This is a genomic window from Treponema sp. JC4 (assembly GCF_000260795.1).
Lineage (GTDB): Bacteria > Spirochaetota > Spirochaetia > Treponematales > Treponemataceae > Treponema_D.
The window spans coordinates 57,672-115,342 of sequence record NZ_AJGU01000005.1 but is presented as its reverse complement, the minus strand read 5'-3'; the positions used below and the strand labels follow the sequence as shown (position 1 = coordinate 115,342).

Here is a 57,671-nt window from a genome sequence, read left to right as displayed (position 1 = left end):
TCAAGGTCGTTTGTAGGTTCGTCGAACAGGAGCACGTTTCCGCTCTCTTTGAGCATCATACCAAGGTTCAAACGGTTCTTTTCACCACCGGAAAGTACGCTTACTTTTTTATTCTGATCAGGGCCTGCAAAGTTGAACCAGCCGCAGTAAGCATGGGCATTAACTTCGCGGACACCGCCTTCAAGAGCACGTCCTTTTTCATCAACGGCACCAAGCTTTACAAGGTCTCCGCCGCCGCCCAAAGTTTCGTAAACAGTCTTATTTTCATCAAGACCAGTACGCATCTGATCAACGTAAACAAGTTTTACAGTCTGTCCAACTTTAATAGTTCCGGCATCAGGTTTTTCTCCGCCAGGAAGACCAGCTGCATCAGCAATCATCTTGAAGAGAGTTGTTTTACCGGCACCGTTAGGACCAACAATACCAACAATAGCACCTGCAGGAATATGAAGGTCAAGCTTTTCGAACAAAAGTTTATCGCCAAATGATTTAGAAACACCTTCAAAATCAATTACCTGACCGCCCAGACGAGGACCGGCCGGAATAGAAATCTGTGTATCCTTAAGCTGTTTTTTGCTTTCCTGAGCCATAAGCTCGTTATAGCGGGTAATATGTTCCTTATGTTTTGCCTGACGGCCTTTTGCCCCCATGTGAATCCATTCAAGCTCGCGCTGGATTTCCTTCTGGCGGGCAGATTCATTTTTATTTTCAAGGGCAAGACGCTGATTTTTCTGTTCAAGCCAGCTAGAGTAGTTTCCTTTGAAAGGATAACCTTCTCCGCGGTCAAGTTCCAGAATCCAGCCGGCAACTTCATCAAGGAAGTAGCGGTCATGGGTAATGGCAATTACAGTTCCCGGGTAGTCATGAAGGTGTTTTTCAAGCCAGGCAACAGTTTCTGCATCAAGATGGTTTGTAGGTTCGTCCAAAAGAAGAATATCAGGCTTCTGAAGAAGCAAACGACACAAAGCAACACGGCGGCGTTCACCTCCGGAAAGCACGTCTACAACCTGATCTCCTGGTGGACAGCGCAAAGCGTCCATGGCAAGTTCAAGATTGTTATCAAGATTCCAGGCATCAAGCATATCAAGCTTTTCCTGAACCTCAGCCTGGCGGGCCGCAAGCTTATCAAAATCAGCATCAGGGTCGCCGTAAGCTTCACCAATTTTATCAAATTCTTCAAGAAGGTCAGTAATTTCCTTTACACCCTCTCTTACAACTTCCATTACGGTTTTACCAGGCTCAAGATAAGGCTCCTGTTCCAGGTATCCGATTGTGTATCCGGGAGCCAGAGTAGTTTCTCCCGCAAAATCCTTATCAACGCCGGCAAGAATCTTAAAAAGCGAAGATTTACCCGAACCGTTCGCACCGATTACGCCGATTTTTGCGCCGTAGTAATATGAAATACTCACATCCTTCAGAACAACCTTAGTTCCGTAGCTGCGAGTAACACGATCCATAGTGTATATAATCTTCTTGTCATCAAAGGTCTTTGCCATCTTATACATCCTATCTAAAAATTTATGACTCACAAGCACAGCTTGTTCGGTACCCTTTTATCGATAATCCTAAAATGACCCTTTCGGCTCATTTTTTAACGGATTTTCGATTATCGGGCATCAAAAGTCTTAGCCATGAGTATAGAATATAGGAAATTGAATATTTTAGAAAGGGGGAAGCCTCCCCCTCGCTTCAGCCTGCTTCGCAGTCTTACGCTACCCTCTCTGCGGGGACACCCCGCAACGCCCCTTTAAGCAAGCACAGCCTGACGAATTTCAGCATAGTGTTGGCCCGTAATGCCAAAATCCATTTCTTTATAAGACCAGAGAGCTCGTCCAATTCCGTGAGCTTCCAGCGCCTTGTGAATATCCTTATACCAGCGACCGGAATCTTCAGCAGGGGCACGGTCAATTACTCCATACTCACCGCAGTAAAGAGGAAGGTCTAGCTTTTCAGCCTTTTCAAGCGCAGGAGCAAAAAGAGTTGTAAAGAAAGAATCATCTATCTTAAGCTTATCCATGTTTTTTGCAAAAATTGCCCCGTGGCAAGCCTGAGGAATCAGGCGGCTTTTTTCGCGGATGTATTCAATGGAAGTTCCCGGATATGAAACCTCAAAATCAGAAGGCATATCTACAACCCATGGTGCTTTCTGATGAGTAAAAACAAGAGGCTCATAACAGTGGAAAGTCAGAACTGTTTTTGCATCAAAAGGAATTTCAATTCCAGGAACGGCAGAAACACTGTTGTAATCAACACCACCTACGACAATCCAGCTTTCCGGCGCAATTGCACGAACTGCCTTAAAGGCACGGGTCGCAATCTGGTTCCATTCCTTTTCAAATTCAGGATTTACAATTTCATTCAAAAGTTCAAAGGCAACAAGATCAGAATATTCTCCATATCGGGTTGCAAAAGTTTCCCAAATTCTTACAAAAGTATTCTGAAGGGTCTTATCCTTAAAAAAAGCATCCGGATTCGGAACCGCATTTGTATCAAACATATAACCGGCAGTTTTATGGAGGTCAAGAACAACTTTCAAATCATTCTTCTTTGCCCAGCAGATACAGTTATCTATATAGGAAAAACCTTCGTCCAGGAAATCTCCCTTGTCATTCATAAAAACATTGTAATCAACCGGAAGACGTACGTGATCACAGCCCCAGCTCTTTATGATTTTCAAATCATTTTCGCAGATAAAGCTGTCGTAATGCTCTTTTGTATACTCGCTGCACTGGGAAATCCAGCCGCCCAAATTAATTCCTTTTTCAAAGCCTGCAAATTTTCTCATACTTTATTTATAAAACAGAAGGCATTATAGAAATATCAATTTTCTACGACTTATATAATTTTCTTGCTAATTTTTTTTTATATTTCAGTTTTTGACAAAACTATGATATTTATATCTTAATTTTTATATTTTTATCCAAAAAGCGGACAGAAAATAAAACTGTAAAAACGCAGGAGCCGAAAACAAGCGCGCAGTTTTCCCCATTTTGCGAACCTAAAAACCAAGAGGATAAAAATGAAAAAAAACGTAAAATCAATTTTAACAGGACTCGTTGCAGCAGCTTTGCTCGCAGGCCTTTCTTCATGTAGCAACGGTTCAGGTGTAGAAGAAAATTTTGGCAGCGACATTTACAGTGGAGAACTCATTACTTTTAAAGCAACACAGAACTCAGTAAATGACTCAGATGTAAATCTTATCATTCAATATAACAGATCAAAACCAGGTGCAAACGAACAAATTTCACTTGGAAATACAGAATTAGAAGTAAAATTGAATGGTAATTCAATTTCAATGCCTTCAAGAATTAGTTTTGAACTTGATCCATATTCATCATTTGATGACAGTTATTCTTATCAAAGTGCTGAAACACCTTCTAATCAAAAACAGTACAAAGTTAAATTGCCAATTAATAACGCAATTACTTCAGGTGATACTCTGACTGTAGAATTAAAGGCAGCTCAGATTGCTGGTGAAGGTGCAGATATTGTTGATATGAGCAGTATTGTTGTAGGTCTGATTGATTGTGCTCCAACCGCAGGTGAAAATGGTTATTACAACGAACTTTCAGCAAATGCATTCAAATCTTCTCTTGTAACACAAAAAAATGGCAAAGGTCTTAATGAAAGTGATGATGGAGAAACAGTAACATACAAAACATTTACAGTCCCAGTTAACAAAACAATTTCAGATGCCTCAATCGTAGGATTGTTATTACAGACAGACAATGACGGTTCTCAGGATGCTGACGGCTTGAAAATTGAAATCAAAGACTTTGAAATGAGTGTAAAAGTTGGAGATGCAGATGCAATTACAGTAAAAGAAGACAGTATCATTCTTGAGCCAAATCAGTATGCTTCACCTGCTTATGCCAAAACAGATAAACGTTTCAGACTTGGTCTTACAGGAGAAATTGCTCAGGGAACAAATATTGTTCTTCAGGTAAAGAAAGCAACAATTACTAATGAAGCAAAAAAAGATGCAATTATTTTTGCACTTCAGGAAGATGGTGAAAGCTACGCATTCCTTGCTGATGGTGAATACCTCTGGAAAAATCCATTTGAAACTGTAGAAGAATAAATAATTCAATTTATATAACAGATAAGTGCATCCATAAATAATGGATGCACTTTCTTTGTCTAAAAAATTAATAATATAACCCCAAGGGAGGTCATTTTAATGAAAATCACAAAAACAACGGCGGCACTTGCACTTATCGCAAGCGCACTTTTCGCAAATCTTTCTGCTCAGGGCACGCCCTCAAAATACACAGAGGCAGACCTTGTATGGCAGGAAAACTTTGACGGTAAAAAACTTGATACAAAAAGCTGGAACTATGAAACTCACCAGCCGGGCTGGGTAAACAACGAACTTCAGTCTTACGGTCCGTCAACAAAAAATACTTACGTAAAAGACGGCTGTCTTGTAATTCAGCCGATTAAGACAAAAAATAAGGACGGTTCTTTTTCCTATACTTCAGGACGAGTAAACACACAGGGAAAGCACAGTTTTACATACGGACGCATTGAAGCAAAAATCAAAATGCCTGCAGGCCAGGGCTATCTTCCTGCCTTCTGGATGATGCCGGAAGACGAAAGCTTTTACGGTCAGTGGCCAAAATGCGGCGAAATTGACATTATGGAAATTCTTGGACACGATCCTTCTACAATGTACGGAACAATCCACTATGGTGAACCTCATAACCAGCAGCAGGGCACCTTCACTCCAGATAAGAATTTTACAGATAACTTCCACATTGCGGCAGTTGAATGGGAACCTGGAGAAATCCGTTTCTACTGCGACGGAGTAAATTACTACACCGTAAACGACTGGTATACCAGACGCCCGGGCTTTGATGATGTAACCTTCCCTGCCCCTTTTGATCAGCCTTTCTACATCATTTTAAATCTTGCAGTTGGCGGAGACTGGCCAGGATATCCAGACGAAACAACAAGCTTTGATGAAAAGGCTCAGATGCTGGTTGATTACGTAAAGGTTTATCAGAAAAAAGAATACAATGATGATGTTGAAAAGCCAGTACTTTCAGCAGCAGCAGTAAAAACCGATAGCACAGGAAACCTTGTCCGCACTGACGAAACTAACTGGGAATTCCTTAAATTCCAGGGCGGAGACGGAAAACTTTCTGTAAAAGGTGATAAACTCGACATTACTCCTGTAAAAGACGGCCCTGTAGCACATGCAATTCAGGTAGTTCAGAGTAAAATTGCCCTCGTTAAGGGAAATAAATACCGCTATTCTTTCGATGCTTCAGCAGACAGCGAAAGAAAAATCATTACCTGTATTTCAGCCCCAAATAACGGCTGGATCCGCTACTGCCCGGATGCAACAATTACCCTTTCTAAAGACAAAAAGAACTACTCTTTTGAATTCACAATGCTTGATGCAACAGACGCAGCAGCTCGTATCGAATTCAACCTTGGAAATCTTAATTCTCTTGCTCCGGTTCACATTTCAAATATTCGTCTTGAAAAAACAGGCGAAATTAATCTTGCAGAAGAAGGTTTGAACATTCTCCCAGACGGAAACTACATCCACAACGGACAGTTCCAGGAAGGAAAAGGCCGCCTTGCCCACTGGAAATCAAACAGCAAAATCAAGGCTGATGTAAAAGTTACAAACGACAACGGCCGCCGCGAACTTATGGTTACAACTCCTGCAGGTGCATCTAACCTCAACGATGTTACTGTAAGTCAGGATGATTTAAGTCTTCCTGCCGGCAAACAGTTTATCCTCAGCTATGATGCATATGCTTCTAAAAACTGTAAGATTGGAGTTCAGCTTGCAGGCCTTAACGAAACTTCTTCACTTTCTGCTAAAAAACAGCACTATGAATATCTTGTAAAGCCTGATGTATCTGCAAAATTCTCTCTCAATTTCAATCTTGCAAACAGCGATACAAGTGTTTATGTAGATAATGTTTCCCTCAAAGAAAACTGCTGTCTTTTGAACGGCGATTTTAAGAACGGAATGGCAGCATGGGAGCTTTACGCACATCAGAACTCTGAATGTAATGTTGATATTATAGAAGAAAACGGCACAAAAGAAGCTCAGGTTTCTATCAACAAGACAGGAAACATGGACTGGATGATTCAGCTTAAGCAGGTTAATGTTCTTCTTGAAAAAGGAAAGAAATACCATGTAAGCCTTAAGGCTAAAGCTGATACAAACAGAACAATCATGTGGGCTTTGCAGCGTGACGGTTCAAAAGACGACAACTGGATGCCTTACTCTGGAACAATAAAAATGAATCTTTCAAACGAATTCAAAACTTTTGAACATACCTTCACAATGACCAGCAGCACAGATTCTGCTGTAATCTTTACAATTTCTATGGGTGCAGTTGACGGAAAGCAGATTAATTCTGCCCACAAAGTAACTGTCAGCGATATCGTCGTAGAAGAAGTTAAATAAAAAAAACTACTTTTAGTCCTGAAATGATGTTAGAATTATTTCAGGACTTTTTTTATTTTAAATTAATTTTAAGAGGTATTTTATGAAGTACAAGGTTTTTCGTTCCTGCGCAGCTATGGGGCTCTTTTTTTCTATGTTTTCCTGCGCATTTTCTGCTGAAGGCGGGTCCGGCACTGCAGGTGGAGCTAAGAAATTCGGTTCGTCAGTTTCAAGCGTAAATGCCGCTTTTACCCTGGCAACAGGCTGGAATCTTGGTAATACTCTTGATGCATTTGTAGACGGCCATGCAGGACTTGAAACAGAAACAAGCTGGGGCATGCCAAAAACAACAAAAGAAATGATTGAAGCAATCAAAAAAGCAGGCTTTTCAACTATCCGCCTTCCTGTAAGCTGGCACAACCATGTTGATTCAAATTACAAAATTGATGAAAAATGGATGGCTCGCGTAAAGGAAATTACAGACTGGGCTTTGGATTCAGGACTTTATGTAATTCTGAACATTCATCACGATAACCTTACAGAAGCACAGATGAAAAAGGGAATTGCAGGTTTCTGTCTTTCCCTTGATTCAGAACTTCAGGCAAAATCAATTCAGTATCTTACTTCAGTCTGGACACAGGTTTCAGAAACTTTCAAAAAATATGATTCACGCCTTGTTTTTGAAGTAATGAACGAACCTAGAAGAATTGGTGAATCAAATGAATGGGGCTTTTCTCAGCCATCAGATGCAAAAGAATGGAATGACCTGATTACAGTCTACGAGCAGAAATGTCTTGATACAATCCGTGCTTCAGGTTCAGAAAACGCAAACCGCTTTGTTATGTGCCCTGAATATGCTGCCTCTCCTCACTTTCTTGATTATTATACCCTTCCAAAAGACAGTGCAAATGACAAACTCATTCTTTCTACTCACGCCTACGATCCATATAACTTCTGTATGAATAAGGGAAGCGATAACACCTTTACAAGCGAAGTTGAAGGTTCTATCAACTATCTTTTCAATATGCTGTCAGAAAAATATACAAGCAAGGGTATTGGCGTTGTAATGGGCGAAACAAGTGCTTCTGACAAAAAAAATACCGCTGAACGAGTAAAATGGACAAAGTGCTATTACAAAAAGGCTTCTGATGCTAAAATTGCTGTAATTCTCTGGGATAACAACGTAACAGTTGCAGGTGGAGGAGACATTGATTCAGGTGAATGCCACGGCTACTTTAACAGAAAAGCTCTCAGCTGGTACTTCCCTGAAATTAATGCTGCAATCAAAAAATCTTATGGTAAATAAGAAATGGGAATTAGAGACGAACTTGCCAAAACCGAATTCTATAACCGCGAATACTCTCTCAACCACATTCCTTATGATAAGGAAATGGCTTTCTATCAGAGTATCCGCAACGGAGATATGGAGGAAATGCACAGACTTTTTACTCCACTCTGTATTGAAGGCTTTGGCAAGCTTAGTGAAAATCCCCTTCGAAACCTAAAATATCATCTGATAATTACAGTCGCCTTCATCACGCGTTACTGCATTGAAGGCGGCCTTGAAATGGAAAGTGCCTATAATCTGAGTGATATTTACATCAGAAAAATTGATACCTGTAATTCAGAAGAAGGCGTTCACCAGATTCACAAGGAACTTTGCGAAGCCTATGTACGCAGAATGCAGAAAGTCCGTCCTGCAAACCGCTATTCAAAACCAGTCCAGCTTGCAATAGATTACATTTACGATAATCTTCACAATAAAATCTATCTTCTGGACATTTCAGAGGCGGCAGGACTTAGCGAAACTTATCTTTCCCGCCTTTTTCATAAGGAAACCGGAACAAGTATTACTGATTACATTATTGCAAAACGAATTGATGCCGCAAAAAATCTTCTGATTTTTACTGAATATTCCACTTCCGAAATCTCAAACTTCCTGAACTTCTCAAGCGAAAGCCACTTTATCGCTACCTTCAAAAAACTCACCGGCCTTACCCCTAAAAAATTCCGCCTTTATAATTTCAGAAACAAAGAACACTCCACAGAATAAAAGCCTGAATAAAAAAAAGGCAGCCACCGGCAATTTTTTTCTAGGAGGATACCGGTAGCTGCCAAAATAGGGAGGTTTTTATGCGTACCACACTCCGCCTGTAGCAGAGTGTGAACATTTACTTATTAAGCAAACGGATTTTTTTGTCGCACGCTGTCGCGTGCTACCAAACTGTCGCACACTACGTGTGCTTACCAAACTCCGCATAAAGCGGAGTTTGCACGTTCACCTTACTATGCAAATGGGTTCTCGTCTTTGTAGAGAGTTCCCTTAGGCTGGTTGTAAGCAATGTCTGCAATGTTCAAATACTGGAAGATTGTATACAAAGCTTTTCCAACGTGACCGAATGCAACAGCACCGTGGTGTGGATAGTGCTTGCTGATCAATACGTGGCGGTAGAAACGTCCCATTTCTGGAATTGCGAATACACCGATACCACCGAATGAGCGTGTTGCAACAGGAAGGATTTCACCCTGTGCAATGTATGCCTGGAGTTTTGTATCTGGAGTAGTCTGCAAACGGAAGAATGTGATGTCTCCGTCTTTGATGTCTCCTTCAAGAGTACCACGTGTAAAGTCAGGTTTTCCGCCGTTTTCAAGCAAACGGTTCTGGATAAGCTGAAACTTAACAGCTGGCTTTGATTTTGGAGAGAGGCAGCAGAATGGTGTGTTTCCACAGTGGAATGCCATGAAGGTATCCTGCAATGTATATGGATACTTGAACTTGCCCTTAATGCTCTGGTCGTACATATCCTGTGGAACAGAGTTGTTGATGTCGAGCAATGTTACTGGAGCTCCAGTTACACAAGTTCCGATGTATTCAGAAAGAGCACCGAAGATATCTACTTCACATGCTACTGGAATACCACGGCTTGCAAGGCGGCTGTTTACATAGCAAGGCTCAAATCCGAACTCTTTAGGGAATGCAGGCCAGCACTTGTCTGCCAGTACAACGTATTTTTTACTTCCCTTGTTTGCTTCAATCCAGTCAAGGAGAGTAAGTTCAAACTGAGCCATACGTGGAAGCATATCAGGGAACTGGTTTCCTTCTGTTCCAAGTTCAGCTGCCATGTCTTTTACAACTTCGTCAATGCGCTTGTCATCCTTGTGTTTGCGGTATTCTACGAGCAGGTCAAGCTCTGAGTTTTCCTGGATTTCAACACCAATGTCATAAAGTCCTTTGATTGGTGCGTTACATGCGAAGAAGTCCTGAGGACGTGGTCCGAATGTGATGATTTTAAGGTTCTTAAGACCGATGATTGTGCGGGCAACTGGAATGAATTCTTCAATCATCTTAACGATGTCTTCTGCAGTTCCTACAGGATATTCAGGTATGATTGCAGGAATCTTGCGGAGGCTGAGGTTGTATGAACAGTTGAGCATACCACAATAAGCATCTCCACGACCGTTGATCAAGTCGTTCTGTGTTTCTTCTGCAGCTGCGACGAACATACAAGGACCGTCAAAGTTCTGAGCAATCTGAGTTTCCGGAGTTTCAGGACCAAAGTTTCCAAGGAATACAACCAGTGCGTTACAGCCGGCCTTCTTAACCTCTTCAACAGCCTTTAGCATATCCTTTTCGTTTTCTACTGTTGTTTTTGCTTCGTAAAGTTCACCTTTTCCAGCGAATGCTTTAACGATAGCAGCACGTCTTTTTTCTGAAAGCGAGATTACAAAGCAGTCTCGGCTTACAGCGATAATTCCCAATTTTACGTCTGGGATGTTTTCAAATTTTGCCATAGTTTTTCACCTCTTATTTAAACTATTACAGTTTCTATTTTGCTAAGTCAATATTTTTGCCGGTCAAACCAACATAAGCGCCCTGTCCAGCTTCTGATGAAGAAGGATGAGCCAAAAGCCACTTGTTTCTTGCCCACAAAAGCTTATCTTCAAAATCACGCTCTTTAATTTCAGGTTTTGCAGTGTTAGTGTCTTTTGGCAGAACAATTACAACACGGAAACCTTCACTTACCTTTCCTTTTCCGTCAACGTTACAGCAAGGAGCGTAATGCAAGGTTGTTTCATAAACCTGAACGACAGTACCTGCAGGGGCACGGAAAGCCTGAACCTTCTTTGTGTTTAATTTTCCATTTTCAATATCAGAAACAGTTGCCACAAGCAGAATAATATCACTTGTAGGAATATTCAATTCCGAACCTCGGTGATATTCAAGGCAGTTGAGTTTTGTATTATAGCCGTTGCAGTAGCCGATCTGAATCGGCATTCCGCCGTAAGCACCGTCTGAAAATTCCTGCATGATAGCAAGCTTTTCAAGGGCTGGTTCACCAGGTTTGTAAACAGTTGCATCAGTAGGACATGGAGTAGCTTCTTCAAGTTTTTTTAACAGGTCTGCAACATCATAACCTTTCAAAATCTTTCCATATTTTTCAAAAGATTTTGAAAAAACACTTTTAATTTTCATAGTTTCCTCGTTTTTTACAATTTTACACGTACAAGTCTGCACATCCGCAGAAAACTGCGGATGTGCAAAAACGCACGCCCCTTTTTTTGATATATTTTTCCTTTTATAAACTTACAGATGTGCAAGCTTACCGTAGCTTTCTTTCAAAGCAGGATAAAGCTCTGTGTACATCTTGTAGAATTTTTCGTATTCCTTAGAGTTTTCTACAATAGGATTCTGAGCAGGATTTGTCTTGATAACCTGCTTGCAGGCTTCCTGAACAGACGAATAAATACCTGTTCCAACAGCAGCCAAAATTGCAACACCAAGTGCCGGGCCTTCTTTACTTACTACAGTCTTTACAGGACAGCCGTAAACATCAGCAAGCATCTGACGCCAGAGAGGACTTGTTCCGCCACCACCGCAGGCAAGCATATCATTGATTTTTACGCCCATTCCGCGAAGAACTTCAACAGAATCACGCTGGCTGTAAACAACACCTTCCATTACGGCACGAAGCATGTGCTGTCTTGTGTGCATTGCAGAAAGACCGATGAAGGCTCCGCGGCAGTCAGGATCAAGATGAGGAGTTCTTTCACCCATCAGATATGGAAGATACAAAAGACGTTCTGCTCCGATTGGGATAGCCTCTGCCTGTTTATCCATAAGATAATAAGGATCTTTTCCCATTCCCTTTGCAGTTACCATTTCTGCATCACAGAAATTATCGCGGAACCATTTAAGAGAAAGACCTGCAGCCTGTGTTACACCCATTACATGCCATGCACCTGGAACGGCGCAGCAGAAGGTATGTACGCGGCCTTTAGGGTCAATTGACAGCTTATCTGTGTGGGCAAAAACTACACCACTTGTACCAAGAGTTGTAAAGGCAATTCCGTCCTGAACAGTACCAGTTCCAACGGCAGCGGCAGCGTTATCTCCAGCGCCACCAACAACAGGAGTTCCCTCAGGTACGCCACAAAGTTCAGCAGCCTGTTTAGATACTTTTCCTGTTACGTCAGGAGATTCATATACTTTTGCCAAAAGTGACTTATCAATTCCAAGTTTAGAAAGAACTTCGTCAGACCAGCAGCGGTTTGGAACATCAAGAAGCTGCATACCGCTTGCATCACTTACTTCTGTAGCGAATTCGCCTGTAAGCATATAGCGGACATAGTCTTTTGGAAGAAGGATGTGAGCGCATTTTGCATAAACTTCAGGCTCATGATTACGAACCCACAAAATCTTACTTGCTGTAAAGCCTGTCAAAGCAGGGTTAGCAGTAAGTTCAATCAGGCGTGAAGCTCCAACTTTTGCAGTGATTTCCTCGCATTCAGCAGCGGTACGCTGGTCACACCAGATAATTGAACGGCGAAGTACGTTTCCAGCCTTATCAAGCATAACAAGACCATGCATCTGACCGGAAATACCAATACCCTTAATGTCATGTGGATTAATTCCGCTTTTTACAATGACTTCTTTCATGCTCTTGTAAGCAGCATTCCACCAGTCAAGCGGCTCCTGCTCTGCCCAGCCATTCTGAGGCTGATAGAGAGGATATTCTATAGTTTTTGAAGCAACCGGTTGCCCATCAGCTGAAAACAAAACGGTTTTTGTGCCGCTTGTACCCAAATCAACTCCAATTACATATTCCATAGTCAATTTCCCTTTATTATTTACTTATATCAATTACAGAATCACGCTCAATAAATTCACAAGGCAGGTGAATCAGTTTGTTTGGAACCGGCAAACCTACCATATGCTGTAAAAGCAAATCTGCTGCAAGAGACGCAATTCCCTCTGAATCCTGGCGGAAAGTTGTAAGGCGTGGTGAGGTGTATTCAGAAACACGGTCATCATCAAATCCAAGAATAGACAAATCCTCCGGAATTTTAATGCCAACTTCCCGTACATAACTCATCGCACCCATAGCAATCAGATCTGATACTGCAAAAATTGCAGTCATATCTGAATGACGCTGGTATAATTTCTTAAAAGCCTCTTTTCCGCTGGGAACCGTCCAGTATTCGCTTTCCTCATAATAAGAATTATCAAAAGGAATGCCGGCTTCAGTCAAATACTGGCAAAAACCTTCAAAACGTTCTTTTGAAGCCGGAAGATATTCGTCATTTGGAGCCGAAAGAAAGCCGATTTTCTTATGTCCTTTTGACACAAGATATTCAGCTGCCTTATAGCCCGCTTTTTTATTGTCGGTAACAATTGTGCAGATTCCCGGAATGCTGGCGTTGGTAGAAACACAGGGAATACCAATCTCACTCAAAGCACTCATTTCCTTATTAAGTCTGGAATCTGCATTTATAATTGCAATACCTTCTACCGCACGGAATTTAGCGTGCGCTTTATAGGAAAGTTTTGTATGGCATGACAAAAAAATGATATCGTAGCCGGCAGCTTCAACACTTTCACGAAACTTGTTCAAAACGCCCGAGAATACCGGGTGATTGAAACCGCGCTGCATGCTAGGGTCATCATAAATAACCCCAATCAGGTAAGTCCGCTTTGTTGCAAGACTCCTTGCAGCGCTGTTCGGCTCGTAACCCATTTCCCTGGCTTTTTCAAGGATAGCAGAACGAGTCTGTTCAAGAAGATGTCCTGTATCATTCAAAGCCTTAGAAACTGTAGGTGCCGAGAAGCCTGTGGCTTTTGCAATATCATAAATTGTAACCATTACAATTCCTATTCTCTATCCAATCCGTGATAGTCAAAGTATTCAAAATCGGCTGCCTTTTTATAGAACTCTGTATCAACGCAGAACATACCTACAAAGGCGCCTGTAAAGCCCATTCCACAGTATTCATCAGAAAGTTTTGCAGGTTCGCAAATCGGTCTGATTTTATGGAATACTTTACCGTCCTGTGACCAGCTGAACCATCCGATTTTATGGTCAACTTCAAGTCTCATCCATACAGGACCTTTTTTAAGCTCAATTTCCATGCCCTGCTGCCATGAAGCTAAACCAGTCTGAGGAGGCATGATTGTATTTACCTGAAGGATTTTTCCGCGGGTCTCGCTGTATCCAACTGAAAGAAGATACTGTGTCTCTTCATCATAGCGGTATACCATTCCTGCGTACTGCTGGAAATAATCAGGTTCAAAGTCGATTTTTGTTTCTGCTACAAATTTGAAGTCTGTCTGGCGGCGGCAGAAAATGCTCTGCTCGTAGAATGACCAAGGTGACTGAGCACCGTACATTCTAAGCCAGCCTTTGCGCTCTGTAGTTGAATAACGTCCTTCAGCAGGAGTTCGCAGGGTCTTAAAATCAACTGGAATACCCTTATCAAAGGTGTAGTGATTCTTTCCCCAGCCAGGAGCCGACTGAACGCCGTCATTATCTGCGCTTACAGGAACATCAACATAATCTGGCGGAACATTATCCAAAGTTCCATCAGGTTCTTTTACATATGGCCAGTCATCCTTCCATTCAATTTCTGCAAGGGCAGTTTCGCGTCCAAGAACGCAGTCTGTTGTACCAGGAAGAGGGCGTCCGCACAAATAAACAAGATAAGTGCGCTTGCCGTCAATAGAAGGGCACCAGCTTCCGTGTCCTGCCTTATGAATGGAAATATGATCGTCATGTCCCCAGCCAGAAATCAAAGGATTATTTGGATGAACTTCGTAAGGGCCTGTTACAGAGCGGGAACGTCCTACAGTAAGGGCGTGAAGATAGTCAGTTCCACCTTCTGCAGCTGCAATATAATACCAGCCGTTGCGTTTATAAAGATGAGGACCTTCTACTCCACCAATATCAGTTCCCTTGAAAATCTTATGGCGTTCAGCACCCAAAGTTTTAGTTTTCGGGTCATATTCGCGCATTACAATTCCAGAGAACTGGCGGTAACCTGTTTCACGGTAATTCCATTCCATGTTGATATACCAGTGACGGCCGTCATCATCATGGAACATAGAAGCGTCAAAGCCACTTGCATTAAGGAAAACCGGGTCTGACCAAGGACCTTCAATAGAAGGTGCAGTAGTCAGATAGTTAGGACAGTCTTTGTGAGGGCCGGCATTCCAGTTGCGTACATTAGTGTAGATCAACCAGAAAAGTCCGTCTGAATAAGAAAGACATGGAGCCCAGATACCACAGGAGAATTTTTCGCCGTTCATATCAAGAAGGCGTTTTTCACTGAGTGGTGAAGGCACAGAAGTCCAGTGAACTAAATCTTTAGAACGGCTGATTTCTACGCCTGGATACCACTCAAAAGTTGAGTTTGCAATATAGTATTCGCCGTTAGCCATGCAGATTGAAGGATCTGCATGAAATCCTGTAAGAATAGGATTTTTAACGCGAACGATTTTTTCATTTGCCATAGTTTTTTCCTAAAACTTTTTTCTTTACTTACTCTTTTACAGAACCCATTGTCAAACCACTGATGATGTAGCGTGACATGAATGCGTAGAAGATGATGATTGGAATAAGTGAAACTGCAATACCAACGTAGATTGCACCGTACTCTGTTCGGTAAATATCACCGCGGAGCATCTGTACAAGCATTGGAAGTGTATACATATCAGTTTTAGAAAGCAAAACGAATGGAGTCATGAAGTTGTTCCATGAACCAACAAAAGCAAAGATTGCCTGAGTTGCAAGAGCCGGCTTAAGTACAGGAATAATGATTCTGTTGAAAATCATAAATTCGCCTGCACCGTCAATACGAGAAGCTTCAATCAATTCAAAAGAAAGAACTGAATCCATGTACTGCTTCATAAAGAGAACTGTACCAGCAGAAGCAATACTAGGAATGATAAGAGGAATAAAGTTATCACGCAGATGAAGCTGAGAGATAAACTGACAGAAACCGATGAATGACAAAGATGCAGGAAGCATAATCAGCATCATAATCAAATTCCAGAGGACTTTTCTTCCCTTAAAGCGGTATACGTGAATACCGTAAGCAACCAGAGCTGAGAAATATACACAAAGAATTGTAACGCAGGCAGAAATTGTAAGAGAGTTTCTGAAACCTACGGCAATCTTAAATCCACGACCAGTAAGAATGTGCCAGTTGGCAATTGAATACTTACTTGGAAGCATAGAAATACCGGCGTTGATTTCCGGAGTTGAACGTGTTGCGTTTACAAGCATCAACCATACAGGAACGATAGCGATGAGTGTAAATACAATCATGAAAACATAAATTATAGTACTTAAAATTACTTTCTGTGATTTGTAACTTGTTGTTTCCTTAGCCATTATTTTTTACCTCCGTTATAGATTTTTGGAGTACGTTCCTGAGTAATCTTGTTGATGAAGAGAGCAAGAATAATTGTGATGATGAACATTCCGATTGAAATTGCAGCGGCGTAAGAGTAGTCGTTACGTCCCTGGAAGGCAATGTTGTACATGTAAACTGCGGCTGTTCGGATCTTGAAGTCCGGTTCACCGTGCATACCTGTAATAAGGAACGGAATATCGAACATCTGCATACCACCAACCATAGAAGTAATAAGGAGGTAGAACATCATTGGGCGGAGCATAGGAACTGTAATTTTCCAGGTGCACTGCCATTCGTTAGCACCGTCGATAACGGCAGATTCATACAATGAAGGAGAAATAGCAGTAATAGCAGCCATCAAAAGAATCAATGTCTGTCCACACCACATCCACCACTGGATGAAAGCTACAATAAGACGAGAAGCAGGAACGCTACGGAAGAAGTTGAATGCTTCTGTAACAAGTCCGAACTTCAAAAGAAGCTGATTTACAGGTCCAACAGGATAAGCGAACAAAGAGCGGTAAAGAATAGCTACAGATGTTGCTGTCAAAAGGTTTGGCATATAGAACAATGCACGGAAAGCGTTCTTTCCACGCAGGTTTAATTTCGTATTTGTAAGCCATACTGCAAAAAGCAGGGCAAGGCCGAGCTGAGGAGCAAAGTTCAATCCCCAGATGATAAAGGTGTTTCCTACAGCACCCCAGAAGTATTTATCAGAAACCAGTTTAGCAAAATTAGCAAAACCAATAATTTGAAAGTCTGATTTTAATCCTTTAAGGTTTCCAAAAGAAAGAAGGAAAGTATAAATTGTAGGCCAAAGATTAAAAATCAAAAATACAATTAGAAATGGTAATGTAAATACATAACCATAAACCGAAAGTCTTTTTTGTGTTCCCGAATTATTCATTTTTTAATTCTCCTCATAAAAAAGGGGCGTTTCCGATTTTTGCCGTAAAGACCGCATACATCAGAAAGCGCCCCAGTTTTACGGTGCTACTGCACTAACAGATTAAATTAGTATTAGTATCCCATTGTAGAAGAAACCTGATCTTTGAAATCTTTCAAAGCCTGTTCCTTTGTCTTTTCACCGTTTGCATAAGCAGCTGTTGCTTCGCTGAACAAAGCTTCAATCTGCTGGTCAGAACCCTGAATCAAGCTACCATCGATACCTTTAGCCATTTCACAGAATTCAGCATAGTGGTTCTGTCCTGCAAGGTATGGATCAGAGAAGCTGTCTTTAAGAGCGTTCTGAACGTTCAAGTTACCAACTGTATCTCCAGATGCCTTAGCATATGATGTAAGGAATGTATCATCTGTAGCAAGGTATTTGATCATTTCTTTAGCTGCGTTAGGGTTCTTTGTTCCTTTGTAAGCAGCAATCCAAGTACCACCCCAGTAGTAGTTAGCAGGACCAGCACACATTGCCCAGTCACCAGCTGTATCTGGAGCATTCTGTTTAAGAACGTAGTGAAGACCCCATGTTGGGAGGAGGTAACAGAATACTTCGATTGGGTTACCTTTTTCGTCTTTCAAAGAACCTTTCATACCAGCGAACCAACCTTCTGACCACTGTCCAACGCGGCCTTCCCAGTTGTTGTCGTGAAGGATCTTACACATATCCATGTATTTTTCCATAGCTGGGTCGATAACCAATTTGTCATTTACAACCCATGGAGATTTGCGGGCACCTTTGTAAGGCATGAACATATCACCTGTTGATGAAACGATATCACATTTTCCGTTAGATTTGTCGCTCAAGAGCTTAGCTGTCTTAAGGAATGTATCCAAATCTTTTACGTATTCCTGTACTTTTGCTGGATCATCTGTTCCAAGATATTTCTTAGCAAGGCTTCTGCGGTAGAACAATGCACCAGGACATACCTGCCATGCCATACCGTATACGTGACCATTGTAAGAACCTATCTTCATTGGATAGTCAGCCATCTTTCCTTTAACTTCTGCATAAACATCATCAAGTGGAAGAAGAAGATCAGATTCGATGTACTTGCGTACGAATGCATTTTCCAAAGCGAAAACGTCTGGAGTACCAGAACCGCTCTGAAGAACTGGGTCAAGCTTGTTAGGGAACTGATCAGTTGGAGTCATTGAGTACTCAACTGTCATATCTGGGTGAGCTGGTTTGTAGAAATCATTAATCATTCCTTCCAATTCATCTGTGAATGACCATACAACCAATTTTTTGCTTGCATCCTTTCCGCCTGCTTTAGCGCCATCTTTTTTTCCGCCACAGCTTGTAGAAAGCAAAGCAGCTGCACAAAGCAACGAACCTAAAACTACACTTTTTTTCATAAATCCTCCTAAATCGATTAGAAAAAAGCTTTTTTGATTTTTCTCTAGGTAACCGATTGCCTTTATCTTCTAAAAAAATATAGGCAATCGGTTACCTATGTTTCTAGATTAAAGCCAGAGTCCAAAATTGTCAAGAAAATTCTTAGTAAATTCTACAACGTTTTCGTAAAATTCGGGGATATAACAAAAATTTACACTGTAAAATAGCTTGCGGTCGCGGAACGTGATTAAAAACCGCGTTTCCATCCGTCAATAAATTCAATCATAAACTGCTGAACGTCGCTAAACCATTTTTTCTGGAAGCGGCAGGCTTCTACTCCGATATAACGGAAATGCCAGCATTCCCAGCGGAAGCCGGTTACATCTTCATAGCCTTTAGGGAAGCTCAAACTCCAGCCGTATTCTGCAGCGTGCTTATAAACCCACTGGCCGCCGGGAGTTTTATCAAAGGCGTCGTCTACCGGTGCAAAATCCAGGGCCATACCCAGCTGATGCTGACTGGTTCCTTCGCGTGCACTTTCCCTTTCAGCCTCGGCAAGGCCGTCCACTTTTACCCAATACTGAAAAAGATTTTTCTGATACTCATAAGAGCGGTAGGTTGAACTTACAGTAAGAGTTACGCCGTCATTTTTTGCAGCGCGGGCAAGTTTTTCAAGAGCAGCAAAGGCTTCAGGACGCAGACTCAGATTATTTTTATTGATTTCGTAATAAGGATTTTTTTCCAGATGAATAAGGCCTTTTGGTTCGTAATCTTCCCCAACATTATGCTTTTTATCAATAAGATAGAAAGGACTTAAATCTGCCGAAGAAAATTCTTTTTCAGATTCCAGAACTCTGTGCAAATCTGCAAGGAATTCTTCTGCGCTGCCGTTTGGAATTGCATCCTTACATTTCTGACTCATGCCGGACAGCACCCGGTTCAATTTTTCAATTTCCGGATTATCAGTTTTTTTACCTTCTGTTTTAGCGCAGGCACTTGTGAGCAGCAAAGAAAATAAAATCAGGCAGAAAGTCACTTTTTTCATATTACAAGAGCTCCGTTTTCAAGAATTATTTTTTCGCTTCCATCTTTATAAATCAAAGTAATTGTAGGATTTCTTACAACTCCATCAAGATGAATTAAAGAAGGCGCATCATTATCATAATTTTCGCCGATTGCAAAGTGGCAGGTATGGAAAGCCTTTTCATCTTCAAGCATATTTCCTGTAATACGGGCAGCCGGATTCAAACCGATTCCAAGCTCACCGATATTGCGGGCATTTTTCTTATAGATTACACCTTGCCCGGCCTTCAGTTTTCCTTCCTTTTCCATCTGCAGGGCTCGGTTTTCTGCTTCTGTAACAGTCTTTAAAAGCCTTTCTGCTTCTGCCCCACCGCTGATTTCTGAAACATAGCCGTCCTTCAGCTTACAGGTGATTGGTGTCTCAAGAATTGAATCTCCATCGCTGAAGGTCATTGAACCGTCATAAACAATGACTCCCTGACAGCCTTCACTTGTCATATCAGGCTCAAACTCATTTTTTCCAACAAGAGGACTGATAAAAACTTCACCAGCTGGAATATTTCCGCCAGTTCCAGGCTTTGTAAAATCACCGTCATCAAACATAAGGGCCCGGTTTTCAACAGGAACCATTAAATCAGTTCCGGCAGGAGCGGTAACATGAACGCTGACAGCTCCCTTAAAAAAGCCTTCGAGCTTTTTACAGCGGGCACGAAGTTCAGCGTAATCAATATTTGCAGTGCGTTCCATCATGTCTACGGTAATTCCCGGAGTCCAGACTCCACGCATGGTCTTTTTTCCATCAAGAAGGTAATCAAAAATATGAGAAAATTCCTGTCCGGCATCAGTTTTATAGGGTTTTGCAGTCGCTTCAGGGTCTTTTCCAAGTTTTATTCCCGAAATTGAAAAACAAACATCAGGATTTGTGGCAATTGCAGCAAGCACTTCCTTATTTGCATTATCAAAGCTTGTTTTTTCGTGCTGATAAATAAGGGAAGTCTGAGCTCCGCAGGCCTCGGAAGCCTGATAAAAGTTCTGGGCAATTTCCGAAGTAGATGGATTTGCAATAATAAGCACCCGCTCGTCTTTTTTTATTTTACAGACATCCTCGCAGACAACAGCATAAGGATTTCTTTCTTTTTTGTTAAACATAATCTTATAGCAAAAAGCGTTAAGAAAAATTTTTCATCAGAAAAATTTTTTAGCTTTTTTCCTCCTTTAAACAATTACCAAATTGCGCTCGCTGTCTTCAAGTCCCGGAACATGAAGCTCAATAACCTTGTATTCCGGCACCAGCTTTTTAATCCCTTCCATTTCGGCAGTGATATTTTCCATTTTTGCCTTATAAGCCGCAAGAATTCCGCCCTCTTTACGAAGACGCAGCAATTTTTTTGCCATTTTCAAATCCAGAGGTCGGAAAGCACGGAAGGTTACCAGGTCAAAAGACTTCTGAGGAACAAATTCCGCCTGCTGCTCAAGAACAGCAATATTTGAAAGTCCAAGAGCCGCCGCAGTTTTTTCAAGAAAGCCGCAACGCTTACTCATACGCTCGACAAGGGTAAAGGAATATTGAGGAAAGGCCGCAGCAAGAGGAAGGCCCGGCAAGCCGCCACCGCTTCCAATATCGCCGATGGTAACTGAACTTGTGGCATCTGCCACCCCTTCAGCACCGCCCCCGGCAACTCCTGCCAAGGCAGCTTCTCTTTCCTTCAAAAAATCCCGAATCGGGACATAAGCTGCCAGTGAATCTAAAATATGGCGGGTAACCAGTTCGTCGTGGTCACTTGTATTTGTAAGGTTAAAAGCCGAATTGCAAAGGGCAATTTCCGCTATATATTTTTCCATTTTTTCGGCAAGGGCAGGAATTTTTTCTTCTTCTATACCAACTGCCTTTAAACCGTCTTCCAAAAGAGCCATTATTTATCTCCGTCAATATCCAGAAGCAGATCCACGTTCATACTTCCATCAGAAGAATGAAGAGCAACAAGATTTCCTGTTTTCTCAGCCCGAAGTTCCTTCATAGCGGCAAAACGGTAAATAAAGGAATTCTGATTTTCATAATCCTGAACCAGGCTTGGGCGCACATCATAAATTACAGCAGAACCGTTACTTGAGATTGCCTTAAAAAGAATATAGAAGGTTTCACTTCTTGCCTGATGATTTACATAATAGGTACGGTCGCCCGTAAGCATAAAAGTGCCGTCACTTTCTGAATCACTAAAAAAGGCCTTTGTAACAGAATCATTAATATTGTAGCCGTTAATCTTAAAACGAAGGATTTTCGGCTCCCGCTTTTTAAAAGTCTGGGCATCAAGCTGATAATTTGCAAGCTCCTGTTTCTGCTCAGGACTCAAGGCTTTCTGAGCCTCCTTAAGTTCTTCAAGGCTTGCAAGAATTTTTTCCAGAATCGAAAGACTTGCCGCATCACCTGAGGCTGAAGCGCCTGAAATATTTTTTGCACCGGCAAGAGATGAAAGGTTCCCAAAAAGACCCGAATCATAAAGGGCAGAAATATCCCCGGCTGTCAAAAGCTCATTTTTTAGGGCAGAGGCAAGATTTGTCTTTGCTTCCACTTCTGATTTCTGAGCCGAAGTCTTATTTTCTGTTTTAGAAGTATCCCCAGCCGTAGAACTTTTCTCTGCCCCTGCAGGACTTTGAAAACTTGGAATATAAAAGCTGCCGCTTCCCCCCGGACTTACAGGAACAGAAGGCATTGTAATGCTTGGAGTTGAGGCAGAAGCAGATACCGACGGCATTGAAGGCCTTCGCGGCATATCCGGCATAGAAGGCATCTGAAGTGAAGTTCCACTGCCAGTCTGGGAGTTTGAATTATCCCCCGCCCCGTTAGCTTGCGAAAAAGCTGCAAAAACTGTAAACAAAGCGGCAAGAACCGCCAGAAAACGCTTACATGCTCGCAAGGCTTTCCTCCACAACTTCAAGCCGCTGAGTCAAAGAGGCGATTGTTTTTTCCAGTCGCGACTTTTCTTTTTCCAGACGAGATTTCTTATCATCAGTCTTAACCTGGCCAGCCTTCTGCTTCATAAGCTCACGAACTGTAGCAGGGCTCTTTCCCCCGTCAAGGAAGTCTTTTTCAACTTCAGCGCGTGCATCAGCCTTTTTTACAGAGGCAACAGTCTTCATATTTTCAAAACCGATTGCAGGGTTCACAGGCACAGCGCCCACCTTACGGATATCCTTTTCCGCATTACGAGGCAGACAGAGAACGCGGTCGATGTAATCTTCATAACGGATATCAGCTTCCTTACAAAGTTCCCAGGCACGCGAAAGTTTCTTTCCGAATTCCTGCATAAGCTGGCCGTTTTTAGCCAGATAATTCTCTTTGATATCTTCTGTAAGTGCCTTAAGCTCGGCATTGTTTTCCCAGCCAAGCGAATAATAGCCCTTATCTTCGGCAATTTTCAAAAGTTCACCAAAACGTGCCCAGAATTCCTGAGTATGAACCTTAGAATTGCAAACGTAAGTCGGATCTTCTTCCAGCTTGCGTTCAGTAATCAAATGGTGTGTATATTCATGCACCGCCGTATAAACCAGCATATTGTCCGATTTAAAATTCAGGTTATGCAAAAAAATCTCGTGGGTATCAGGCTTATAAAAACCGTTCACCCGTTTACTTTCCTTTCCAGTCTGAATCACGCTGAATTCAATCTGAGTTTCTGCAATATCTAAAAGTATTTCCTTAATTTTCTGATTATCCATAATTCTTCCTATATTATACCAAGTTGAGACAAAATAATCGAACCTGCAACCGTTGCAGCTGTCTCAGTTCTCAAAATGCGCTCTCCCATCGAGCAGAGGGTAAAGCCTTTTTCCGAAAGAAATTCCCTCTCCCTGTCGGTCCAGCCCCTCTCACTTCCAATAGCCGCAACCACGCTCTTCTCCATGATGAACTTGCAGCCCTCCAAGGCCTTAGTCAGTGAACAGCGGGGTTTTCTGTTATCAAGGGCAAGTAAGACGCTCGAATCCTGGTCGGGCAGCAAGCCGTCGTCTTCCAGAATTTTTGTCACGCATTCGTCCAGGCTTTTATGTAAAAATAGCTCTGGCACGTGGGTGCTTCCCGCCTGAACAGTGCCGTCTAAAAGCATTTTGTAAGCAGCACCCTTTTCTACCAGAGTTGACTGCATGTAGGATTTTTCACCAAGCTCAGTACCCGTAAGATGAACTTCGCAAACGCCAAGCCCCGCAATATCACGTAAAAGTCTTTTCAGCTGAATAGGACGGGGAAAACCGATAATCATCTTAAGCTTTGTAAGGGGCTTACCATCGCTTTCCGGCTTAAAGTCAAAAAAGAGTCTTCCACCCTCTTTAAAAGAGCCTTCTATTTTTGTAATTGTAGCTGTTCCGGCCTGACCGCCTATAATTCCCGCAGTAAAAGTTTCCCCTTCCTTTTTATGCAGGATTTTTACAATATGCTCGCCCCGCTCGTCACGCAAATCAAGAGGCTTAGAAATTTCATCTTCGTTAAATAAACAGATATTCATTAAATAATCCCAGCTCAGCCCGCATTAAATAATACTGATTTTCAAGAGCATTTTTGAAAGAGCTTCTTTTTCAATCAAATCAATAGGACGGCCGTCAATAAATTTATGTGCGCTTTCAGAAAAGCTTCCCAAAGTTACGCAGATTGCCTTGTCGCATTTATCATCGCGCATTTTTCCATGACATTCGCGTACAGCAAGGTCACTCAAAGTTGACTGGCTTCTGTAAAAACGGAAAAGCTGTTTTGCAGACCACTTAGGATGTTCAATTTCGCAGACAATATCAACACAGTCAGTACCAACATTCTGGTCTCCAACCTTTACAAAAGCATCAGGATAGTAGCTGGAAATGAATTTACGGCAAAGGGCAATAAATTCACTTGTTCCCGCCATCATATAAACCTGAAGGTTCTTGTTCTGATTAAGTTCAGAGTAGCGGGCAATAAGGGCTTCAACATCCTTGTAATTTGCTTTTATAGCCTGAACCTGTTTAAGCATTGTAAGTGCCTGTGGAATATTATTCATTGCAATATAGGTAAGGGCAGCACGATACTTAATCTGAATTAAAATTGTATCCGGAACGCTAGGCAGTTTAAGGGCAATTTCATAATCCTGAATTGCAGAGGTAAAATCCTTTACCTTTTCATGCATTTTTCCCGCTTCAAGACAAGACTGAGGGCCAAAAAGAGGATCCGGGCGAAGGTGAATAAATACTTTAAGGGATTTTTCACCCATGCCGCATTCCATCATTGCAACTGCCATATTGTAAAGAATTTCCTTATTATCAGGAGTTTCATCAAGGGCAGCCTTAAGGAATGGAAGACATTCACGGTATTTCTGCAATTTAAATAAACTGAAGCCTAAAAGCTGATTTGCTTCGCCGCTTTCCGGGCGGAGAAGTTTTGCTTTCTTTAAACAGGCAATTGCCTTATCAAAAATCTCTTTCTGATAAAGGGCTTTTCCCAGATAAAGGTTTGCTTCATAAGATTCAGGATTTTTCTTTACGGCAAGAATGAGGACACTGAGGGCATCATCAATTTTTCCAAGATTGTAAGCCGCAATTCCGGTTTTAAGTCCGGCTTCAACTCCGTTAATTTCAACATTGGAAGAAGAAAGATCCAGAAGGGTTTTATAGGCTGCATAGGCCTTTTCCCAGTTTTTTTCAGAAAAATAAATATTTCCAAGTTCGCGGAGAGCTGTTACATCATGTGGATTATGAGCAAGTTTTTTCTGAGCTTCCTTAATAATCGCAGCCTTACCTTTCTTTTGAATTCTGCCGGAAACATCCTTTTTTTTGCCTTTTTTTGCACTGGAAATGGCCATTACAAGACCAATAAAAAGGCAGGCAAAAATTATTATTAACAGTAAAGGTATAAGCATTGTATCTAACAGACTCCCTTAGCGAATTTATTTCTTTATTTCCTGCAAAAATTCTGCAATTTTTGTCATGGCAATTTTAATTTTGTTTATGTCAGTTGCGTAACAGCAGCGGATAAAGCCTTCACCGGCATCGCCAAAGGCAGTTCCAGGAACTACGGCAACCTTTTTCTTTTCCAAAAGGGCTTTTGCAAACTCTTCAGATTCCATTCCTGTAGAGCGGATATCCGGGAACATGTAGAAGGCACCTTCTGGTTCAACACAAGGAAGTCCCATATCTAAGAAAGCCTTGTGCATAAGGTTACGGCGCTGCTGATAGCTTACGCGCATTTTTTCAACTTCAGACCAGGCATTGCGAAGTCCTTCTGCGGCAGCATACTGGCTGAAAATTGGAGGACAGATTGAATTGTAACCGTGAAGCTTGCAGCAGTTGAGCAAAAGGTCAGCAGGAGCGGCAATATAACCGATACGCCAGCCAGTCATAGCGAAGGCCTTAGAGAAACCGTTCAAAACGATTGTGTAGTCCTTCATTCCAGGGAAGGAACCGATAGAAACGTGCTTGCGGCCATCGTAAATCAACTCGCAGTAAATTTCATCACTGATACACCAGATTTCGTGCTTTTTAACAACTTCTGCAATCTTGGCAAGCTCTTCAGCAGGAATTGTCTTTCCTGTAGGGTTACTTGGAGAGCAGATCATAATTGCTTTTGTTTTTGGTGTGATTACGCTTTCAATAAGTTCAGCTGTAGGAATAAAGTTTGTCTTACTCGTATCCAGGTGAATTACCTTTGCATCGCAAAGGTCACCAAGAGGCTGATAAGAAACGTAGCAAGGTTCGCAGACAATCAGTTCATCACCAGGATTGAGGATTGAGCGGAGAACTAAGTCTACACCTTCACTGGCACCAACAGTTGGCAAAATCTCGTTCTTTGGATTGTAATCCATTCCAAAGCGGGCAAGATATTTTGAAATTTCTTCACGGAGTTCAATTAAACCCCAGTTTGAAGTGTAGGAAGTGTGGCCTTTTTCCAGGTGATAAAAAGCTTCCTCGCGGATAATCCATGGAGTCGGAAAGTCTGGCTCACCTACACCAAGGGAAATAATATCATCATGACCGATACAGAGTTCAAAAAACTTACGGATTTTTGAGCCCTGTGTGTTAACTATTTTAGTAGAAAATTTATCTGTTCGACTGTTCATTGTTTATATCCATAAATAAGCGGGAGAAATAAATCTCCTCAAGAATTAAGCCTGAATTCCTTCTCTTCGGTCGCGCTCATCTTCAACATAAACAACGTCATTTTCTTTATATTTTTTCAAAACAAAATTAGTCTTAGTTGAACGAACACCTTCCAGAGTAGAAAGCTTTTCAGAAACAAAAAGTGCAACATCTTTCAAAGAGTCGCCTTCGATTGTAACGCGCAGATCGTAGCCGCCGCTCATAAGGTAAAGTGATTTTACCTGAGGGAAACGGTAAATGCGGTCAGCAATCATATCAAATCCGTGTTCGCGCTGTGGCTGAACCTGAATCTGGATTTCTGCAAGAACCTTATCGCGGTTCTCCTTATCTTTTTCTGGATTTACAATGGCCGCGTATTTTAGAATAACTCCGTCATCTTCCAGTTTTTTGATAATCGCACAAACCTCTTCCTCTGTCTTTTTTGTGAGCGCGGCGATATCCGCGGCAGAAAGTCGTGCATTCTGGCGAAGTAAATCTAAAATTTCTTCCATAGTAAAACCTCGTATAATTTAAGATATAATATTTTATATGTTTACAAGGTTTTTGTGAATACAGCACTCTGAGGTTCAGTACTTGCGCCGATAAAATCGGTGTGAACTTCAATTTTTACAGTACTTGAGTGATATTTCATCCACCATTCAAGTTCTTCGGCATTAGTGCTGGCTTCTGTAGTCTTAAAATCTTCATCAATGATTGTAATCAGATTTTTCAAATTGATAACGGCATCAGCAATACAAGGTTCAAAGTGCATTCCCTTGGCTCTTTCAAAAACTGCCATTGCCTCTTCAACTGGCATAGGCTCTTTGTAAAGACGCTGGCTTATAAGGGCATCAAGGACATCGGCAGCTGCCATAATTCTTGCGCACAAAGGAATTTCTTTTCCTTTAAGACCGTTTGGATATCCGCTTCCATCCCATTTTTCGTGGTGACAGTAAGCCATTTGTTTTGCAATTTCGTTAAAGGTTCCGTCTTCAATCTGAGGAAGATATTCAAGAAGCTTCTTTCCCTCTTCCGGGTGAATCTTCATCAGCTGATATTCTTCGGGCGTAAACTTTCCGATTTTATTAAGAACACCCTCCGGAATATGAATCTTTCCGATATCATGAAGAAAAGCGGCTGTAGAATAAAGCTCTATATTTTCATCCGTCAGTTCCTTCTGGTAGTAGCCGCCCTTCTTCAGTTCTTTTGCAATAATTTCTACATATTTACGGGTATGCATAACGTGACGGCCGGTAAACAAATCGTGGCTGCCAAGAACCTCAGAAACAAACTGAATGATTTTATACTGGGTATTCTTTAAATTGTGGTTAGTTCCTTCTATTTCATTGTTAATCTTTACTATATAAGCATTACGTTTTTTAAGTTCTTCAATTGCAGTATTTCTTTCTTCCGAGCTTTGTATCATTGCATCAAGAGTTTTGTTGGTACGTTTTGCAAGAGAAACAGTAATAAGGTAAACAAAAACCGATTCAACAAGAGTTCCGGCTCCGTTTTCAAGGAACCATGACATTGCAGTCTGATTAGGGTGATCCAGCCACATAAAGTTATCGAGAACCGTCTGTGAACGCAGCCAGATTACAATCATAATTGAGATAATATTTACAAAATTTGATACGCGGGTAAGTTTTACATTGTAATAAAGACAGGAAAGAAAGGGTGCAAAACCATAGGAAATTGTAACATTGATTATACTTTTGGCACCAAGTAAATCTACAAAAAATATGGCAGCAAAAATACTTGCATACATGGTAAGACGCTGAAGGGCCGGAAACCTGTTAAAGATTTTAAGGAGGATTGTTGCAAAAAGGCAGTAAACCAGCATTCCCACTGAATATGTGTGAGGAACATTCCATATTCCAACAACAGTAAGAAGAATAAAGGAAGTTGGAACAATTGCCGTAAAAGCCATAATTTTTAAAATCATCGCATTTACGTTATTGATATTCTCATCAAAAACATGAGAGCGTGTAATGTTAATCAAATAATTCCTCCAGAGACCGCTAAAAATCAACGACCTCTTTTGTTACTAATCACCCCACCTCAATGACTTTTTGATATTTTTATTATATCTCAGCTTCTAACAGAATGATAGAGAAGAATTTATAAATTTCATATTTTTTTTTCTAAATTCCTGGGTTATAATTAAATTATTATGAGCAAAAAAATTTTCGTAATCGGAGCGGGAATTTCGGGTTTAAGCGCAGGTATCTACGCAGCCCGCAGCGGATTTGATGTAACAATTTACGAGCAGCATATGACTTTTGGAGGACTCAGCACAAGCTGGAGCCGCAAAGGTTATTATTTTGAAGGAGGAATGCACTGGCTTACAGGTTCTTCGCCAAAAATGCCACTTTACCAGATCTGGAAAGAAACCGGCGCACTCAAAGAAAACAATCCTATAGAAAACAGAGATCCATATTACGTTTACATTAACGGTGATAAAAAGCTTTACATGTATCGTGATTTAGACAAGCTTTGCAATCAGCTGAGGGACTTTGCACCTGAAGATAAAAAGATGATTGCAAAATTTTACAATGATGTAAAAGCCCTTATAAACGTACATCTTGTTGTAAATGATGTCATGGGATTAAAGGCAAAAAATCCCCGCCATCCGGGACTTGCAGAGCTTTTAAAAATGGCACCGGCCGGCTTGAAGTACAGCAAGCTTGTAAACATGTCTTACGAAGAATATGTAAATCAGTTTAAAAACGAAGATGTCCGCCACCTTTTGATGGGTTCAATCGGTTACCGCTACAACGCAATGAGTTTTATCTACACTATTGCAAGTTTTGCCAGCGGAGACTGCGGCTATCCGGAAGGTGGTTCTGTAACAATGGGACAGAACATGCTGGACACCTACAAGGCTCTTGGCGGAAAAATCGAATTCAAAAAGAAGATTGAAAATATTGAACTGGATATTGAAGGCAAGGTAACAGGCGTAAAAATCGGGGGAGAAATTCTTCCTTGTGATGCAGTAATCGTAACTCAGGATATGAGAAATGCAATCGACACTCTTTTTGACACGATGATTAATGATCCTGTTGCAAACAAAATGAGAAAGAACGTTGTTTCAGAGCAGAATGTCTTTATCTGTGCCGGAATAAAGGCTGATTTAAGCCATCTTCCAAAGGCAATGGTATTTCCGCTTAAAGAACCCTTTGAAATTGCAGGCGTAAAATTCAATGAATTCAGAATTTATAACTACGCAAGCTTTAAGGGACGGGCACCGGAAGGCGGCTCTGCAATCACCAGTCTTTTTCTGGGCCCAAGTTACTATTACTGGAAACAGGCAAAGGAAGACGGCACTTACAAACAGAAGAAAGAAGAACTTGCAAAACGCTTTATAGAAATCCTTGCAGAATATATTCCGGAAACAAAGGATAAGGTTGAAGTAACAGATGTCGCTACCCCTTGCACTTACGAGCGTTACTGTTCAAGTTTTGAAGGTTCCTGGATGAGTGTCTGGGAAAAAGGCACAAAGCAGTACAACTACCCGCAGAAGCTTCCGACTGTGCAGGGCGTTTATTTTGCAGGACAGCGTACAATGATGCCTGGCGGACTTCCGATTGCAGTTTATTCTGGCAGAATTGCAGTTCAGCTTTTGTGCCGCGACACAAAAACGCTTTTTGTTTAGGGTAAAATATGATGAAAAACTTAATTTTTTGTGAAAAAAAATAACAAAAAATTAAGTTTTTGTTATTTTAAAAGCTGTGATATAATTTAAATATTAATAAACGGAGAAAAAATGGGAAAGAAATTATTAAATTCTAACATCGTTTATTTTATTGGTATGGCTCTGGTTATTGCAGGCCTTCTTTGTCCTATTGTAAAGGTTTTGGGACAGACTCCAAATGCATTCAAATTCCTTGATTTCAAAAACTTTGGAACTTCTACAGTTGGAATTCTTTTGATTTGTATTGGTGCTGCTCTTGGAATCATTTTTTCACTTTTAGCAAACTTCAACAAAACTCATAGACTTATTGCTCTGGCAATAACACTTGCAGGCGGAGTTATTCTTTGTCTTCTTTTGACTGGAGTTCTCAGCGACTCTTCTTTGGGTGGAAAAATCTGGCGTGCAGCAGGAAAAAGCTTCATTAAACACGCTTATTTTGGATTCTATCTAATTCTTGCCGGCTGGCTTTGCGCTATCTTCGGCTGGGTTAAAGACTAATTTGATAATTCATTAGAAATCAGCGCCAGCTGATTTCTTGGCGGACTAGTTCCGCGAATTAGGAGGTTTAGGCTGTCGGGTTTACCCCGATAGCCTTTTTTTATGCGTCGGTTAAAAATGCATCATTCCAACTTCCGAAGGCACCTAACCGCCTGTCACTTGCGCATAAGCGCAAGCGTTTTGGGCTTTATCGTTGTATACAGCCACGGAAATCATCAAGACTCTTGTAGCCCTTGCGCTTCATAAAGGCAGCAAGACCGTCAATAATTTCTACCATGGCATAAGGATTTGCAAAGGTTGCAGTTCCAACCTGCAGAGCATGTGCCCCCGCCATAATAAATTCAACGGCATCCTGCCAGGTGGCAATGCCACCAATCGCAATTACAGGAACCCGCTGGCTTTCCGGAAGCTTATTAATTGCTTCTACAAGTTCGTAAACAAGTCTCACCGCAATCGGACGGACTGCAGGCCCGCCTACCCCGGCTTTTACCTTTTCAAAAACAGGAACTCCGCGTTCTATATCAACCGCAATTCCCTGGAAAGAATTACAAAGACTTATTCCCTGAGCCCCAGCCTTAATACATTCCATTGCAACGCCAATTAAATCAGGTGCCTGTGGAGTCAGTTTTACGACAAGAGGTTTTGAAGTTGCGACACGAACTGCACGAACAACATCGCCAGCTGCCGAACAGGTCATTCCAAAAGCTGCACCTCCTGCACTAACATTAGGACAGGAAATATTAAGTTCAATCATCGGAACATCAGTTTTATCAAGAAGTTTTGCACCTTCTACATAAGTTTCAAGCGACGAGCCCGAAAGGTTTGCAATTGCAACAGGCTTAAGGGCCATCATCTGAGGAAGCTCTTCTTTTATAAAATGAGGAATTCCAGGATTCTGCAAACCAATTGAATTCATAAGGCCACTTGGAGTTTCCCAAAGACGGATTCCGTCATTACCCTGGCGAGGCTCAAGGGTAAGACCTTTGCTGGAAATTCCTCCAAGGCGGTTTACATCAAAAACAGAAGCATATTCAGTTCCAAAACCAAAGGCGCCGGAAGAGCCGATTACAGGATTTTCAAAATGAACGCCCGCAAGGTCTACGCTCAAATCTGGTTCCAGGCCATCTGCAAGAGGGTCTCGGCGAGGCTGGATTTTTACTCCGCCAACGCTGTCTTTTTTCTCAAAAATCAGCTTGCTGCCTTCAAAAATCGGGCCTTCCTTACAGCAGCGTTTTTTACCTTCAGTAGTGTCAATTACACAGCCAAGACAAACACCGACTCCACAAGCCATGTGGGCTTCCATACTCAAATAGCATTTTGTGCCACTTTCTGCACAAACCTTCTGAATATAGGCAAGCATAGGAGTTGGACCGCAGGCATAAACTGCATCATATTTTTTTGATTGAAGAAGTTCTGCTGTAAATGCCACAGAAAGCATTCCGTGTAGGCCCACAGAACCGTCATCAGTTGTAATAGTAAGATTTGCGGGTTTTATGTAGTCAAGCCCATAAGAGCCACTCTTAAAAGAGGCAAAAAAGTCGTAAGAAGCGGCAGAAAGAGATTCTGCAAGGCCAGCTACCGGCGCCACACCGATTCCTCCGCCCACGATGCAGACACGAGAGCCTGCAGCAACTTCAAAGCGGTTTCCACAAGGGCCTAAAAGGCTAACCTGATCATCTGGTCGCAGAGCGGTAAGTTCTACAGTTCCCTTTCCTTTTACTAAAATTAAAAACTGGATTTCTACGCTGCCATCTGCCCGCTTTTCTGAATGATAAACGCTGATTGGACGTGGCAAAAGCACGTCGCTTCTCTTTGCATGAAGCATGTAAAACTGCCCCGGGAGAGGAAGCTGGTTACCTGCCGAAAGACTTATTTTAAGATTTTTTACAGAACCCGAAGGATTTGCGCCTTCGACTACACTTACACTAACAACTTTTCCATCCGCAAAAACTGGAAGCGGAACTCCGTGGCAATCTTTAATCATGGCGACATTTTAGCAGATTATTGAAAACAGGACAAACGGATAAATAATTATTGCGGCTAAATCTTGGTGCGGGCGAAAAGCCTGAGGCAAAAACATTCTATTTTTGGGTGCCGCGCTAGCGGCCTGTCCAATAGTTTCCAACCAAAAATAGCATGTAGCGCCTTATGGCGCGGTTTTGACTTAGGCTTTTCGCACGCACCAGTTCACCTGCATAATTTATTATGCCCTGTGATTGAAACTTTTGCTATTTTCTACTATTATTAACATCACTTGCCGGGATGGCGGAACTGGTAGACGCCCAGGACTTAAAATCCTGTGCCGAGCAATCGGCGTGCCGGTTCGACCCCGGTTCCCGGCAGGATTTAAGAGGTCTTTCCGCTAAGGAGAGACCTTTTTTATTTTCAGGACGGGGGCGCTGCGGGGTCTCCCCGCTAGAAAGGGTGGTGGAAGACTGCGAAGCAGGCTGGAACCAGGGGAAGGCTTTCCCCTCCTAATGAGGATTATATATGGAGTTTCATTCTTACAGCAATAAATGTGCATTTTCGTCAATTGAGGACATTAAGGGCAAGCGGGTAACCGTTATGGGACTTGGCTTGAACGGCGGAGGACTTGCGGCAGTACGCTTTTTTTTGAAAAAGGGCGCTTACGTTATTTCTACCGATATGAAGTCTGCCGAGCAGCTTAAACCTTCTGTAGACGCGCTGATGGCGGATAAATCGCTGCCGCTAAAAAACCTGACCTTCCACCTGGGCGAGCACCGGATTGAAGACTTTGAAAATGCTGACTGCGTTATTAAAAACCCTGGAATAAAATACGAAGGAAACAAATATCTGGCGGCTGCCCGCGCCATTGAAACTGACCTGAGCATTTTTCTGCGCTTTACGGACTGCCCTATTATTGCGGTTACCGGAAGCAAGGGAAAATCTTCTACCGTAAGCGCAATTCACTATGGACTTACACAGGCTGGCTACAAGAGTTTTCTGGGCGGAAACATTACCGTAAGCCCGCTAACTTTTTTTGATGAAGTTTCCAGCGACACTCCGGTTGTAATTGAATTTTCTTCCTGGCAGCTTGCGGATTTGCGGGGACGCGGAGTTCCTCGCCCTTATATTTCTGTGATTACAAAAATCGTGCCGGATCATCAGAACTGGTACGGCAATATGGAAGATTACGTTGCAGACAAGCGCCTGATTTACGCAAACCAGAGCCGGGGCGACTATTCTATTTTTGATTTTGGCGGCGATGAGCCTGGAACTGGGCCTGCGTGTGGCGGAACCTGGGGAAATCTTTTTGCAGGCGAATCTAAGGCGACTGTACTCCGCTACTCTGGAGAAAAACCAAAAGAGTCTGATGGAAAAGTCTACGGTGTATGGCAGGAAAAGGATGAAAAAGGCAATTTTACCGGAAAAATTCTTTTGCCTCAGATGGAAGAGGCTGAAATAATTTTGAAGGGTCTTTCAGTTCCTGGCGAACACATGCGCACTAACGTTTTGAATGCGGCCCTTGTTATGTACCTTATGCACGTTCCTGCAGAAAAAATCATTTCCATTCTTGGAAGCTGGCAGGGAATTACCCACCGCCTTCAGTATTTTTATTCCTGTAAATTCGGCTCAAAAGAATACAAATTCTACAATGATTCCTGTGCAACTGTTCCGGAAGCAGCGGCTGCGGCAACGCAGGCCTTTGGAAAACCTGTTACCCTGATTACCGGCGGTACCGACAAGGGGCTGGAGCTTGATCCACTGGTAAGAGTCCTTGCCAGTCCGGAAGCAGGCGAGCACCCGGTAAAGGACATTTACTTTTTAAGCGGAACTGCCACCGATAAAATTTTACCGGCGCTTGATGACAAAGGCAGAACTTATTACGGGGATTTTGATTCTCTTGATGAACTGCTTACCTGCCTCAAGGCAAATCTTGTAAAGCAGGCAGAAAAGGCAGCAAAAGCAGGGGATGAAAGCCCTGTTGATGCAACTTCGGAAGTAATTGTATTTTCTCCGGGCGCAACTTCCTTTGGAATGTTCAACAACGAATTTGACCGTGGAGAAAAGTTCATGGCCGCTGTAAAGAAATTATTTTAACATAATTGCAACACCATTCTGCTGAGCAGAATGGTTCAGGCGGTTACATGCACTGCAAATTTTTAAGAAAAATTTTTAACCGCCGCATTACTTTCTTCTTTCGAAAGCAAGAGTATTTTCACCCTCTTTTTCTATGATGATAAGAGGGACTCGAACTTCCTTATCGGTCAGACCGCCACAGGCACAGATTTTTGACGGAGAGTTTTCATCCCAGATAAAAGCCTTGTCGCTTGTGGCAACAGCAATAAAATCACCAATTCCGGTAATATTTTTGTTAGGCTCGCCATTACCAAAAAGCTTTTTATTTTCAATATCTTCCTTAGAATAAAGAATAAAATCACTTCCGTATTTTGCTTCAAATTTCTGGCGGAAGCTGTCCTTACACTCCGGCTTTACGTAAAAGCTTACAGCGCGGCTTTCCATAGAAATCGGGAACTGAAGCATTTCAGCAATTTCGCTGTCTTTTGAAAGCATTATGTTTTCAACATCAGAAATTCCGTGAGTAGAAGTAATCAGGACAACTGTATCACTAAGGCTGTTGCAAAGAACTTCCATTTTTTCATTAAGGATTTTAATAAGCTGAGTATTATCAGGATGATAAGCACCTTTAGAACGCATGGTACAGAAAGGCTCATCACAATAGGCAAAGGTAAAACTCTTCCACTTAGACTGGCAGACACGTTTTACACGGGCTGTAATACTGTCGATTTTCGCAAAAGGATTTTTTCCCATCGGCGAAATGCGGTTTACCTGGACTCTTCCGATTTTTGCCAGCATTTCATCAAGCTTTTCGTTTGGAAGATAATAGTCGGCAAGATAGAAAAAGCCCGCAGGTTCAGAAGAATCCTTAAGGGTATTATCAAAGCAGTTTACGATTTTATATTCCTGGCGGAAGAACATTGTTTCGCCAAGCCAGCCGTGTTCAATTGGCATCTGGGCTGTTTCAAAGGAAGTAAGGCCAGGAGTTGTAGAAGACGGAAAAACCGAAGTAATTCCTGCTTTAAGGTTTTTGCGTAAAAAATCATCGGGCTGGAGGTGATGATTTATGGCATCCATTCCAAGCCCGTCAAGAATTATTACGACTACATTCTTGTAATTTTTTGAAAGGGTACGGTCTACAGCAGTCATTGTAGGATGTCCTGGCTTTAGACCATAATATTTAAGGATAGAATTAGAGAAGTTTACAATGCAATTGTTATAGTCTGGAGTTGTAATCATTCTTTAATTCTATCACTGGAATTCAAAATCTGCAAAAATATTTGCTAAAAGTTGAGGGCGCTGACAACGGCGGCAATACCGGCGCGGCCAACGTTAGAGCTCTTTCCTACACCCCAAACCTGATTTCCGTCTTCCTTGGTAATCTGAACGTAGGCAATAGCCTTTGTATCAGAACCTTTACCGATAGAATGCTCGTGGAAGCTTGTGATATTGAAACGAGGAGCCGGAGTCTGCTTCATGGCATTTACAAAGGCATCCAAAGGTCCGTTTCCGTTAGCAGCGATTGCATAATTTTTGCCTTCCCAGGCAACAGTTGCCATACAAGCTACCTGCTCGTTTTCGTTCTCACCGCGTTCACCTTCAATATGACGCTCGCTGATTTCGATAACGTTGAGAGGTGTTTTTGTATTGAGCCAGCGGGCTGCAAACTCGTCATAAAGCTCCTGAGATTTAAGCTCGCGCTGAGCCTTGTCTGCGGCAGTTTTGATAACTTCGCCGATTGCAGGGTGCATAGCCTTTGGCGCAACAATTCCAAAATCCTGTTCGAGGATGTAAGCAGCTCCTCCCTTTCCGCTCTGACTGTTGATACGGATAATTCCTTCGTACTGGCGACCGATATCGTGCGGGTCAATTGGGAGATATGGTACATCCCAAACGGCATTGTCTTCCATCTTTGTGCGGGCAGCCATACCCTTGCGGATTGCGTCCTGATGAGAACCAGAGAAAGCAGTAAATACAAGTTCACCGGCATAAGGAGTACGAGGGTGAATTGACATACCGGTCAGGCGCATATAGTCGTTTGCAATGTGTTCGATATTGCTGAAATCCAGCTGAGGATCAACTCCCTGTGTATACATATTCAAGGCAACAGTTACAATGTCCAGGTTTCCAGTGCGTTCACCGTTTCCAAAGAGACAGCCTTCCACGCGGTCAGCGCCGGCAAGGAGTCCAAGTTCACACTGAGCAACACCTTCTCCACGGTCATTGTGGTTGTGGAGGGAAATTATGCAGGAATTGCGGTCAGAAATCTTCTGGCAGAAGTATTCAATCTGGTCTGCAAACTGGTTAGGCAAAGCACATTCAACAGTTGTTGGCAGGTTCAAAATGATTTTGTTATCTGGAGTTGCGCCCCATTCCTTCATTACAGCTTCACAAACTTCTACAGCATAGTCAATTTCTGTGTTAGAGAAACTTTCCGGTGAGTATTCCAGGCGGATATCTGTGTCGCCGGCATCTTTCAGGCAGTTTTTTACGCATTTTACACCGTCAATCGCAATCTGTTTGATTTCTTCTTTTGATTTATTGAAGGTGTACTTGCGCTGAGCCGGAGAAGTTGAGTTATAAATGTGGAAAATTGCCTTTTTTACACCTTTGAGAGCTTCAAAAGTGCGGATTACCAGATGCTCGCGGGCCTGACAGAGAACCTGAAGGGTAACATCTTCCGGCACGTGATTTTCTTCGATAAGGCGGCGCATAAAATTAAATTCAGTATCAGATGCTGAAGGGAAACCAACTTCGATTTCCTTAAAGCCGAGTTTTACAAGAAGGTCAAAAAATTCAAGTTTCTGTTCAACACCCATAGGATTGATAAGGGCCTGGTTTCCGTCGCGCAAATCTACAGACACCCAGGTTGGCGCCTTTGTGATAGTCTTAGTCGGCCAGGTTCGGTTTGTAATTGGAATCGGCTGGAATGGCTTGTACTTTTCAACGTTCTTCATAATATATTTCTCCTAAAAAAAAAAGACCCGTCGCAAGGACAGGTCTTTGTTATTTGCAATTTAATCTGAATATGAATAAATCACACTACCTATCGCTTGCAGTAAAAAAGAGAAGATAGAGATAGTAGTAGCAATTTGTTATTCATGGCTCAAGGATATGATATTTATAAGTTTATGTCAATTGAAGTGGGACTAAAATTAATAAAGTATTACTAAATCTTGGCTACCGGGATCAGAGTACAGGCCAAAACCGCTCGGTACCTCGCTACATGCTATTTTTGTAAGGAAACTATTGAATGCGCCGCTAGCGCGGCAGACAAAAATAGAATGTTTTTGCCCTGCACTCTGCTCCCTCCCGCCAGGTTTCGTAACCAAATTATTATGCCCCCCCATGCTACGCATTTTTGCCTTACAGTTATAGATGAAAATTCAGTTTTAACCCCAGACTTATTATCATACCCTGTACACCTTCCCCGGCGAACATAGTTCCCAGCGGCAGATAAGTATGGAATACAGGGCCAAGGCGGAGATGGGGAACTAAGTCGTAGAGCCAGCTGGCACCTAGAGAAAAATATAAAAAGCGGGCATTTGACCAGAAGTAGGAATTAATATGATCAAGGTCGGAACCGGCAGTGCCGCTATAGCCGGAATCTGAATCTTTTACGCCGCCTGCAAGAATACCAAAACGCATCAAAAAGGCAAGACCGGAAGAAAACTGAAAGCGGGATTTTTCGCTGGAATATATTGAAAAAACAGCAGGAATATCCAGCAAAAGGCTTACAGTCTGTGAAGTGCGGTTTTCAATTTCGGCAGGAAGAGCCTGACCATCGTACCAGAGGTGATACATAGTAAAAAAACTCAGCGTAGGCTGAATGGCAATCTTTGTATAATTGGGCCAGAGAAAGCCAATGCTGACAGGATATATTACAGGACTTGGGGCGCTTACAAGACTGCTTTCCGGGTTTATGTAAATAGCTGGAGAAAACTCTGCAGTTAAATCGCAGGCAGAAAAAAAGGAAGGCGCTGGGGCGGTAGTTTCCACAGGAGATGGAGTTTCATCTTCCTGCAAAGTCTCCCCGAAGGCTGCAAAATTTAAGAGAGATAAAAAAATGACTGAAAAGATAAACTTACCTTTCATCATCATCATTATAACTTAGAATACAAAGATTTGTTCAAATTTATTTCAACAAATCCCGCACGACCGGTTTTATAGAAAGAAGATTCTTCCCAGGCCGCATACAGAGTTGTACCGGAAATTACAAAATCAGAGTAGACATAATCCACAGGAAGCTTTGGAAGCCGGATTGCAACAGGCTTTCCTCCGCGAAGAATGTGCTTGCCGGGAAGAGCGCCTTCCAGAAAGAGGGTCCCGTCTTCAAATAAAGCGGCACTCCAGGTCTGTGCAAGAATTGCAGTTGCGTAGAGTTCCCTACCAGCGCCAGAAGAAGCTCCTTCCCCAGCCCCTCCCGCAGGTGCCCAGCCCGACTGAGCTGTATTTTTATAATTTCTCCAGGAAGATCCGCCCGAGGTTTTTACATCGATTGCAAAATTAGTCTTTTTAGAAAAGCCAGCCAGCAGTTTTTTTATACGCTCTGGGGCAAACTTATATTCCAGCTGCTCTTTTTTTGCCCGGAACTCATCCTGAGAACTTTCCGTAACAGAAATATTTGAGTTAGCATTCACAGGGCTCAGCGTCAAAAGCGAAGGAACCGGCTTCCAGTTAATGTAGGTAAAATCAGTTTTAACGTCAGAAATAGTTTTTACACAGCAGGTCCAGTTGATTCCGTCCCAGTAATAATCAATCACCTCAGAATTAGGAAGTTTTACAAGATTATTGCAGTTGATAATGGGATAGGAAATGCGAGACTGAGGATCAAACTGAATCAAGAAAAGATGCTGGGCATCGGCAGCCGAATATTTATAGTCCTTAATTGTGTCATTAAAGAAGGCGCTTTTAAAAACAGAAAAAATCGGCGTTTCGTTCAAAAAAATAAGATTTCCTGCAGTGCGATCAGTGAAAATATTTTCATCCTTAGAAAGCTGTTTTTCTTCGCCATTAAAACTGATGATTCCAAGGCGGTTTACAACGGCAAAAGCCTTATTTTCTCCCTCGGTAGTTGCACAGTTGGCGCTGGAAATACGCACAGCCTCGGTCCAGGGAGTCAGCGGACTAAAAGGAACATTTTGAATTTTATCAACCGGCTTAAAATCCGTTCGCGTAAAATAATACCAGCTATGACTTCCATTGTTTGCCTTCAAAGAAATCTGAGGAATCGCTTCTTCATTTTCAAAAGGCTGAACCTTTTCCTTACAGCCGAAAAATAATCCCAGAGAAAAAACTACAAAAGCCATGCAAATAAAATTAGTCCGAATGCTCATAATCTTCTATTAATATCGGCATGTAGGTCAGGTCGGCTGAGACCTTTTTTGCCGAGCTTGCAGAAAGAGTAAGAGCATAAGTATTGTCCATCATATAGATTTGAGGGGTCTTCTTTTTAAGAGTCAGATATCTGTACTTTTGAAGGATTTGATTTTCGGGAAGAAAGGAGGAAAGAAGGGTCCTATCTTGCGGGATTCTCAGCAGCTCAAGTTCTACAGTAAAAATATAGGAGTTATTCAGGTATTTAGAATCAAAAATCGCAAAACTCAGGTTATCCAGAAGCATGAAGGAATCAAGCTGCCAGGGATTATAGAACTTTGTTTTTGAGTCGCTTTCAAAAGAAAGAATTGAAGCTGCTATATTCTGATTTATTTTTTCCTGCAGTTTTTTCCAGTTGAACTGCATAAGAAAAGTTTTCACTGCATCCGATGAAAGCTCCGTTTCTTTTTTACTGCTGATAATTTTCTGCATTGCCTCTGCCGTAAAGCCGGCTTCCCAGGTCAGAACACAATGCAGAGAAGAAGCATCTCCCTCTGCAAAGTAAGGGTAAAGAGCGCCTGCCGGTTTAAAAAAATTGACTTCGCTTCCGTCGCTGAGAAGAGTAAGAGGGGCTGCCGTGAGGCAAAAAGGCTCGTTCCGGTTCACCGTAAATGAAAAAGCTTTTTCATCCCCATCAAGAAAAAAGTCTTTTTCAAAATCGGCAGAAGCCGCAGATATTTTCCAGCGGGAAAGTTTTGGAAGCGACTCTTCCCAAACCGGCAAAATAAACTCAACCTTTTCTTCCTCTGAAATTAAACAATTCTGACAGGATAAAAAAAGAAAAGCCAGCCCTGCAAGAATAGTAAAAATATTTTTCTTCATACTATAATGTATCCGCAGACAATAAAAATTCGGAAATGAGTTGAAGAAAAATATTAGAAATTTTGAAGATTTTTTTCGACTTTATTCAAACTTTGCAATTTCAGCCTGACAAAGCTGGTCGCAGACTTCGTTATACTGAATGCCGGCGTGACCTTTTACCCAGTTCCAGCTTACGGTCAACTGAGCGTTTAATTCGTCCAGCTGCACCCAGAGATCCTGATTTTTTACAGGCTTTTTGTCAGCAGTTTTCCAGCCCTTTGCCTTCCAGGATTTTATCCAGGTGGTGATGCCGTTTTTTACGTACTGGCTGTCGATATTTACTGTGACAGGGCGGCCTGCAAAGGTCGGGGTATTTTTTACAACAGAAAGTCCTGCGATTGCGGCGCAGAGTTCCATGCGGTTGTTTGTAGTGAGTTTTTCGCCGCCGGAAAGCTGTTTTGCAACGCCGTCAGCAATTACAACAATTCCCCAGCCGCCGGGGCCTGGATTTCCGTGGCAGCCGCCATCTGTATATATTACGATTTCGTTCATTAATTTTTCCTAAAATTCTTTTTTTAGATTTGGGATTTCTTTAATCCAGATTTCTGACATAAAGCGATAGCCTGCCTCATTCGGATGGATTCCATCCTGACACATCAGGTCGTCAAACTTTCCGCTTTCAAGCATAGGCTCGCGCATATTTACATACTGCACCTTGTTCTTTTTAGCAAAGTCTAAAAGAGCCTCGTCGTATTCTTTCTGATTTTTGAAAGGCTTTTCCTTGTCGCCGCCTAAAAAGTTCAGAATATTCTGGGCATTATGTCCGTTGGTGATGTGATTGAACCAGCGTTCTGCACACAAGGCTGGACTTATCATAATTACCGGAGTGATTTTGTGCTCGCGCAGAGTTTCTATCATTTCTGAATAAATGCGGATAAAATCTGCAGGCGGAGTACGCTGAATGTGAGCTTCGTTTGGATTTTCGCTTACAAGTGCCCAATCGTAATCACTGTCGTTTCCGCAGAATTCAACGATGCAGAAGTCAGCAGTTTCGCCGCGTTCAAGCATTTTGTTGAGTTTACGCTGACCTTTTGCGATTGTGTTTCCAAAAACTGACTGGTTGTCCATTTCAAAGCCCAGGACCTTCTGTGCCAGATTCAGGCTTGAATCTTCTATAATATCGAAAAGATGTCCGCTGGCTGTGCCGGTTACGGCGCCTTTTAATATTGAGTCACCGATAACTAAGATTTTCATTGGTAAGGCTCCCTGTAAAAAATGTGCGAGGGAAGAAAGTGAGGGGCAAAAACATTCTATTTTTGTCTGCCGCGCTAGCGGCGCATTCAATAGTTTCCTTACAAAAATAGCATGTAGCGCCTTATGGCGCGGTTTTGAACCTCACTTACTGACCGGGAGCATTTTTTACCTGTAAGTAATTTATTCTGAAAATATTTTATCTAAATTACACCCTTAGTACTAGGTACAGCCCCGCCTCTACGTTCGTCAATTTCTACTGCGGCGCGGATGGCGCGGGATACGGCTTTGAAAGCGCCTTCGATTTTGTGGTGGTCGCTGCGGCCGCGGATTACGTCTATGTGGAGATTGCAGGCTGCTGCGTTTACGAAGCCCTGCCAGAAGTCTTCAAAGCAGTCGGTCTGGAAGGTACCTTCCTTACCGTTCTGAACTGAGACAAGAGGGATTCCTGTGAGGTTTGCGTTATTTACAAGGTATGGGCGGCCGCCAAAATCAACGGCTGCCTGTACAAGGCTTTCGTCCATAGGATAGATGAAAAATCCTGAGCGGAAAATGCCTGCGCAATCGCCGAGGGCCTTCTTAAAGCATTCGCCGAGCACGATTCCTGTATCTTCGATTGTGTGGTGCTGATCAACTTCAAGGTCGCCCGAAATGCTGCCGCTAAGGTCAAAAAGTCCGTGCTTGCAGAAGCTCTTAAGCATATGGTCAAAAAATCCGATTGGATTTTTTACGTCGCATTTGCCAGTGCCGTCCAGGTTGAGGGTAAGTTCAATCTGAGTTTCACCAGTTGTTCTTTTTACAGTAGCAGTTCGCATTTCGGCCTCCTTTCTAAATTATAGCATCACCTTTCTAAGTTCGTACTCTACAATATCACTTGCACCAAGTTTCTGAAGCTTTGGCAGCAAAGTAGGAACTTCGCTCTTCTTTACGGCGATTTTGATGGCGTAACCGTTGCCGCCGAAAAGTGGAGAAACGGTCGGGCTCTTCATAGAAGGAATGCCCTTGATGAGAGTATCAAAATCTTCGTTTGAGCAGTTCATTTCAAGCATTACGCGGTTGCGGGCATTCAAAACAGTTTCAAAGAGCATTTTGAGCTCCATGATTTTCTGCTTTTTCTCCGGGTCTTCCATTGCCTTTTTAGAAGCGTACATTCTGGTAGAAGATTCCATCAGAGTGTCGACAATCTTGAGGCGGTTTGCGCGCAGGCTTGAACCTGTAGAAGTGTTATCTACAAGAATCTGGGCAAGGGCTTCGTCGTTGTCCTGAACAAAGCCTTCGCTGGTTCCCCAGGTGCGGAAAATTGTTCCGTCGATTTTTTTGTCTTCGATGTATTTCTTTGTAAGGGCCTGATATTCGGTTGCGATTGTAACGTGGCCTTTAAGAAGCTTGTCGTAATCAACTGTGTCAGGGATAGCGGCTACGATGCGTACAGGGTCAAAGCCAAGATCCATGATTTCTACAACGTCGTCCTGAACGCCGTTTTCGTAAACCCAGTCTTTTCCGCTGAAGCCGACATCTGCCTTGTTCTGAGCAAGAAGGGCGCTTGTAATCTGAGGCTTTACAACCTGGAAAGCAAGGTCATCCTGATTTGTGATTGGAAAATAAGTGCGGTCAGGAAGATAAATTGAAATTCCTACGTCGCTCAAAAGCGAGTAAACTGATTCGTAGATTCTTCCCTTTGCAAGAAGGATTTTAAGTTTTTCCATATCATTTCTCCAAAAAATGTATAAATATGCATTATTTTATCATATTTATACAAAAAGTTCTATAACTTGTCATAACCAGATTTTCAAACTTGTACGAAGTACAAGTTAGGCAATGGTTAGGCAAATTATCACATGACAGAATAAATTACGACCATTGCCGCGCTTTCAGTAAATCTTCCTTACTGAAAAGGCTGGCTCTTACGGCAGCTTCAACTATATCTTCCATTGAAAGCTTTCCGGCATCGCGGGCAGAAGTAATTTTTTCATCCTTTTTCCATGCACACAAAATGCCACGGGAAGAGTTTACAGTTCCGCCAGCCTTATCAAGCAGGGTTGCCGCAATTCTGGCAGCACCACCCTGAGCGCCGTAGCCTGGAATCAAGAAGAAAATCTCAGGATATTTATCGCGGATCCATCTTGCATCGCTTTCCTGGGTAGCGCCGACAACAGCACCCATAACACCGCAAGTCTGGTCAGGGTAAAAAGACTTAAACTCGTCGCTGATTCTTGCAAGCTCATCACCTACTCTTTCAAGCAAAAGCCCGCCGTCAGCCAGCTTCTGATGTTCAATATCAACCATACCAGGGTTAGAAGTACACAATAAAACAAATCCGCCTTTTCCGCCTTTTTCAGGGCTGCACCATTCTGTAAAAGGTTTGAGGGTATCAAAGCCCATGTAAGGATTTACGGTAATCAAATCAGTTTCAAAATCGCCGCTAAAGTGGGCACGTGCATAAGCACCGGCAGTAGCAGCAATATCACCACGCTTAATGTCAGAGATTGCAACAAGTCCTGACTCGCGGACAGCCTGCAAGGTCTCTGAGAAAACCTTCATTCCCTCAATTCCCATTGCCTCATAATATGCAATCTGAACCTTAAAACAGCAGGCAGCCTTTTCTTCTGCCACGCGTTTAATCAAAGCCTTGTTGAAAGCAAGAACAGCCTGAGCCGGCGACTCATACTGACTAAGGATATTTTCCGGAATGTAAGAAGGATCGGTATCCAGACCAACGCAAAGTGGACCATTTTTTAGCGCAAGTTCCTGAAGGCGCTGCATATTGTGTTTATTCATGCGCTAAATATATCAATTATATAGGAAAAATTGAATAGAAAAGGCGATTTACTAGCACAAAAGCATCCTCTCCGTTACAATCAGAACATGAAAATAAAGAAAATAGCCAAACCGCTTATCATCATTTTTTCTTCAATTTTTGTACTTTGTGCTTTACTTCAGCTTTTGTGCCTTTTTTTTGTTTATCAGTCTTTCAGACCGCTTCCTTCAATCAATGCGCCAGATTCTCCCCATTTTGTTCAGGAAAGAAAGCGCCCATATAACAGCAATGATCCGGTAGAAGTCTTAAATTATAATGAAAAAGAACGCTGCTACCCTATTTTGAAATCAATTTCCCAAAAAGTCAGCATAAAGAGTTTTGACGGATTAAATCTCAACGCTCATCTTGCAGAGCATAAAGAAGAAGCCACAAATCATAACTATATCATTCTGATGCACGGCTTCCGCGATTCTTCAAAAATTGTTTCCCCCTACGCAATTCATTTTTACAATAAGGGCTTTAATATACTTGTACCCGGACAGAGAGGCCACGGCTGGAGTGAAGGAAAGCATATAGATATGTCAGCCTTTACACCGCAAGACGTAAAATCCTGGATTGATTTTATCTGCCAGAAGGACGGAGATGCAAAAATAGCCCTCTGGGGAATTTCCATGGGCGGCTCAACCGTAATGCGGGCGACAGGACTTTCCCTGCCTTCAAACGTTGTCTGCTGCATAGAAGACTGCGGCTTTTCTTCAGCCTGGGATGAGTTTGTATACCAGATGAAAACCGCTTATAAAATACCCGGAAAGCTGATGATGCCTTATTTTAACCTCTACTGCAAACGAAAACTGGGAATTGACTGCAAAATTATTTCTGCAAAGGATGATTTGAAGAGGTCTGTTACTCCGACACTTTTTATTCACGGAGATGCAGACACCTTTGTTCCATTTTATATGCTCAATGAAGTTTATGATTCGGCAGCCTGCACAAAAGAAATGCTTATAATTCCTGCTGCTGACCATGCACGCTCAGCCTTTGCAGCCCCGGAAAGCTACTGGCAGGCAACAGATAACTTTTTAGCAAAGTATTTCTAAATTTTTCTTACCGTCTGGCAGATTTCCAGCTCTACATCGCAGATAACACGGCGGTTTTCAATTTCTTCCTTTTTAATTGCCTTAAGCAGAAGTTCTACTGCCGAACGTCCCTTGTGACTGATATCCTGAGAAACCGTTGTCAGACGCGGAGAAACATAATTACACAAGGAAAGATTATCAAATCCAACCACAGAAAGATTTTTTGGAACTGCAAGCCCCTTCTGCTTAGCGCCTTCAATCAGACCAAGGGCAAACAAGTCGGCAGTTGCAAAAACAGCAGTTGCATCAATTTTGCGGGAAGCAATCTCTATACCCCTCTTTATTCCTTCCTCATAAGTTGTGGCCGTCTGCAGCTGATTTATAAACTTTTTGTAACCAGCTTCTTCCATTGCCTTTACATAACCCTTGTAGCGTTCTTTGATTACCGATTCTTTTTCATCAAGAAAACCAGCAAAGGCTATTTTTTTATGACCGTTTTCAATCAGATACTTTGTGGCAATATAACCGCCCTTACGGTCATCAATTTCTATAGTGAGATAATCATTTTTCTTATTATTTGTGCTGTCGATAAAAACCAGCGGACACTGACAGTATTCAGAATAGAATTTCATGTTGTCCGCGCTCTGATTAGAAAGGAAAATTGCGCCGTCCGCCTGCCAGTTCTGCAAAAGATTAATTGCGTGCTGAGGCTCTTCAACCGTCTGAATAATGGTGTAGTAGCCGCTTTCGTGAATGGCAGCTTCAATTTCGCCAAAAAGATCGCTCACATAAGGGTCTTTAAAAAGATTTTCCTGCGACACATAGGAAGAGACAAAAACTGCAATCAGGCGGGATTCATGTTTAGCCAGAGAACGGGCATTCAAATTCGGTGTGTAATGTAAATCCCTGATGATTTTCTGAACGCGCTCTATTGTCTGTTTTGAAACCTTTGATTTTTTGCCGTTAATAACGTTAGAAACCGTCATCACACTGACGCCGGCCTCTTTCGCAATGTCTTTAAGAGTGAGCATACTTTTTCCTTAGTTTATCGTTACATTTAATTGTAAACGCAAAGCAGGAAAAAGTAAAATAATTTTTTGAGGCCAGCAAACCTTCCCAGTCGCATTTCACCGCTTGCTAACGCGCGGTTTCGCTGCGCTCAACAGCCTTCGGCTCGGTTCAATTCTCCGGCCTAGTGATACTTAAAAACGTAAGAAAAATGCTCTCGCAGGGCTTCACGCTTTGTTCCGCCAGCTTTGAGCTCGCCGCAAGCTGCGCTTGCTCTGCAGGCTTTCTTCCGCGTTGTGTGCCCCGCATCGCTCAAAAAGCGTCACAAATCATAAAGCCCCGCTACGCATTTTTGAACACCCAAGTTTCAGTGCCGTTAGCGATCTACCCTTCTAAGTGCGAAATTTCTGCAGCCTTTGCGCGCACAGCCTTGTAAAGTGCCTCCGCATCATTCTGGTGCTCGGTAATCAGTCGGACAAAAACAGAACCTGCAATTACAGCTTCTACCTTGTCGCCAAGAAGTGCCGACTGAGCGCCAGTGCTGATACCAAAACCGCCGTAAACCTTGCTGCCGCCAGAACCAACTTTTTTTATGAAGGCCAATGTAGCCTGGTCAACGCTGGTTTCCGTTCCGGTGATGCCGGTGCGCAGGGCCGCGTAAATATAAGGGAAGCCGGCATTTGCCATTTTTTCAAGACGCTCAGGGCTCATACTTGGAGCGGCAACAGGAATATTTACCATGCCGTTTGCCTTGCAGGCAGCGGTAAGCCCTTCGTCAAAATCAAAAGGAAGGTCAGGAATAATCATTCCTTTTACGCCGCAATCAGCAGCTTTTTTACAGAAGGCTTCAAGGCCCGGAGTGTAAATCAGAGAACCGTAGCTCATAAGGTAAATAGGAATGTTTGGGAACTCTTTATGAAGCTTTGAGATAAAAGCAAGTCCGTCTGCCGTTTTATAATGGCGTTCCAGAACCTTGGTGCAGGCGCCCTGAATTGCAGGGCCGTCAGCACTAGGGTCACTGAAAGGAAGCTGAATTTCAAGAATATCTGCGCCGCCGTCAACAAGGGCACGGGCAGCAGTAAAGGCAAGTTCGTCGCTCGGATAACCGGCAACAAGATGACTCATTAACTGTATTTTAGACATATAAAAATCTCCTTAAATATGTAAATCTGAAAATGCTCTCGCAGGGCTTCACGCTTTGTTCCGCCAGCTTTGAGCTCGCCGCAAGCTGCGCTTGCTCTGTAGGCTTTCTTCCGCGTTGTGTGCCCCGCATCGCTCAAAAAGCTTCACAAATCATAAAGCCCCGCTGCGCATTTTCTGTCTTCCAAGTTAGAATATTCTTACTAAATAACAGCCTTCCCCTACTCATGCACATCCTTGTCGGATTCCAGACGGTCAATTTCGGCGTGCAAAAATTCAAGCCATTCCTTGCGGCGGAAAACTGGACTTGTGATGAAAACATCCTTGTCGCCGCGGCCGCTCATGTTGACAATGATTACATCATCTTTGCTTAATTTTGGAGCCAACTTAATTGCCTCCGCTCCCGCATGAGAGCTTTCCATGGCAAACAAAATGCCTTCGTTACGGGCAAAAAACTTGAGGGCATCAAGAGCCTCGCTGTCCAGAGCCGATGTAAACTCAACACGGCCGCTCATACCAAGAGCCGCAAGCTGAGGGCCGATTCCACAGTAATCCAGGCCCGCAGAAATCGAGCGGGTCGGAAGCGCCTGACCATCTTCATCCAGCAAAAAGCGGGACTTATAGCCCTGCATGATTCCTTCCCGGCTGGCATTTCCTGTCATTCGGCTGGCATTTTCGCCTACTCCAGGACCGATTCCGCCCGCCTCAACCGCAATCAGGCGAGGCTCTTTTTTATCGATAAATGGTGCAAAAAATCCGATTGAGTTTGAACCGCCGCCGCAGCAGGCAATCAGGGCAGTCGGTTTAATTCCGCGTTCTGCACACTGAGCCTCTACTTCACGGCCAATAACGCTCTGAAACTCGCGTACAATATCAGGGAAAGGCGCAGGTCCAAGCGCAGATCCCAGAACGTAGTGAGTTGTATCAGGGTTGGCAGCCCAGTCACGCATTGCTTCGTTTACGGCATCCTTGAGGGTGCGGCTTCCGCTTGTTACCGCGTGAACCTTGGCACCGTACATTTCCATGCTGGCAACGTTAGGCTGCTGGCGGCGAACATCAACTTCGCCCATGTAAACCGTGCAGTCCAGCCCAAGTTTTGCGCAGGCAGCAGCAGTAGCAAGACCATGCTGGCCGGCTCCGGTTTCCGCAATAATGCGTTTTTTGCCCATGTACTTTGCTAGGAGGCACTGGCCGATAGCGTTATTGATTTTGTGGGCACCGGTGTTGGCAAGTCCTTCAAGCTTTATGTAAATCTTGGCGCCGCCCAGAATGCGGGTTGCCGTCGGTGCAAAATAAAGAGGAGTTTCCCGCCCGATATAATCGCGCTGAATAGTGCGGAACTCGTCCAGAAAGACCGGGTCAGCCATCGCCTTTTTGAAGGCAACTTCAAGTTCATCCAGAGGCCGTCTCAAAACCTCCGCCACATATTTTCCGCCAAATCTGTCAAAAAATCCATTATCAGACATATTATTTTTCCTCTATTAAATTTTCTCTATTTCGCTAAAGAAAGCCTTCAGTTTTTCAGCGTCTTTTACACCCGGCGTGCTTTCCACACCGCTTGCCACATCAATCAGTTCCGGTTGGAAATCTTCTATAATTTGGCGCACATTTTCCGCCGTGATTCCGCCTGCCAGCCAGAGCTTTGCCTGTTTAGAAGCAGCTCTTACCAGGTCAGCATCCACAGTTTTTCCCGTTCCGCCGATTGTATTTCCGCTCTGAGCGTCAATCAAAACGCGAGGCTCTCCGTGCAGAAGCAAATCATCAAGCTTTGAAAGATCTTCTTCCGACCTGATATTCACAGCCCCATAACGCGGAATATCAGCAAAGGCTTCATCAGCAGGGGTCGGCAACTTGCAGCCGTGGAACTGAATCTTATCCAGAAGGCCCTCACGAACAAGCCGGAAGGCTGCTTTCGCTTCCTCATCTTCAGGATTAACAATCACACCCACGAACTTGCAATTATATCCGCCATTACGGACAGCCTTAACAATTTCACAAACCTTATCCGCTTCAACATTACGCTTAGAACCCTTCCAGAAAATAAATCCCAGAAAGTTAGCACCAAGCTGAGCCGCCAACAAGGCATCTTCTTCCCGCGTAATTCCACAGATTTTTACAAGCGAACGTTTCCTTTCTTCGCTTGAGCGAAGTATTTCCGCATACTGGCACCAGCTTTGACCAGCCTTATTTTCATTAGTCTGACAGAAGGCTTTTACAAATCGACCGGCCTCTTCAGGATTTTTAGCTGCCGCCTCTCCAAGCAGAATGGCGCTAAAGCCCGCACTTGCCGCAAAGGCAGCCGAATCAGCAGAAAGGATTCCGCTTTCAAAAGTCACGCGGGCATCAGCCGCAATCTTTTTGATTTTAGAAAGCAGGGCGCAGGGAGCCAGCATATCAATAGAAAAATCTTTTAAATCACGGCTGTTCACACCGCATACAATATTTTTATGATTTACCCGCGCCATTACATAAGAAAGCTTTTCCAAATCTTCAGCCTTTCGAACTTCAATCAAAACGCTGATTCCAAATTCTTCTGCCTTCTTTGCCATATCGCACATAGTTTCGGCAGTCAGAATACGGGCAATCAAAAGAACCGCATCAGCCCCGGCACGGTAAGAAACTTCAACTTCATCAGCAGAAAGCAAAAAATCCTTTCTCAAAAGAGCTGGAATCTCTTCGCCCTTTGCTTCCAGCTGATCAAGAGCTGCAGCCGCCTTCATAAAGTCAGAAAGGGAGCCCTTAAAATAATTCATTTCGGTAAGGCAGGAAATAGCCCGAGCCCCAGATTTTGCATATTCAATAGCAGTTTTTGCGGCATCTAGTGAAGGCGCAATATCACCCTTACTAGGAGACGCGCGTTTAATTTCAAGAATTGCACCTTTTTTTTCAATAAAGGGATGAACTTTCCGCTGGCGTACCGCCGGAACTCCGCATCCAAAATCCAGTCCAAGGCGTTCAATATCCGCAAGTCTGCGCTCAACAATTTCTTTAAGTATATCCTTACCCATCGCAAAAACCTATGTTTCTATATGTAGTAACAATATACTAAAGAACCGTTTCTGTCAATAGAAACAGATACAGTTTTTTTTCACTTTTTTCGCCCGTTTACTTCCGATTTTTTAAAGTCGGCGACTATATTATAGACGGGAGTTAGAGAATGAAGAAATTTTATTTTGGACTGGTATTCTGCTTTTTGTTTTTTTCCTGTGGTATCAGCGAATGTGAATCGGGGGAAAATAAACGGACTTGTGAAAAAAGCAGTTTTTCTATAGCAAACTGGAATGTTCAGACTTTTTTTGACGGACACACAGATGGAAGCGAATATAAGGATTTTAAATCAGCAGGAAAATGGTCGAATGATAAATATCACACAAGATTAACAAGGCTTTGCGAAGTTATAACTAAGCTGAACGCGGATATTTTTGTGCTGGAAGAAATTGAAAATGAAAGCGTAATTTATGATATTTCAAATCAACTTGCAGGTAACTCCTGGGATTCAGGGGCAAACTGGACTTACAGTTGCTTTGCAAAGGAAAAAGACTCTTCTATTGGCTGTGCAGTGCTTTCAAAATTTCCGCTTTTTGGAGTAAAAACTCACTCTCTTTTTGTAAATACTCAGAAATACGAACAGCCTTCCATGCGCCCCCTTCTGGAAGTAAGTACAGAAATTGGCGGACGGGAAATTACCATATTTGTAAACCACTGGAAATCTAAATCCAGCGGGGAATATGAATCTGAAATCTGGCGGGACTGGCAGGAATCTGTATTGGCAGGGAAGCTAAAAGCTTTAGAAACCCGAGGTGGAAGTGCCGTAATCTGCGGAGATTTTAACCGGGATGCTTCCGAATTTATCCTGGACTTTTCATCAGGTCAGGGAGGCGCCAATACCCTTTTCCGTCATGCAGGCCTTTCGGAAAATTACACCCCTTCCCACGTAAAAGCCTACTCCCCCTGGTTTTCAGCAGACGGCAGCTACGCAACTTCAATCGGAAGTTATTTCTACAAAGGTTCCTGGGAACGGATTGACCATATCTTCTCTTTCGGCAAAGCAAGAATCACAGGTTTTACCCCAAAAGCAGAAGCCCCCTGGTCAAACGAAGACAAAACTCCCGCCGCCTACAAAATCTACAACGGCAACGGGTATTCTGATCATCTTCCGATTATGGCAAATGTAATTGTGAAATAAAAAACAACTGGCGGAACTTATCACGACCGTTATATTATTGTAGATTTTGGAACATCAAATGAAACTATTTACCATTGTGGCGGCTCTTCAAAAGATGCAGGGGTAAGAACAACATCCATATCACAAGTAGAAGATAAATGTCTATATCAAAAAATGATTATCGAATTACAGAATAATCCTATTCTTAGTTTATAAAATTCTTCCTTACCAGAAACAAATACTCTTTTACGTGAATTTCTCGGGCGGAAAGATTTCGGCTGCCACGGAAAGTGTTATATTTGGATTCCAGGACCTGGACTGAGCCGACCTGAGACAAGAGGGCTATCATTTCGTCTTTGGGGATGAAGCCTTCGGAATTGAAAGAAACGAGGACATAACGGGCACGGACGTTATTTACTAAATCCAGAAAGGCATCGGCAACCTGACGTTTTTTGTTGTAAGCAGAACGGTTCCAGTTGCGGGGGATACCGGAAACGCGGCTGATTGCATCTTCTTCAGGGGCTTTGTAATTGGCAACCAGATTAAGCATAAAATAATTTGAACCGTAAGGGTGCTGATTGTAAGGCGGATCAAAATAGGCCAGGTCGTAGATACCACCGCAAGCGTCATACAATTCTTCTGAAGTTACAAGTTCGTTAGCATTGCAGTTGAAAACCTGACTCTGGCAGGAGAAATTGCTGAAAACCGGAAGTTTTAGTTCGATTTTGCCTAAAATACGGCTAAGGGCGTCTTTGCCGTTTCCGCCGAACTGACCGACTCCGGTTTTGGAGTTTTTGTAAAAGCCTTTGAAAATTCCAGCTGTGTTTGCGTGAATGCTTGCTTCTGAAAGAAGAGGCGCTATAAAAAAGTGATGGAGCTCTTCCGGCACAATTTCGTCAATTAGTTGTCGGGCAAAATCCAGATAGGCAGCATTGTAAGTGGTGTAAAAGCAGCGGTCTGACTTTTGTATGTTATTTTCATCGTGCGGAGCGTAGAGACGGCTTATAAATCCAGGTTCGGAGACTACATCTCCTGACGCCTGCCTGCCTTGCAAAGCATCCAGGTGCTCTGCAACTGCAGAAATTAAGTTTTCGTGTAACTGAGCGATGCGGGCGGAAGGAATATCATCCTTGTTAGAAAGATAACAGCGGTTGATTAAAACAGAATAGCTTTCCATATCGTTTGCGGCAATAAAAGTCGAAAACTGTTTGAGATAGCGGGCAACAATTCCACTTCCAGAAAATATATCCAGACAGGTAAGTTTTTCTTTTCCGAGTTCGCGGCGGACTATTTCTACCCCCTGTCCGATAAATGGCAGCAGGGCCCGCTTATTTCCTATGTAAGTGATGAGCTGCTCTGTAAGAAAGGCTGGATTTTCTGTCATACTTCCTTAAACCCTGCACCAATTCCATTCATCACTTCAAAAAAGTGAGGGAAAGAAACACTGCAGCACTCTGCGTCGTTTATGATTACCTTTTCGCCGGCAGGAAGTCCAAGGCCCAGACAGGCAAGACTCATGGCAATACGGTGGTCTTTAAATGATTCAACTTCGCCACCGTGCAGGCCCTTTCCACCTTCATGACCGTGGATAATCAGGCAATCATCTCCTTCTTCTACCTCGGCGCCAAGTTTTCGAAGTTCTGTTTTCATTGCTTCGATGCGGTCTGTTTCTTTTTTGCGACAGATTTCAACATCTGTAATTACTGTAGTTCCTTCTATAAAGCAGGCAATTACCGCAAGAGCACAGATTGCATCCGGGAAAGGAGAAATTGTAACGCGGAAGATACCGTTAGGACAATTTTTTGTAGTCAGGCCTTTACCGCCCTGCTTTCCGCGAACTGTAAGGGTTGCTTCTTTTTTATTCCATTCAATATCAGCTCCAACAGACTGCAAAACTTCTACAATTTTGTCGTCTCCCTGGCTGCCAGAACCGTCAATTCCTTCAATTACAATTTCGCTGCCACTGATAAGGGCTGCAACCAGAGGAAAGGCAACGGCTTCCCAGTCAGAAGGAACAGTTTTATCAAAAGCCTTAATATCAACAGGGCCTGTAACTGTGATTTTTTTGAAATCTTCGCTGATTGTACAAGGAATCCCGACACTTTCCAGCCAGATTTTAGTCATTGTAAGGTAAGGAGTTTCTTTTGGATCTGTCAAATTAATATGAAGGGTTCCGTTCAGACGGCTTGTTGCCATCATAAAACCGCTGATGTACTGGGAAAGTTTTCCATCAGTAGTAAGAGTTTTGTTCACATCAATCGGACCACAGAATTTGAAAGGTGGAGTTATTCCGTCTGCCGCCAGGGAAGATGCCTGACCGCCAAGCTGATTAAGAGCGTCAATCAGATGATTTACAGGACGCTTGCAAATTGATTCATCTCCTGTAAAAGTACATTGACCGGCCAAGGTTGATAAAACCGGGCACAAAAAATACATAAGAGAGCCGGAATTTCCAACATCAATTACGCCTTCCGGTAAATGAAGATTTTTTCCTGCCCCCTTCACAGTCCATGTATCACCTTTCTCTGGCACAATCACTTCAGCACCAATCTGCTTTACCGCCTGAACGGTAGAAAGACAGTCGTTACTTGGAAGTGGATTTTTGATATGAGAAGTGCCGTCTGCCAGAGAAGCAAGAATCAAGGCACGGATTGTATGACTTTTAGAACCAGGAACACTTACGTGGCCTGAAAGAGACGATTTTTGCGAACTTATTTTCATATCGCCCATTGTAACAAAAACTTTCAAAATTTCCTATTATTTGATAGAATTATTACATGACAAAAAGAGCTTTAATTCACGTGGAAGACACTGATGGTATTGTTGAATTTGCACAGTATCTTACTGCGTCCGGCTGGACAATTCTGACTGCAAATAAAACTGAGGAGCTTCTCAGAAAAAACCATGTTCCTGTAACCCGTGAAATGGCGCTTTCGGCAGATATTGCCTATGCTCACGATATTTCAAAAGTAATCACCAGCATTGTTTCAACAAGCCTTAATTCAGAAGTTAGTTTTAATCAATCTTCGGAATTAATTGACGGAAACATCTATATTGTCTGTATAAATATGGATCCTTTTTATTATATGGACAGCCAGCGCTTTGATATTAAAACCTGTGATTACCGCATTTCTTCAATATTACGATATGCTTTTTATAATCACGAAAATGTTCTTGTACTTACAGATCCTGCAGATTACAAGGAAGCAATGATTCAGCTTAAAACTGATAATATTACTCCGGAGTTCAGAACCTATATTGCACAGAAGGCTCTGAATCTTGTTGCAGCCTATGATGCCGGTGTTGCAGGTTCCCTTAAGTACAATACCTCGCAGAAAAAATACTTCCCTACTTTTGCCTGCTATCCGCTTAAATTCCAGTCACTTTTGAAGCACGGAACAAATAAGCAGCAGTCAGCAGCCTTTTACAGACTGCCGGAAGAAAAAGAATATTCAAGCTTTGCAAACTGTAATTATACAGACCTTGATTACGCACTTTTTAAAGACATTTCCTTGAGCTGGGAAATCCTGAATAATCTTTATTCAAACCTAAAAACTCAGTTTACCGTTCCTTCTACAAACGTAGATAATTATGATTTTACGACTCAGTTTACCCCTCTTGCAGGAACAGTTTTTACCTTTGCAATAAAATTCGGTAACATACTGGGCGCTTCAATTGCTACAAATATTGTCGATTCCTATGCAAAAACTTATATTTACGATACCCAGCATGTTGAAGACGCAATTCTGGGCTGTTCGGCTGTTATTGACCAGAATGCCGCAACGAAAATTATGGAAGGAAAATTTATAGCCATAGTTGCCCCTGATTTTACAGACGACGCCAAAAAGATTTTTGCACAGAATAAAAATCTTAAATTAATCTACTCCACAAAACAAAACCGTTCAGATTTTGAAGCCCGCTTTGTTTTCGGGGGCTTTTTGATTCAGACTAATGAGCGTTCTCTTTTTGACCACTGGTATATCAAAACTAAAAACCGCCCTTCTCAGATTAAATCTGATGAGCTGGCCTTTGGTATGCTTCTGGCGCTGAAAACCCGCTCCTACAGTGCAATTCTTATTAAACAGAATGCTGTTGTTGGTATTTCGCAGGGCTGTCCTTCAATGGAAAAGGCACTTGGAGAAGTTCATTATCACGTTACTTCTACTACAATCATGCACAATGGTAATGCGGACTTTAATCCAACAGACAATCCTATTGCAGATGTTCTTGTCTGTGATGAAAAAATCCGTTTTGGAGAAGAGATTATCCGTCTTGTTAATCTTGGACTATCAACAATCATAGAAACCGGCGGTTCTGTCGATGATAAAGAGCTGATTGATTTCTGTGAAGAACACAACGTTTCCTTGATTTTCACAGGAATGTCTCACATAAGTTTATAATTCATATTTTATTATAGAAGGTTTTTTATGCTTTATTATTTTGGTCAGTATTTAAAAGAATTTTTTGGACCAGCAAGACTTTTCACTTCCTATACAGTTCTGATTGTTCTTGCCCTCTACCTGGGATTCTTTCTTTCAATGACTCTTATTCCAAATTTCTATAACATTCTTCCCCACGACCGTGGCCGCGAATTCACAATCAAGGAAAATGCCGAAGCTGCAAAGGGAAAGCCAACAGGAGCCGGCAGTGTATTTATTACAATTTTTGTTGCCCTCTGCTTTCTTTTGATTCCAATGTCTTTTGCGCAGACAGCAGTTCTTCTTTTAACCTGGCTTACAATGCTTACAGGCTTTTTAGACGACAGAAGCATTTCTTCCTGGGGTGAATACCTTAAGGGTGCCCTTGATTTAGTGATTGGTATTGCAGCATCTCTGGTAATTTACAATGCTCTCAAGCTTTCTAGTGAAGACGGAATTGTCCGCTTCTGGCTGCCCTTCCTGACAAATCAGGTTGCGGTAAATAAAATTGTATTTGTAATTGTATCTACAGTTCTTATCTGGGCTTCTATCAATACAACAAACTGTACAGATGGAATTGACGGTCTTTCAGGAACTCTTGTTCTTCTTGCCCTTTTGACTCTGGGCTGTGTTTTCTACTTTATTCTTGGTCACAAGGATATTGCAGATTACCTTCTGGTTCCTCACTTTGCCTTTGGTGCCCGCTGGGCTGTTATGATTTTTGCCCTTGCCGGTGTAGTAATGGGCTATTTGTGGCACAACGCCTTCCCAAGCCAGTGTCTTATGGGAGATGCCGGAAGCCGCGCTCTTGGTTTCTTTATCGGAGTCTGCGTTATGGCAAGCTGCAACCCATTTCTGATTCTTGCAACCTCTTTCATCATCTTTATAAACGGCGGTATGGGACTTCTTAAAGTTTTCCTGCTTCGCTTTTTCAAGATTAA

Annotated in this window: 48 protein-coding genes and 1 tRNA gene (2 of these 49 cut by a window edge); 12 read left to right on the top strand and 37 right to left on the bottom strand. The window is 42.6% G+C overall.

What is annotated here, in order from left to right:
* Positions 1–1,496, bottom strand: the 5' portion of a protein-coding gene (ettA, locus tag MSI_RS04510; protein WP_009104143.1) for an energy-dependent translational throttle protein EttA. 241 nt of this gene lie to the left of the window's left edge; 1,496 of the gene's 1,737 nt are visible here — the first part of the coding sequence; the start codon lies at positions 1,494–1,496; the stop codon falls past the left edge of the window.
* Positions 1,497–1,747: 251 nt separating this feature from the next.
* On the bottom strand, positions 1,748–2,785 hold the full coding sequence (locus MSI_RS04505) for a glycoside hydrolase family 5 protein (protein ID WP_009104142.1): 1,038 nt from the start codon (positions 2,783–2,785) through the stop codon (positions 1,748–1,750).
* A 234-nt stretch (positions 2,786–3,019) separates the two neighbouring features.
* On the opposite strand from MSI_RS04505, the gene MSI_RS04500 reads away from it, so the two are divergent.
* The 4 genes from MSI_RS04500 to MSI_RS04485 all read left to right on the top strand — a co-directional run bounded on the left by MSI_RS04500 (position 3,020) and on the right by MSI_RS04485 (position 8,465).
* The gene (locus MSI_RS04500) at positions 3,020–4,081 is read left to right on the top strand and encodes a hypothetical protein (RefSeq protein WP_009104141.1); all 1,062 of its coding nucleotides are present in this window, start codon (positions 3,020–3,022) and stop codon (positions 4,079–4,081) included.
* 99 nt (positions 4,082–4,180) lie between these two features.
* Entirely contained in the window at positions 4,181–6,433 is a 2,253-nt protein-coding gene (locus MSI_RS04495; protein WP_009104140.1) for a carbohydrate binding domain-containing protein, read from the top strand.
* Positions 6,434–6,515: 82 nt separating this feature from the next.
* Positions 6,516–7,718, top strand: coding sequence for a glycoside hydrolase family 5 protein (locus tag MSI_RS04490; RefSeq protein ID WP_009104139.1), 1,203 nt, complete (start codon positions 6,516–6,518; stop codon positions 7,716–7,718).
* A 3-nt stretch (positions 7,719–7,721) separates the two neighbouring features.
* The gene (locus tag MSI_RS04485) at positions 7,722–8,465 is read left to right on the top strand and encodes an AraC family transcriptional regulator (RefSeq protein ID WP_009104138.1); all 744 of its coding nucleotides are present in this window, start codon (positions 7,722–7,724) and stop codon (positions 8,463–8,465) included.
* Positions 8,466–8,698: 233 nt separating this feature from the next.
* On the opposite strand, the gene MSI_RS04480 is transcribed toward MSI_RS04485, so the two are convergent.
* The 18 genes from MSI_RS04480 to MSI_RS13845 form a co-directional block, all read right to left on the bottom strand.
* The gene (locus MSI_RS04480) at positions 8,699–10,204 is read right to left on the bottom strand and encodes an L-fucose/L-arabinose isomerase family protein (RefSeq protein ID WP_009104137.1); all 1,506 of its coding nucleotides are present in this window, start codon (positions 10,202–10,204) and stop codon (positions 8,699–8,701) included.
* Between the two features lie 34 nt (positions 10,205–10,238).
* Positions 10,239–10,886: a DUF4867 family protein gene (locus MSI_RS04475; RefSeq protein WP_009104135.1), complete on the bottom strand. Its 648-nt coding sequence runs from the start codon at positions 10,884–10,886 to the stop codon at positions 10,239–10,241.
* Positions 10,887–10,997: 111 nt separating this feature from the next.
* Positions 10,998–12,521, bottom strand: coding sequence for a xylulokinase (xylB, locus tag MSI_RS04470; RefSeq protein ID WP_009104134.1), 1,524 nt, complete (start codon positions 12,519–12,521; stop codon positions 10,998–11,000).
* Between the two features lie 16 nt (positions 12,522–12,537).
* A complete protein-coding gene (locus MSI_RS04465) occupies positions 12,538–13,554 on the bottom strand; it encodes a LacI family DNA-binding transcriptional regulator (RefSeq protein ID WP_009104133.1) in 1,017 nt (338 codons plus the stop codon).
* Positions 13,555–13,562: 8 nt separating this feature from the next.
* Complete coding sequence (locus MSI_RS04460; RefSeq protein ID WP_009104132.1) at positions 13,563–15,197, bottom strand: glycoside hydrolase family 43 protein; 1,635 nt, start codon at positions 15,195–15,197, stop codon at positions 13,563–13,565.
* A gap of 28 nt (positions 15,198–15,225) precedes the next feature.
* The gene (locus MSI_RS04455; RefSeq protein WP_009104131.1) at positions 15,226–16,080 is read right to left on the bottom strand and encodes a carbohydrate ABC transporter permease; all 855 of its coding nucleotides are present in this window, start codon (positions 16,078–16,080) and stop codon (positions 15,226–15,228) included.
* Positions 16,080–17,009, bottom strand: coding sequence for a carbohydrate ABC transporter permease (locus MSI_RS04450; protein WP_009104130.1), 930 nt, complete (start codon positions 17,007–17,009; stop codon positions 16,080–16,082). Before MSI_RS04450 ends, MSI_RS04455 begins: the two co-directional genes overlap by 1 nt.
* A gap of 113 nt (positions 17,010–17,122) precedes the next feature.
* Positions 17,123–18,412: an ABC transporter substrate-binding protein gene (locus MSI_RS04445; RefSeq protein ID WP_009104129.1), complete on the bottom strand. Its 1,290-nt coding sequence runs from the start codon at positions 18,410–18,412 to the stop codon at positions 17,123–17,125.
* Positions 18,413–18,639: 227 nt separating this feature from the next.
* Positions 18,640–19,437 (bottom strand): M15 family metallopeptidase, encoded by a 798-nt coding sequence (locus MSI_RS04440; protein ID WP_009104128.1) that lies wholly within the window; start codon positions 19,435–19,437, stop codon positions 18,640–18,642.
* Positions 19,434–20,564, bottom strand: a complete 1,131-nt coding sequence (locus tag MSI_RS04435; protein WP_009104127.1) for an aminopeptidase — start codon at positions 20,562–20,564, stop codon at positions 19,434–19,436. The genes MSI_RS04440 and MSI_RS04435 overlap by 4 nt, the downstream gene beginning before the upstream one ends.
* Before the next feature lie 66 nt (positions 20,565–20,630).
* Positions 20,631–21,329, bottom strand: a complete 699-nt coding sequence (locus tag MSI_RS04430) for a 16S rRNA (guanine(527)-N(7))-methyltransferase RsmG (protein ID WP_009104126.1) — start codon at positions 21,327–21,329, stop codon at positions 20,631–20,633.
* Entirely contained in the window at positions 21,329–22,330 is a 1,002-nt protein-coding gene (locus MSI_RS04425; RefSeq protein WP_009104124.1) for a hypothetical protein, read from the bottom strand. The genes MSI_RS04430 and MSI_RS04425 overlap by 1 nt, the downstream gene beginning before the upstream one ends.
* On the bottom strand, positions 22,317–23,129 hold the full coding sequence (locus tag MSI_RS04420) for a hypothetical protein (RefSeq protein ID WP_009104122.1): 813 nt from the start codon (positions 23,127–23,129) through the stop codon (positions 22,317–22,319). The genes MSI_RS04425 and MSI_RS04420 overlap by 14 nt, the downstream gene beginning before the upstream one ends.
* A gap of 8 nt (positions 23,130–23,137) precedes the next feature.
* A complete protein-coding gene (locus MSI_RS04415; protein ID WP_009104120.1) occupies positions 23,138–23,911 on the bottom strand; it encodes an RsmE family RNA methyltransferase in 774 nt (257 codons plus the stop codon).
* A 24-nt stretch (positions 23,912–23,935) separates the two neighbouring features.
* Entirely contained in the window at positions 23,936–25,288 is a 1,353-nt protein-coding gene (locus MSI_RS04410) for a tetratricopeptide repeat protein (protein WP_009104117.1), read from the bottom strand.
* A 27-nt stretch (positions 25,289–25,315) separates the two neighbouring features.
* Complete coding sequence (locus MSI_RS04405) at positions 25,316–26,485, bottom strand: pyridoxal phosphate-dependent aminotransferase (RefSeq protein ID WP_009104115.1); 1,170 nt, start codon at positions 26,483–26,485, stop codon at positions 25,316–25,318.
* Positions 26,486–26,530: 45 nt separating this feature from the next.
* Positions 26,531–27,016, bottom strand: a complete 486-nt coding sequence (locus MSI_RS04400) for an Lrp/AsnC family transcriptional regulator (RefSeq protein WP_009104113.1) — start codon at positions 27,014–27,016, stop codon at positions 26,531–26,533.
* A 41-nt stretch (positions 27,017–27,057) separates the two neighbouring features.
* Positions 27,058–28,506 (bottom strand): HD-GYP domain-containing protein, encoded by a 1,449-nt coding sequence (locus MSI_RS13845; RefSeq protein ID WP_009104111.1) that lies wholly within the window; start codon positions 28,504–28,506, stop codon positions 27,058–27,060.
* 171 nt (positions 28,507–28,677) lie between these two features.
* On the opposite strand from MSI_RS13845, the gene MSI_RS04390 reads away from it, so the two are divergent.
* Entirely contained in the window at positions 28,678–30,159 is a 1,482-nt protein-coding gene (locus MSI_RS04390) for an NAD(P)/FAD-dependent oxidoreductase (protein ID WP_009104109.1), read from the top strand.
* Positions 30,160–30,270: 111 nt separating this feature from the next.
* Positions 30,271–30,696, top strand: coding sequence for a hypothetical protein (locus MSI_RS04385; protein WP_009104106.1), 426 nt, complete (start codon positions 30,271–30,273; stop codon positions 30,694–30,696).
* A 187-nt stretch (positions 30,697–30,883) separates the two neighbouring features.
* On the opposite strand, the gene MSI_RS04380 is transcribed toward MSI_RS04385, so the two are convergent.
* Positions 30,884–32,680: a dihydroorotate dehydrogenase gene (locus MSI_RS04380; RefSeq protein WP_009104104.1), complete on the bottom strand. Its 1,797-nt coding sequence runs from the start codon at positions 32,678–32,680 to the stop codon at positions 30,884–30,886.
* A gap of 272 nt (positions 32,681–32,952) precedes the next feature.
* Between MSI_RS04380 and MSI_RS04375 the strand changes: the two genes are divergently transcribed.
* Positions 32,953–33,038: transfer RNA gene (locus tag MSI_RS04375), tRNA-Leu, on the top strand.
* A 148-nt stretch (positions 33,039–33,186) separates the two neighbouring features.
* Complete coding sequence (gene murD, locus MSI_RS04370) at positions 33,187–34,758, top strand: UDP-N-acetylmuramoyl-L-alanine--D-glutamate ligase (protein WP_009104103.1); 1,572 nt, start codon at positions 33,187–33,189, stop codon at positions 34,756–34,758.
* A gap of 87 nt (positions 34,759–34,845) precedes the next feature.
* Here murD and MSI_RS04365 read toward each other — a convergent pair whose 3' ends face one another.
* From MSI_RS04365 to pyrF, 10 genes are all read right to left on the bottom strand, one after another.
* Positions 34,846–35,976, bottom strand: a complete 1,131-nt coding sequence (locus MSI_RS04365; protein ID WP_009104101.1) for an alkaline phosphatase family protein — start codon at positions 35,974–35,976, stop codon at positions 34,846–34,848.
* Between the two features lie 44 nt (positions 35,977–36,020).
* Positions 36,021–37,694: a 2-isopropylmalate synthase gene (gene leuA, locus MSI_RS04360; RefSeq protein WP_009104098.1), complete on the bottom strand. Its 1,674-nt coding sequence runs from the start codon at positions 37,692–37,694 to the stop codon at positions 36,021–36,023.
* Between the two features lie 415 nt (positions 37,695–38,109).
* Complete coding sequence (locus MSI_RS04355) at positions 38,110–38,841, bottom strand: hypothetical protein (protein ID WP_009104095.1); 732 nt, start codon at positions 38,839–38,841, stop codon at positions 38,110–38,112.
* Entirely contained in the window at positions 38,841–40,046 is a 1,206-nt protein-coding gene (locus tag MSI_RS04350) for a hypothetical protein (protein ID WP_009104092.1), read from the bottom strand. Before MSI_RS04350 ends, MSI_RS04355 begins: the two co-directional genes overlap by 1 nt.
* Before the next feature lie 10 nt (positions 40,047–40,056).
* Positions 40,057–40,935, bottom strand: coding sequence for a hypothetical protein (locus MSI_RS04345; RefSeq protein WP_009104088.1), 879 nt, complete (start codon positions 40,933–40,935; stop codon positions 40,057–40,059).
* Positions 40,936–41,016: 81 nt separating this feature from the next.
* Positions 41,017–41,466: a ribonuclease HI gene (gene rnhA / locus MSI_RS04340; RefSeq protein ID WP_009104086.1), complete on the bottom strand. Its 450-nt coding sequence runs from the start codon at positions 41,464–41,466 to the stop codon at positions 41,017–41,019.
* 9 nt (positions 41,467–41,475) lie between these two features.
* On the bottom strand, positions 41,476–42,168 hold the full coding sequence (locus tag MSI_RS04335; RefSeq protein WP_009104084.1) for an SGNH/GDSL hydrolase family protein: 693 nt from the start codon (positions 42,166–42,168) through the stop codon (positions 41,476–41,478).
* A gap of 200 nt (positions 42,169–42,368) precedes the next feature.
* The gene (gene hisB, locus MSI_RS04330; protein WP_009104082.1) at positions 42,369–42,980 is read right to left on the bottom strand and encodes an imidazoleglycerol-phosphate dehydratase HisB; all 612 of its coding nucleotides are present in this window, start codon (positions 42,978–42,980) and stop codon (positions 42,369–42,371) included.
* Between the two features lie 18 nt (positions 42,981–42,998).
* The gene (gene hisG / locus MSI_RS04325; RefSeq protein WP_009104080.1) at positions 42,999–43,871 is read right to left on the bottom strand and encodes an ATP phosphoribosyltransferase; all 873 of its coding nucleotides are present in this window, start codon (positions 43,869–43,871) and stop codon (positions 42,999–43,001) included.
* A gap of 145 nt (positions 43,872–44,016) precedes the next feature.
* Positions 44,017–44,943 carry an orotidine-5'-phosphate decarboxylase gene (gene pyrF / locus MSI_RS04320; RefSeq protein ID WP_009104078.1) on the bottom strand — a complete coding sequence of 309 codons (927 nt, stop codon included), beginning with the start codon at positions 44,941–44,943 and terminating at the stop codon, positions 44,017–44,019.
* A gap of 87 nt (positions 44,944–45,030) precedes the next feature.
* Here pyrF and MSI_RS04315 point away from each other — a divergent pair, with 87 nt between their 5' ends.
* A complete protein-coding gene (locus MSI_RS04315; protein ID WP_050983897.1) occupies positions 45,031–46,020 on the top strand; it encodes an alpha/beta hydrolase in 990 nt (329 codons plus the stop codon).
* Here MSI_RS04315 and MSI_RS04310 read toward each other — a convergent pair.
* From MSI_RS04310 to MSI_RS04295, 4 genes are all read right to left on the bottom strand, one after another.
* On the bottom strand, positions 46,017–47,030 hold the full coding sequence (locus MSI_RS04310) for a LacI family DNA-binding transcriptional regulator (protein WP_009104074.1): 1,014 nt from the start codon (positions 47,028–47,030) through the stop codon (positions 46,017–46,019). The genes MSI_RS04315 and MSI_RS04310 overlap by 4 nt on opposite strands.
* 361 nt (positions 47,031–47,391) lie before the next feature.
* A complete protein-coding gene (gene trpA, locus MSI_RS04305) occupies positions 47,392–48,150 on the bottom strand; it encodes a tryptophan synthase subunit alpha (protein WP_009104072.1) in 759 nt (252 codons plus the stop codon).
* Between the two features lie 218 nt (positions 48,151–48,368).
* Positions 48,369–49,613 (bottom strand): tryptophan synthase subunit beta, encoded by a 1,245-nt coding sequence (gene trpB / locus MSI_RS04300; RefSeq protein ID WP_009104070.1) that lies wholly within the window; start codon positions 49,611–49,613, stop codon positions 48,369–48,371.
* Between the two features lie 15 nt (positions 49,614–49,628).
* The gene (locus MSI_RS04295) at positions 49,629–51,155 is read right to left on the bottom strand and encodes a bifunctional indole-3-glycerol phosphate synthase/phosphoribosylanthranilate isomerase (RefSeq protein ID WP_009104067.1); all 1,527 of its coding nucleotides are present in this window, start codon (positions 51,153–51,155) and stop codon (positions 49,629–49,631) included.
* A gap of 149 nt (positions 51,156–51,304) precedes the next feature.
* On the opposite strand from MSI_RS04295, the gene MSI_RS04290 reads away from it, so the two are divergent.
* Positions 51,305–52,333 (top strand): endonuclease/exonuclease/phosphatase family protein, encoded by a 1,029-nt coding sequence (locus MSI_RS04290; protein ID WP_009104065.1) that lies wholly within the window; start codon positions 51,305–51,307, stop codon positions 52,331–52,333.
* Positions 52,334–52,517: 184 nt separating this feature from the next.
* On the opposite strand, the gene MSI_RS04285 is transcribed toward MSI_RS04290, so the two are convergent.
* Both MSI_RS04285 and aroA read right to left on the bottom strand, forming a co-directional pair.
* Positions 52,518–53,696 (bottom strand): DNA adenine methylase, encoded by a 1,179-nt coding sequence (locus MSI_RS04285; protein ID WP_009104063.1) that lies wholly within the window; start codon positions 53,694–53,696, stop codon positions 52,518–52,520.
* Positions 53,693–55,033, bottom strand: a complete 1,341-nt coding sequence (gene aroA / locus MSI_RS04280) for a 3-phosphoshikimate 1-carboxyvinyltransferase (RefSeq protein WP_039924243.1) — start codon at positions 55,031–55,033, stop codon at positions 53,693–53,695. The genes MSI_RS04285 and aroA overlap by 4 nt, the downstream gene beginning before the upstream one ends.
* A gap of 56 nt (positions 55,034–55,089) precedes the next feature.
* On the opposite strand from aroA, the gene MSI_RS04275 reads away from it, so the two are divergent.
* Both MSI_RS04275 and MSI_RS04270 read left to right on the top strand, forming a co-directional pair.
* Positions 55,090–56,712, top strand: coding sequence for an AICAR transformylase/IMP cyclohydrolase PurH (locus tag MSI_RS04275; protein WP_009104057.1), 1,623 nt, complete (start codon positions 55,090–55,092; stop codon positions 56,710–56,712).
* 27 nt (positions 56,713–56,739) lie between these two features.
* On the top strand, positions 56,740–57,671 hold the 5' portion of the coding sequence (locus tag MSI_RS04270) for a hypothetical protein (RefSeq protein WP_009104056.1). 145 nt of this gene lie beyond the right edge of the window; the window shows 932 of its 1,077 coding nt (coding positions 1–932); its start codon is at positions 56,740–56,742; its stop codon lies off the right edge, out of view.

Coding starts and splice junctions, on each gene's coding strand:
- MSI_RS04405 (WP_009104115.1), bottom strand. CDS start 26,485: ATGAACAGTCGAACAGATAAATTTTCTACTAAAATAGTTAACACACAG.
- MSI_RS04455 (WP_009104131.1), bottom strand. CDS start 16,080: ATGGCTAAGGAAACAACAAGTTACAAATCACAGAAAGTAATTTTAAGT.
- hisG (WP_009104080.1), bottom strand. CDS start 43,871: ATGGAAAAACTTAAAATCCTTCTTGCAAAGGGAAGAATCTACGAATCA.
- MSI_RS04480 (WP_009104137.1), bottom strand. CDS start 10,204: ATGGCAAAATTTGAAAACATCCCAGACGTAAAATTGGGAATTATCGCT.
- MSI_RS04350 (WP_009104092.1), bottom strand. CDS start 40,046: ATGGCTTTTGTAGTTTTTTCTCTGGGATTATTTTTCGGCTGTAAGGAA.
- MSI_RS04490 (WP_009104139.1), top strand. CDS start 6,516: ATGAAGTACAAGGTTTTTCGTTCCTGCGCAGCTATGGGGCTCTTTTTT.
- MSI_RS04365 (WP_009104101.1), bottom strand. CDS start 35,976: ATGATTACAACTCCAGACTATAACAATTGCATTGTAAACTTCTCTAAT.
- MSI_RS04440 (WP_009104128.1), bottom strand. CDS start 19,437: ATGAAAAAAGTGACTTTCTGCCTGATTTTATTTTCTTTGCTGCTCACA.
- MSI_RS04450 (WP_009104130.1), bottom strand. CDS start 17,009: ATGAATAATTCGGGAACACAAAAAAGACTTTCGGTTTATGGTTATGTA.
- MSI_RS04285 (WP_009104063.1), bottom strand. CDS start 53,696: ATGACAGAAAATCCAGCCTTTCTTACAGAGCAGCTCATCACTTACATA.
- MSI_RS04445 (WP_009104129.1), bottom strand. CDS start 18,412: ATGAAAAAAAGTGTAGTTTTAGGTTCGTTGCTTTGTGCAGCTGCTTTG.
- MSI_RS04420 (WP_009104122.1), bottom strand. CDS start 23,129: ATGGATAATCAGAAAATTAAGGAAATACTTTTAGATATTGCAGAAACT.
- MSI_RS04505 (WP_009104142.1), bottom strand. CDS start 2,785: ATGAGAAAATTTGCAGGCTTTGAAAAAGGAATTAATTTGGGCGGCTGG.
- MSI_RS04290 (WP_009104065.1), top strand. CDS start 51,305: ATGAAGAAATTTTATTTTGGACTGGTATTCTGCTTTTTGTTTTTTTCC.
- MSI_RS04415 (WP_009104120.1), bottom strand. CDS start 23,911: ATGAATATCTGTTTATTTAACGAAGATGAAATTTCTAAGCCTCTTGAT.
- MSI_RS04475 (WP_009104135.1), bottom strand. CDS start 10,886: ATGAAAATTAAAAGTGTTTTTTCAAAATCTTTTGAAAAATATGGAAAG.
- MSI_RS04495 (WP_009104140.1), top strand. CDS start 4,181: ATGAAAATCACAAAAACAACGGCGGCACTTGCACTTATCGCAAGCGCA.
- MSI_RS04430 (WP_009104126.1), bottom strand. CDS start 21,329: ATGGCTCTTTTGGAAGACGGTTTAAAGGCAGTTGGTATAGAAGAAGAA.
- MSI_RS04380 (WP_009104104.1), bottom strand. CDS start 32,680: ATGATTAAAGATTGCCACGGAGTTCCGCTTCCAGTTTTTGCGGATGGA.
- aroA (WP_039924243.1), bottom strand. CDS start 55,033: ATGAAAATAAGTTCGCAAAAATCGTCTCTTTCAGGCCACGTAAGTGTT.
- MSI_RS04295 (WP_009104067.1), bottom strand. CDS start 51,155: ATGGGTAAGGATATACTTAAAGAAATTGTTGAGCGCAGACTTGCGGAT.
- MSI_RS04485 (WP_009104138.1), top strand. CDS start 7,722: ATGGGAATTAGAGACGAACTTGCCAAAACCGAATTCTATAACCGCGAA.
- pyrF (WP_009104078.1), bottom strand. CDS start 44,943: ATGAATAAACACAATATGCAGCGCCTTCAGGAACTTGCGCTAAAAAAT.
- trpA (WP_009104072.1), bottom strand. CDS start 48,150: ATGTCTAAAATACAGTTAATGAGTCATCTTGTTGCCGGTTATCCGAGC.
- MSI_RS04345 (WP_009104088.1), bottom strand. CDS start 40,935: ATGAAGAAAAATATTTTTACTATTCTTGCAGGGCTGGCTTTTCTTTTT.
- MSI_RS04460 (WP_009104132.1), bottom strand. CDS start 15,197: ATGGCAAATGAAAAAATCGTTCGCGTTAAAAATCCTATTCTTACAGGA.
- MSI_RS04310 (WP_009104074.1), bottom strand. CDS start 47,030: ATGCTCACTCTTAAAGACATTGCGAAAGAGGCCGGCGTCAGTGTGATG.
- rnhA (WP_009104086.1), bottom strand. CDS start 41,466: ATGAACGAAATCGTAATATATACAGATGGCGGCTGCCACGGAAATCCA.
- MSI_RS04355 (WP_009104095.1), bottom strand. CDS start 38,841: ATGATGATGATGAAAGGTAAGTTTATCTTTTCAGTCATTTTTTTATCT.
- MSI_RS04385 (WP_009104106.1), top strand. CDS start 30,271: ATGGGAAAGAAATTATTAAATTCTAACATCGTTTATTTTATTGGTATG.
- MSI_RS04410 (WP_009104117.1), bottom strand. CDS start 25,288: ATGCTTATACCTTTACTGTTAATAATAATTTTTGCCTGCCTTTTTATT.
- hisB (WP_009104082.1), bottom strand. CDS start 42,980: ATGCGAACTGCTACTGTAAAAAGAACAACTGGTGAAACTCAGATTGAA.
- MSI_RS04500 (WP_009104141.1), top strand. CDS start 3,020: ATGAAAAAAAACGTAAAATCAATTTTAACAGGACTCGTTGCAGCAGCT.
- MSI_RS04335 (WP_009104084.1), bottom strand. CDS start 42,168: ATGAAAATCTTAGTTATCGGTGACTCAATATTAAAAGGCGCCGTAACC.
- MSI_RS04390 (WP_009104109.1), top strand. CDS start 28,678: ATGAGCAAAAAAATTTTCGTAATCGGAGCGGGAATTTCGGGTTTAAGC.
- MSI_RS04400 (WP_009104113.1), bottom strand. CDS start 27,016: ATGGAAGAAATTTTAGATTTACTTCGCCAGAATGCACGACTTTCTGCC.
- MSI_RS04465 (WP_009104133.1), bottom strand. CDS start 13,554: ATGGTTACAATTTATGATATTGCAAAAGCCACAGGCTTCTCGGCACCT.
- trpB (WP_009104070.1), bottom strand. CDS start 49,613: ATGTCTGATAATGGATTTTTTGACAGATTTGGCGGAAAATATGTGGCG.
- xylB (WP_009104134.1), bottom strand. CDS start 12,521: ATGGAATATGTAATTGGAGTTGATTTGGGTACAAGCGGCACAAAAACC.
- leuA (WP_009104098.1), bottom strand. CDS start 37,694: ATGAAGAACGTTGAAAAGTACAAGCCATTCCAGCCGATTCCAATTACA.
- MSI_RS04435 (WP_009104127.1), bottom strand. CDS start 20,564: ATGTTTAACAAAAAAGAAAGAAATCCTTATGCTGTTGTCTGCGAGGAT.
- MSI_RS04275 (WP_009104057.1), top strand. CDS start 55,090: ATGACAAAAAGAGCTTTAATTCACGTGGAAGACACTGATGGTATTGTT.
- murD (WP_009104103.1), top strand. CDS start 33,187: ATGGAGTTTCATTCTTACAGCAATAAATGTGCATTTTCGTCAATTGAG.
- MSI_RS04315 (WP_050983897.1), top strand. CDS start 45,031: ATGAAAATAAAGAAAATAGCCAAACCGCTTATCATCATTTTTTCTTCA.